The 57671-nt window shown below is 65.9% G+C and carries 51 protein-coding genes (1 of these 51 running past the window's edge); 35 read left to right on the plus strand and 16 right to left on the minus strand.

The features are described 5' to 3' along the window. The coding region (locus tag V6M89_RS10885) for a flagellar hook-length control protein FliK (protein WP_332853205.1) at positions 1-1420 on the minus strand (1420 nt) is incomplete at its 3' end. Between the two features lie 277 nt (positions 1421-1697). On the opposite strand from V6M89_RS10885, the gene V6M89_RS10890 reads away from it, so the two are divergent. The 14 genes from V6M89_RS10890 to V6M89_RS10955 all read left to right on the plus strand — a co-directional run bounded on the left by V6M89_RS10890 (position 1698) and on the right by V6M89_RS10955 (position 17316). Continuing rightward, complete coding sequence (locus V6M89_RS10890; RefSeq protein ID WP_332853206.1) at positions 1698-2885, plus strand: methyl-accepting chemotaxis protein; 1188 nt, start codon at positions 1698-1700, stop codon at positions 2883-2885. 45 nt (positions 2886-2930) lie between these two features. Beyond that, a complete protein-coding gene (locus tag V6M89_RS10895; RefSeq protein ID WP_116993658.1) occupies positions 2931-3299 on the plus strand; it encodes a response regulator in 369 nt (122 codons plus the stop codon). A gap of 15 nt (positions 3300-3314) precedes the next feature. Then, on the plus strand, positions 3315-3623 hold the full coding sequence (locus tag V6M89_RS10900; RefSeq protein WP_332853207.1) for an STAS domain-containing protein: 309 nt from the start codon (positions 3315-3317) through the stop codon (positions 3621-3623). Between the two features lie 38 nt (positions 3624-3661). Next, positions 3662-5845 carry a chemotaxis protein CheA gene (locus tag V6M89_RS10905; protein ID WP_332853208.1) on the plus strand — a complete coding sequence of 728 codons (2184 nt, stop codon included), beginning with the start codon at positions 3662-3664 and terminating at the stop codon, positions 5843-5845. Between the two features lie 28 nt (positions 5846-5873). Continuing rightward, the gene (locus V6M89_RS10910) at positions 5874-6446 is read left to right on the plus strand and encodes a chemotaxis protein CheW (protein ID WP_332853209.1); all 573 of its coding nucleotides are present in this window, start codon (positions 5874-5876) and stop codon (positions 6444-6446) included. Positions 6447-6459: 13 nt separating this feature from the next. After that, a complete protein-coding gene (locus tag V6M89_RS10915) occupies positions 6460-7266 on the plus strand; it encodes a CheR family methyltransferase (RefSeq protein ID WP_332853210.1) in 807 nt (268 codons plus the stop codon). A gap of 14 nt (positions 7267-7280) precedes the next feature. Beyond that, positions 7281-7799: a chemotaxis protein CheD gene (locus tag V6M89_RS10920; RefSeq protein WP_332853211.1), complete on the plus strand. Its 519-nt coding sequence runs from the start codon at positions 7281-7283 to the stop codon at positions 7797-7799. Next, positions 7796-8869, plus strand: coding sequence for a protein-glutamate methylesterase/protein-glutamine glutaminase (locus tag V6M89_RS10925; RefSeq protein ID WP_332853212.1), 1074 nt, complete (start codon positions 7796-7798; stop codon positions 8867-8869). Before V6M89_RS10920 ends, V6M89_RS10925 begins: the two co-directional genes overlap by 4 nt. An 11-nt stretch (positions 8870-8880) precedes the next feature. After that, complete coding sequence (locus V6M89_RS10930; protein WP_332853213.1) at positions 8881-10149, plus strand: EAL domain-containing response regulator; 1269 nt, start codon at positions 8881-8883, stop codon at positions 10147-10149. Between the two features lie 40 nt (positions 10150-10189). After that, the gene (locus tag V6M89_RS10935; RefSeq protein WP_332853214.1) at positions 10190-11875 is read left to right on the plus strand and encodes a HAMP domain-containing methyl-accepting chemotaxis protein; all 1686 of its coding nucleotides are present in this window, start codon (positions 10190-10192) and stop codon (positions 11873-11875) included. Positions 11876-11886: 11 nt separating this feature from the next. Continuing rightward, positions 11887-12411, plus strand: a complete 525-nt coding sequence (locus V6M89_RS10940; RefSeq protein ID WP_332853215.1) for a chemotaxis protein CheW — start codon at positions 11887-11889, stop codon at positions 12409-12411. Between the two features lie 22 nt (positions 12412-12433). Next, positions 12434-14128, plus strand: coding sequence for a methyl-accepting chemotaxis protein (locus V6M89_RS10945; protein WP_332853216.1), 1695 nt, complete (start codon positions 12434-12436; stop codon positions 14126-14128). A gap of 82 nt (positions 14129-14210) precedes the next feature. Next, positions 14211-15734: a methyl-accepting chemotaxis protein gene (locus tag V6M89_RS10950; protein ID WP_332853217.1), complete on the plus strand. Its 1524-nt coding sequence runs from the start codon at positions 14211-14213 to the stop codon at positions 15732-15734. Positions 15735-15831: 97 nt separating this feature from the next. Beyond that, positions 15832-17316: a methyl-accepting chemotaxis protein gene (locus tag V6M89_RS10955; RefSeq protein WP_332853218.1), complete on the plus strand. Its 1485-nt coding sequence runs from the start codon at positions 15832-15834 to the stop codon at positions 17314-17316. A 70-nt stretch (positions 17317-17386) separates the two neighbouring features. Here V6M89_RS10955 and V6M89_RS10960 read toward each other — a convergent pair whose 3' ends face one another. Beyond that, on the minus strand, positions 17387-18199 hold the full coding sequence (locus V6M89_RS10960) for a class I SAM-dependent methyltransferase (protein WP_332853219.1): 813 nt from the start codon (positions 18197-18199) through the stop codon (positions 17387-17389). A gap of 442 nt (positions 18200-18641) precedes the next feature. Between V6M89_RS10960 and V6M89_RS10965 the strand changes: the two genes are divergently transcribed. The 10 genes from V6M89_RS10965 to V6M89_RS11010 are packed head-to-tail and all read left to right on the plus strand — an operon-like array spanning position 18642 to position 31970. Continuing rightward, positions 18642-20279: a TldD/PmbA family protein gene (locus V6M89_RS10965; RefSeq protein WP_332853220.1), complete on the plus strand. Its 1638-nt coding sequence runs from the start codon at positions 18642-18644 to the stop codon at positions 20277-20279. Between the two features lie 17 nt (positions 20280-20296). Continuing rightward, on the plus strand, positions 20297-21634 hold the full coding sequence (locus tag V6M89_RS10970; protein WP_332853221.1) for a TldD/PmbA family protein: 1338 nt from the start codon (positions 20297-20299) through the stop codon (positions 21632-21634). Positions 21635-21688: 54 nt separating this feature from the next. After that, positions 21689-23326 (plus strand): TldD/PmbA family protein, encoded by a 1638-nt coding sequence (locus V6M89_RS10975; RefSeq protein WP_332853222.1) that lies wholly within the window; start codon positions 21689-21691, stop codon positions 23324-23326. A 3-nt stretch (positions 23327-23329) separates the two neighbouring features. Beyond that, positions 23330-24667, plus strand: a complete 1338-nt coding sequence (locus V6M89_RS10980) for a TldD/PmbA family protein (RefSeq protein ID WP_332853223.1) — start codon at positions 23330-23332, stop codon at positions 24665-24667. Between the two features lie 10 nt (positions 24668-24677). Continuing rightward, on the plus strand, positions 24678-25298 hold the full coding sequence (locus tag V6M89_RS10985) for a DUF4159 domain-containing protein (RefSeq protein WP_008444191.1): 621 nt from the start codon (positions 24678-24680) through the stop codon (positions 25296-25298). A gap of 2 nt (positions 25299-25300) precedes the next feature. Then, a complete protein-coding gene (locus tag V6M89_RS10990; protein WP_332853224.1) occupies positions 25301-26299 on the plus strand; it encodes an AAA family ATPase in 999 nt (332 codons plus the stop codon). A gap of 6 nt (positions 26300-26305) precedes the next feature. After that, positions 26306-27220, plus strand: coding sequence for a DUF58 domain-containing protein (locus V6M89_RS10995; RefSeq protein WP_332853225.1), 915 nt, complete (start codon positions 26306-26308; stop codon positions 27218-27220). Between the two features lie 13 nt (positions 27221-27233). Further along, a complete protein-coding gene (locus V6M89_RS11000) occupies positions 27234-28280 on the plus strand; it encodes a BatA domain-containing protein (RefSeq protein WP_332853226.1) in 1047 nt (348 codons plus the stop codon). Beyond that, positions 28264-30300 (plus strand): DUF4175 family protein, encoded by a 2037-nt coding sequence (locus V6M89_RS11005; RefSeq protein WP_332853227.1) that lies wholly within the window; start codon positions 28264-28266, stop codon positions 30298-30300. Before V6M89_RS11000 ends, V6M89_RS11005 begins: the two co-directional genes overlap by 17 nt. Positions 30301-30305: 5 nt before the next feature. Continuing rightward, positions 30306-31970, plus strand: coding sequence for a hypothetical protein (locus V6M89_RS11010; protein ID WP_332853228.1), 1665 nt, complete (start codon positions 30306-30308; stop codon positions 31968-31970). On the opposite strand, the gene V6M89_RS11015 is transcribed toward V6M89_RS11010, so the two are convergent. From V6M89_RS11015 to V6M89_RS11025, 3 genes are all read right to left on the minus strand, one after another. Continuing rightward, positions 31920-32984, minus strand: a complete 1065-nt coding sequence (locus V6M89_RS11015; RefSeq protein WP_332853229.1) for an alpha/beta hydrolase — start codon at positions 32982-32984, stop codon at positions 31920-31922. The two genes, V6M89_RS11010 and V6M89_RS11015, sit on opposite strands and share 51 nt — an antisense overlap. A gap of 75 nt (positions 32985-33059) precedes the next feature. Beyond that, complete coding sequence (locus V6M89_RS11020; RefSeq protein ID WP_332853230.1) at positions 33060-33716, minus strand: pyridoxamine 5'-phosphate oxidase family protein; 657 nt, start codon at positions 33714-33716, stop codon at positions 33060-33062. 98 nt (positions 33717-33814) lie between these two features. Then, positions 33815-34867, minus strand: coding sequence for a DUF5694 domain-containing protein (locus tag V6M89_RS11025; protein ID WP_332853231.1), 1053 nt, complete (start codon positions 34865-34867; stop codon positions 33815-33817). Positions 34868-35044: 177 nt separating this feature from the next. Here V6M89_RS11025 and pdxR point away from each other — a divergent pair, with 177 nt between their 5' ends. After that, complete coding sequence (gene pdxR, locus V6M89_RS11030) at positions 35045-36532, plus strand: MocR-like pyridoxine biosynthesis transcription factor PdxR (protein WP_332853232.1); 1488 nt, start codon at positions 35045-35047, stop codon at positions 36530-36532. Here pdxR and V6M89_RS11035 read toward each other — a convergent pair. The 9 genes from V6M89_RS11035 to V6M89_RS11075 all read right to left on the minus strand — a co-directional run bounded on the left by V6M89_RS11035 (position 36529) and on the right by V6M89_RS11075 (position 48105). Further along, positions 36529-38967 carry a TonB-dependent receptor plug domain-containing protein gene (locus tag V6M89_RS11035; protein ID WP_332853233.1) on the minus strand — a complete coding sequence of 813 codons (2439 nt, stop codon included), beginning with the start codon at positions 38965-38967 and terminating at the stop codon, positions 36529-36531. The two genes, pdxR and V6M89_RS11035, sit on opposite strands and share 4 nt — an antisense overlap. Before the next feature lie 216 nt (positions 38968-39183). Then, positions 39184-39957: a spermidine synthase gene (locus V6M89_RS11040; protein WP_332853234.1), complete on the minus strand. Its 774-nt coding sequence runs from the start codon at positions 39955-39957 to the stop codon at positions 39184-39186. Between the two features lie 62 nt (positions 39958-40019). Continuing rightward, on the minus strand, positions 40020-40490 hold the full coding sequence (locus V6M89_RS11045; protein WP_332853235.1) for an FxDxF family PEP-CTERM protein: 471 nt from the start codon (positions 40488-40490) through the stop codon (positions 40020-40022). A 248-nt stretch (positions 40491-40738) separates the two neighbouring features. Then, entirely contained in the window at positions 40739-42097 is a 1359-nt protein-coding gene (locus V6M89_RS11050; protein WP_332853236.1) for a sensor histidine kinase, read from the minus strand. Continuing rightward, complete coding sequence (locus V6M89_RS11055) at positions 42097-43440, minus strand: sigma-54-dependent transcriptional regulator (RefSeq protein ID WP_332853237.1); 1344 nt, start codon at positions 43438-43440, stop codon at positions 42097-42099. The genes V6M89_RS11050 and V6M89_RS11055 overlap by 1 nt, the downstream gene beginning before the upstream one ends. 58 nt (positions 43441-43498) lie before the next feature. Then, positions 43499-44734: an FtsX-like permease family protein gene (locus V6M89_RS11060; protein ID WP_332853238.1), complete on the minus strand. Its 1236-nt coding sequence runs from the start codon at positions 44732-44734 to the stop codon at positions 43499-43501. A gap of 12 nt (positions 44735-44746) precedes the next feature. Then, complete coding sequence (locus V6M89_RS11065) at positions 44747-46063, minus strand: ABC transporter permease (RefSeq protein ID WP_332853239.1); 1317 nt, start codon at positions 46061-46063, stop codon at positions 44747-44749. Between the two features lie 10 nt (positions 46064-46073). Then, on the minus strand, positions 46074-46814 hold the full coding sequence (locus V6M89_RS11070) for an ABC transporter ATP-binding protein (RefSeq protein ID WP_332853240.1): 741 nt from the start codon (positions 46812-46814) through the stop codon (positions 46074-46076). Positions 46815-46836: 22 nt separating this feature from the next. Beyond that, positions 46837-48105, minus strand: a complete 1269-nt coding sequence (locus V6M89_RS11075; RefSeq protein ID WP_332853241.1) for an efflux RND transporter periplasmic adaptor subunit — start codon at positions 48103-48105, stop codon at positions 46837-46839. 193 nt (positions 48106-48298) lie between these two features. Between V6M89_RS11075 and V6M89_RS11080 the strand changes: the two genes are divergently transcribed. Genes V6M89_RS11080 through V6M89_RS11105 form a run of 6 tightly spaced genes read left to right on the plus strand, consistent with a single transcriptional unit; the run spans position 48299 to position 53409 of the window. Beyond that, positions 48299-49852: a MutS-related protein gene (locus V6M89_RS11080; protein ID WP_332853242.1), complete on the plus strand. Its 1554-nt coding sequence runs from the start codon at positions 48299-48301 to the stop codon at positions 49850-49852. 55 nt (positions 49853-49907) lie between these two features. Then, positions 49908-50435 carry a GbsR/MarR family transcriptional regulator gene (locus tag V6M89_RS11085; protein ID WP_332853243.1) on the plus strand — a complete coding sequence of 176 codons (528 nt, stop codon included), beginning with the start codon at positions 49908-49910 and terminating at the stop codon, positions 50433-50435. A gap of 1 nt (position 50436) precedes the next feature. Further along, complete coding sequence (locus V6M89_RS11090; RefSeq protein ID WP_332853244.1) at positions 50437-50835, plus strand: thiol-disulfide oxidoreductase DCC family protein; 399 nt, start codon at positions 50437-50439, stop codon at positions 50833-50835. A gap of 47 nt (positions 50836-50882) precedes the next feature. After that, positions 50883-51335, plus strand: a complete 453-nt coding sequence (locus V6M89_RS11095; RefSeq protein ID WP_332853245.1) for a cell division protein — start codon at positions 50883-50885, stop codon at positions 51333-51335. After that, positions 51335-51952: a DUF4166 domain-containing protein gene (locus tag V6M89_RS11100; protein WP_332853246.1), complete on the plus strand. Its 618-nt coding sequence runs from the start codon at positions 51335-51337 to the stop codon at positions 51950-51952. Before V6M89_RS11095 ends, V6M89_RS11100 begins: the two co-directional genes overlap by 1 nt. Then, the gene (locus V6M89_RS11105) at positions 51949-53409 is read left to right on the plus strand and encodes a TIGR01777 family oxidoreductase (protein WP_332853247.1); all 1461 of its coding nucleotides are present in this window, start codon (positions 51949-51951) and stop codon (positions 53407-53409) included. The genes V6M89_RS11100 and V6M89_RS11105 overlap by 4 nt, the downstream gene beginning before the upstream one ends. 14 nt (positions 53410-53423) lie before the next feature. Here the strand turns inward: V6M89_RS11105 and V6M89_RS11110 are convergent, their stop codons facing one another. Continuing rightward, positions 53424-53720, minus strand: coding sequence for a helix-turn-helix domain-containing protein (locus V6M89_RS11110; RefSeq protein ID WP_332853248.1), 297 nt, complete (start codon positions 53718-53720; stop codon positions 53424-53426). 86 nt (positions 53721-53806) lie between these two features. Here V6M89_RS11110 and V6M89_RS11115 point away from each other — a divergent pair, with 86 nt between their 5' ends. Then, positions 53807-54172, plus strand: coding sequence for a VOC family protein (locus V6M89_RS11115; RefSeq protein ID WP_332853249.1), 366 nt, complete (start codon positions 53807-53809; stop codon positions 54170-54172). A gap of 7 nt (positions 54173-54179) precedes the next feature. Here the strand turns inward: V6M89_RS11115 and V6M89_RS11120 are convergent, their stop codons facing one another. Then, a complete protein-coding gene (locus V6M89_RS11120) occupies positions 54180-56174 on the minus strand; it encodes a phosphoethanolamine transferase (protein WP_332853250.1) in 1995 nt (664 codons plus the stop codon). A 291-nt stretch (positions 56175-56465) separates the two neighbouring features. On the opposite strand from V6M89_RS11120, the gene rpsL reads away from it, so the two are divergent. From rpsL to fusA, 3 genes are all read left to right on the plus strand, one after another. Further along, the gene (gene rpsL / locus V6M89_RS11125) at positions 56466-56849 is read left to right on the plus strand and encodes a 30S ribosomal protein S12 (RefSeq protein WP_008444270.1); all 384 of its coding nucleotides are present in this window, start codon (positions 56466-56468) and stop codon (positions 56847-56849) included. Positions 56850-56997: 148 nt separating this feature from the next. Further along, complete coding sequence (rpsG, locus tag V6M89_RS11130) at positions 56998-57468, plus strand: 30S ribosomal protein S7 (RefSeq protein ID WP_008444271.1); 471 nt, start codon at positions 56998-57000, stop codon at positions 57466-57468. Positions 57469-57582: 114 nt separating this feature from the next. Further along, positions 57583-57671, plus strand: the start of a protein-coding gene (fusA, locus tag V6M89_RS11135; RefSeq protein ID WP_332853251.1) for an elongation factor G. 2017 nt of this gene lie beyond the right edge of the window; 89 of the gene's 2106 nt are visible here — the first part of the coding sequence; it begins with the start codon at positions 57583-57585; its stop codon lies beyond the right edge, outside the window.

The raw sequence follows: 57671 nt of genomic DNA on the forward strand, positions 1-57671 counted from the left end.
CCGCGCCGGCCGGCACGCGGCGCGCCGGCGGGGCGCTGCGCGGCGCCTCGCTGCCGCCGCCGCTGTCGCCGACCAAGCTGGCGCCGGAGCGCTGGCCGCCGCCGCTGTGCGCCGAGCTGGCCTGCTGGTTAAAACCGTTGTTCTGGTTGGACATGCCGGCCGAGACGGTGGCGTTGCCCAGCTGGATGCCGGCTTCGCTCATCATTTCGCGCAGCTTGGGCATGGCCGCTTCCAGCGCCTGGCGCACTTCCGGCTGGGCCGAGCTGAAGGCGGCGGTGGCCTGGTCCTTGTTGATGCTCAGCACCACTTGCAGCGGGCCGAGGTCGGGCGGATTCAATTCCATGGTGGCGCTTTGCTCGCCGCCGGCGGCCATGAAGATGATCTTCTGGCCCAGTTGCTGATCCCAGGCCTGGGTGCCGACACGGCTGCTGAGCTTGTCCGTCGGCACGGCGCTGACGGCGGTCTTGGCCGCTTCCAGCGCCGATTGCGCGCTCGGCGCGATGGTGATGGCCGGGGCGGCTTCCTTCAGCAGCGGCGCCGCTTCGGTCGGCTGCGTGGTCTTGCCGGTGAACACAGGTTGCAGCGGATCGGATTGGCGCGGCGTGGCGCGCGCCACGTTGTCCGGATGTTCCATGCCGGGGCCGACCTTGATCGGCGCCGCCGGTTCGGCTGCTTCGGCCGGCGCGGCGTCGGTGGTGTCGGACAGGGTATCGATGACCGGGCCGTCCGGGATGGCGCTGACCGGCTTGCTGTCGGCCACTACCGGCTTGACCGGGGCGGCGCTCGCGGCAACGGCGGCGGTCGTGGTGCTGGCGGCGGTGGCGGCCTTGGCGGCTGCCGCTGCGGCAGCTGCCGCGTCGGCGGCGGTTTGAGCGGTCGAGCCGGCTTTCGTCAGGGCGGCCTTGAAATCGGCGGCGGCGTTGGCGTCGGCGCCGGCTTGGGCGGTTTTCAGGGTGTCGGCCTCCAGCGTGGCGGCGGCGGGCAGGGCGGCGCGGCGCACCGCAGCGCGGCGGTCGGCGGCGTCGCCGCGCGACTGGAACATCGCCTGCAGCTTGCTGTGGAAGGTGGCCAGCGTGAAGGGCTTGATCAGGCAATCGGTCACGCCGGCCTGGGCCGCCGCGCGCAAGCCGTCGCGGTTGGCTTCGCTCGGCAGCAGCATGAAAGGCAGTTCGATGTCGGAAAGATTGCTGCGCACCCATTGCAGCAACTGCAGGCCGTTCATGCCCGGCATGTCGAGATCGGAAATGACGGCGGCGATCGGCCGTTCGGCCAGGATGCGGCAGGCCTCCTCGCCGCTGCCGGCCAGGTAGACGTTGACGAAACCCAGGTCGGCCAGGATGCCTTTGACCACGGAGCGCATCTGCTGGTTGTCGTCCACCACCAGCAACGGCAGCGATCGGTCGATATTCAAAGCGGGCATAGGCAGATTCCAGCATGATAGTAAATCGCCCGGCGGATGCTGCTGCGGCGGGCGGTTGCGCGGGTGCAACAGGTCCTCAGGGCGCGGGCGCACAAGTCCACATCTTAGCGTTAAATTATTTCTCTTCGGAAGCTATTTGAAGTGATGTCGCGTAAAACACCAGATACAATTGAATCGCCATCTACATTGTGGCGCAGGCTTTGTTTCTGAGATACAGTTGGACTCACGGCATCCACCGAACGAGATGCCGAGAGACTCTACAGCGGGGTGGCGTCCAGTGAAGAACACTAGCGGCTTCGACAGTAAAATTCTGCTCCCCTTCGGCCTGGCCGGCGGGGGCGCCCTGGGGACGATGTTGGCCGGTTGGAGTGCCTGGGGTTGGTACACCGTTTTATGGTCGGCGCTGCTGCTGGCGGCCGCGGCATGGAGCGTGCGCGGCGCCGCCGCATCGGCGCTGGGCGGTGGCGAACGGGCCATGATCGAGGACTACCTCGACGCCCGCGAACGCTTCGGCGACGCCGTGCTGCCGATCTGGTGCCGCCACATCGAAAACTCCCGCACTCAAATGGAAGAAGCCGTGGCCGACCTGGCCGGGCGCTTCTCCAGCATCGTCGACAAGCTCGACGACGCGGTCCACGTCTCCAGCCATGATAGCGGCAAAGGCGGCGGCAAAGACGGCAAGGGCGACGGCAGCTCGATGACCGAAATTTTCTCCCGCAGCGAAACCCAGCTCGGCTCGGTGGTGACGTCGATGAAATCGGCCATGTCGTCCAAGCACGCCATGCTGGCCAAGATCAAGGACCTGGAACGCTTCACCCGCGAACTGCGCGACATGGCCGAAGGCGTGGCCAGCATCGCCGCGCAAACCAATCTGCTGGCGCTGAACGCCGCCATCGAAGCGGCGCGCGCCGGCCCGGCCGGACGCGGCTTCGCGGTGGTGGCGCAGGAAGTGCGCAACCTGTCGAGCCGCTCGGCCGAGACCGGCCGCAACATTTCCAACCGCGTCGGCCTGATCAGCAGCGCCATCCTGGCCGCCAGCCAGGCGGCCGAGCAGTCGAGCGAGCAGGAAGACAAGTCCATGCAGTCGGCCGAAGGCATGATCGAATCGGTGCTGGGCGACTTCCGCCAGATGACCGACGCGCTGGTGCAGTCGTCCGACAAACTCAAGGAGAGCAGCATCGGCATCCAGGGCGAGGTGGGCGAGGCGCTGGTGCAGCTGCAGTTCCAGGACCGGGTCAGCCAGGTGATGGCCCATGTGCGCGAAAACATGGAGCTGTTGCCGGCGCTGCTGCGCGAGAACCGCGACCGCTACGTCGCCGACCAGGTGCTGGAGGCGCTGGACGCCCAGCCGCTGTTGCACGAGCTGCAAAAGACCTACGCCATGGCGGAAGAACACGCGGTGCACGGCGGCTCCAGCCACGCCGCGCCGGTGGCGGCCGCCGCCGACGAGATTACCTTTTTCTGACGTTTTTTCTGACGCTTTTTCTGAAGATTAACCGAGGTAGAGAACATGGCTAAAACCATCATGGTGGTCGACGATTCGGCCTCCCTGCGTCAAGTGGTCGGCATCGCGCTCAAGGGCGCCGGCTACGATGTCATCGAAGGACGCGACGGCGTCGATGCGCTGTCCAAATGCACCGGCCAGAAAATCCATCTGGTGGTGTGCGACGTCAACATGCCGAATATGGACGGCATCACTTTCGTGCGCGAATTCAAGCAGCTGCCCTTGTACAAATTCACGCCGGTGATCATGCTCACCACCGAGTCGCAGGAGAGCAAGAAGGAAGAGGGCAAGGCGGCCGGCGCCAAGGCCTGGGTGGTCAAGCCGTTCAAGCCGGAAGTGCTGCTCGGCGCCGTTGCCAAACTCGTCATGCCATAACCCACGGAGGACGCCATGTCCGATGAATCTGGAGTAGCCGTCGCCCGCATCGCCATCGACGGCGAGATGACGATCTACCGCGCCGCCGACCTCAAGGCGACCGTGCTGGACGCCTTGCGCAAGACGCAGGTGCTGGAGATCGACCTGTCCGGCATCACCGAACTCGACACGGCCGGCCTGCAAGTGCTGATGCTGGCCAAGCAGACCGCCAACGCCCACCAGCGCGAACTGCGCCTGGTCAAGCACAGCCCGGCGGTGGTGGAAATCCTGGAAATGCTGGACCTGGGCGCCTTCTTCGGCGACGCCCTGCTGATACACGCCTGATTCCTTCATCTGTTTCTTTTTGTTCCGAGGGCATGACCATGAACCTGGACGAAGCACTACAGACCTTCATCACCGAAAGCCGCGAGCTGCTGGAAGACATGGAGAACGCGCTGCTCAACGTCGACATCGCCGGCGACCAGGGCGAGGCGATCAACGCCATCTTCCGGGCGGCCCACACCATCAAGGGCTCGGCCGGGTTGTTCAGCCTGGACCACATCGTCGCCTTCACCCACGTGGTCGAGAGCCTGCTGGACGAAGTGCGCGACGGCCGCGTGACGCTCAACGATGAAATGATCGTGCTGCTGCTGTCCTGTTGCGACTACCTGTCCGGCATGACCGACGCGCTGGCCGCCGGCCAGCTGGAGGCCGATCCCGACACCGCGCCGGAAGGCGAGATGCTGCTGCAGCAGCTGCGCCGCCACATGGCCGGCGGCGCCGCCGAAGCCCAGGCCGAGGCGGCGGAGGCGTCGCTGGCGGTGCACGCCGAGCCGGGCGTCGAGCGCATCGACCAGGAGCGGGGCGACAGCGACTACTGGCATATCTCGCTGCGCTTCGGCCGCGGCGTGCTGCAGAACGGCATGGACCCGATCGCCTTTCTGCGCTACCTGGCCAAGCTCGGCAAGATCGTCGGCATCGCCACCGTGCCGGACGCGCTGCCCGGCGCCGAGGACATGGACGCCGAGCTGTGCTACCTGGGCTTCGAGATCGCCTTCGACAGCACGGCCGACCGCGAAGCCATCGCCGGCGTGTTCGAGTTCGTGCAGGACGACTGCGAGATCCGCATCATTCCGCCGCACAGCAAGGTGTCGCACTACGTCGACCTGATCCGCGCCCTGCCGGAGCAGGCCGCGCGCCTGGGCGAGATCCTGGTGCGCTGCGGCAGCGTCACCTCGCACGAGCTGGAGGGCGCGCTGCACCAGCAGTCCCATCCCGCCAATTCGCTGGACGAGGTCACGCCGCAGCAGCTGGGCAGCATCCTGGTCGGCGCCGGCAGCGTGCCGCCGGTGGTGGTCGAGGCCGCGCTGGCCAAGCAGAAGCAGGTCAGCGAACAGAAGGCGCAGGAGAGCCGCTCGATCCGCGTCGATTCCGACAAGCTCGACCGCCTGATCGACCTGGTGGGCGAGCTGATCATCGCCGGCGCGCGCGCCAATATGATCGGCCAGCACATCCAGAACACCGAGCTGCAGGAATGCACCTCGACCCTGTCCGGCCTGGTGGAGGAGGTGCGCGACGCCGCGCTGGAACTGCGCATGGTCAAGATAGGCGCCACCTTCAACCGCTTCCAGCGCGTGGTGCACGACGTCGCCCGCGAGCTGGGCAAGGACATCGGCCTGATCGTCGACGGCGAGGATTCCGAGCTGGACAAGACCGTGGTGGAGAAGATCGGCGATCCGCTGATGCACCTGGTGCGCAACGCCATGGACCACGGCATCGAGCCGGGCGACGTGCGGGTGGCCAACGGCAAGCCGGCCAAGGGCATGATCAAGCTCAACGCCTTCCATGAATCGGGCAGCATCGTCATCGAAGTGAGCGACGACGGCGGCGGCCTGCGCAAGGAGAAGATCCTGGCCAAGGCGGTCGAGCGCGGCCTGGTGGACGCCGACCGCAAGCTGACCGACAGCGAGATCTACAACCTGATCTTCGAGGCCGGCTTCTCGACCGCGGAAAAAATCACCAACCTGTCCGGGCGCGGGGTCGGCATGGACGTGGTCAAGCGCAACATCACGGCGCTGCGGGGCAGCGTCGACGTCTCCAGCAAGGAGGGCGCCGGCACCACCGTCACGGTGCGCCTGCCGCTGACCCTGGCGATCATCGACGGCTTCCTGGTGCAGGTGGGCGGCTCGGTGTTCGTGATCCCGCTCGACATGATCGAGGAGTGCATCGAGTACGCCACCGAGCCGGGCCAGGACTATTGCAACCTGCGCGGCCAGGTGCTGCCGTTTGTCCGGCTGCGCGAGCTGTTCCGCATCGGCGGCGCCTCGACGCGGCGCGAGAGCATCGTCGTGCTCAAGCTGGGCAACCACCGCGCCGGGCTGGTGGTCGATACCCTGCTGGGCGAGTTCCAGACCGTCATCAAGCCGCTCAGCCCGATGTTCAGCGAAGTCAAATGCATCAGCGGCTCCACCATCCTGGGCAGCGGCGAAGTGGCGCTGATCCTGGACGTGTCGGCATTGATGCACACCGTCAGCGGCAAGGGCGCCGCCGTGGCGCTGGCGGCTTAGTCGAGCGCCCAATTGTGAAGAGGATGAGATGAATACAGCAGCGAACGAAGCAGTAGTCAACAAGGTGGTCACCTATGGCAGCAGTGCCATCGTCGCGCTGCAAAGCGGCGCCGCCCTGCCCAGCCAGTTCCTGACCTTCATGCTGGGCGAGGACCCGTACGCGGTCGGCATCCTGCACATCAAGGAGATCATCGAGTACGGCGCGCTGGCCACGGTGCCGATGATGCCGCCCTGCGTGCGCGGCGTGATCAACCTGCGCGGCGCGGTGGTGCCGGTGATGGACCTGTCGGCGCGCTTCGATCGCGGCCCCAGCGTGATCGGCAAGCGCAGCTGCATCGTCATCGTCGAGGTCGACGGCGGCGCCGGCGACAACAAGCAGGTGCTGGGCATGCTGGTCGACGCCGTCAACGCGGTGGTGGAAATCGCCGCCGGCGACATCGAGCCGGCGCCGTCCTTCGGCACCCGCATCCGCCCCGACTTCATCGCCGGCATCGGCAAGTACAACGGCAAGTTCGTGATCCTGCTCGACATCGAGCATGTGCTGTCGAGCGAGGAAATCGTCGAGATGGCGCGTGGCACCGTCGCCATGCACCACTGCTGAGCCGGCGGCCCCCATGCCTGCCGTCACCATCACCGAGCGCGAGTTCTTACAGTTTCAGCGCTTCATCTACGAGGCGGCGGGGATCTGCATGGCCAACGGCAAGCAGGCGCTGGTCAGCGGGCGCCTGGCCAAGCGCCTGGCGCACTACCAGCTGGAGACTTACGGCGACTACCTGCGCCTGCTCGAGAGCCGCGCCCAGCCGGCCGAGCTGCAGGTGGCGGTCGACCTGCTGACCACCAACGAGACCTATTTCTTCCGCGAACCCAAGCACTTCGCGCTGCTGCGCGAGCTGGCGCTGGAGGCGCGCGACAAGCGGCAGACGCCGCGCGTCTGGAGCGCCGCCAGCTCCAGCGGCGAGGAAGCCTACAGCATCGCCATGGTGCTGGCCGACGTGCTCGACGACGCGCCGTGGGAAGTGCTGGGCACCGACATCAGCACCCGCGTGCTGGAGCGCGCGCGCTGCGGCCACTACCCGATGGAGCGCGCCAGCCAGATGCCGGCCGCCTACCTGAAGCGCTTTTGCCTCAAGGGCCAGGGCAGCGAGACCGGCACCCTGCTGATCGAGCGCGCGCTGCGCCAGCGGGTGCAGTTCCGCCACCTGAACCTGAACGAGCCGCTGCCCAAGCTGGGCAGCTTCGACGTGATCTTCCTGCGCAACGTGATGATCTACTTCAACCTGGCCACCAAGCGCCAGGTGGTGGCGCGTTTGCTGGCGCAGCTGCGGCCGGGCGGCTACTTCCTGATCGGCCACTCGGAAACGCTGAACGACATCAACGACACCCTGGTTGCGGTGGCGCCTTCGATCTACCGCAAGCCATGATCGTGACGCTGACCATGCCCGACTCAAAGCTCATCGACATATTCCTGATGCCCGGCGATTACTTCGTCGGCGACGAGCGCTATCGGGTGCGCACGCTGCTGGGGTCCTGCGTGTCGGTCACGCTGTGGCATCCGGCGCTGCGCATCGGCGCCATGTCGCACTTCCTGCTGCCGGGCACCGGCCGCAAGAAAAGCCACGACAAGCCGGGCATCTATGGCGCCGACGCCATGGACCTGCTGTTGCGCGGCATGGCGCGCCACGGCGTGCCGCTGATCCAGTGCCAGGGCAAGATCTTCGGCGGCGCCGCCATGTTCCCGCGCAGCGTCAAGGTGCGCGACATCGGCATGCAGAACGGCGACTATGCCCGCACGCTGCTGCAGCAGCATGGCATACGCGTGGTGTCCGAAAGCCTGTTCGGCGAAGGACACCGTCAACTGATCTTCACCATCCGCAGCGGCGAGGTATTGAGCCGCCAGGTGCCGCCGGAAGCTATGGCCGGCGGCACTGCGGGGCCGGACAAGGAGAAGGCATGAGTGCAATCAATGTCATGATCGTCGATGACTCGGCGGTGGTGCGGCAGGTGCTGAGCAGCCTGCTGAACGCGGCGCCCGGCATCGTGGTCGGCCACGCGGTGGCCAATCCGCTGCTGGCGATGGAGCGCATGAAGGTGCAGTGGCCGGACGTGATCGTGCTCGACGTCGAGATGCCCAAGATGGACGGCATCACCTTCCTGCGCAAGATCATGAGCGAGCATCCGACGCCGGTGGTGATCTGCTCGACCTTGACCGAGAAGGGCGCGCAGACTTCGGTCGAGGCGCTGTCCGCCGGCGCGGTGGCCATCATCACCAAGCCGCGGCTGGACCTGAAGCAGTTCCTGCACGATTCGGCCGACGAGCTGGTGTCGGCGGTGCGGGCCGCGGCCGGCGCCCGCGTCGGCAAGCTGGTCAACCGTCCGGCGCCGCCGCCGGTGACGGCCAAGCTGAACGCGGACGCGGTGCTGCCGCCGTCCGACTTCCGGCCGATGACCGCCACCACCGAGCGGGTGGTGGCGATCGGCACCTCGACCGGCGGCACCCAGGCGCTGGAGGAGGTGCTGACGGCGCTGCCGCGGGTCTCGCCCGGCATCGTGGTGGTGCAGCACATGCCGGAGAAATTCACCGCCGCCTTCGCCGCCCGCCTCGACAGCGTGTGCCAGGTGCGCGTCAAGGAGGCGGCCAACAACGACCGCGTGCTGCAAGGCATGGTGCTGATCGCCCCGGGCGGCAAGCACATGCTGTTGCGCCGCACCGGCGCCCAGTATTTCGTCGAGGTGGTGGACGGCCCGCTGGTCAACCGCCACCGGCCGTCGGTGGACGTGCTGTTCCGCTCCACCGCGCGCGCGGCCGGCGCCAACGCGCTGGGCGTGATCATGACCGGCATGGGCGACGACGGCGCCGCCGGCATGCTGGAGATGCACAAGGCCGGCGCCCGCACGGTGGCGCAGGACGAGGCCAGCTGCGTGGTGTACGGCATGCCCAAGGAAGCGGTCAAGCGCGGCGGCGTCGAGAAGTCGCTGCCGCTGAACGCGATCTACCGCGAAATCCTGCAACAGCTGTCCTACTGATGGCCGCCATCATGCCCACCCTGACCCTCGCCGACAGCCTGACCGCGACGCCGCGCGCCTGGAGCGGCCAGCGGGTGCTGGTGGTGGAGGACAGCGTGGTGCAGCGCGGCTACCTGGCCGGCCTGCTGCGCCAGCTTGAATTCGGCGAAGTGCTGGAGGCGGCCGACGGCAACGAAGCCTTGCAGCTGCTGGAGCGCCTGGGCGGCGAGGCGATCTTCCTGGTGCTGACCGACCTGGAAATGCCGGGCATGGACGGCATCGAGCTGACCTGCCAGCTGCGCGAGCGGCAGCTGGCGCAAAACCTGATCGTGGTCAGCGCGCGCGATCCGCGCCTGCTGGAGATCATCGAGAGCATGAACTTCGAAGACGCCTGCATGGACTTGCTGGGTACCTTGCTCAAGCCGGTGCAGCTGGACGCGCTGGCGATGCTGCTCGACCGCGCCGGCAAGAAGGCGGTGCCGCGGCCGGCCTGCGCGCAGCCGGACCTGCCCGGCCTGGACGAGCTGGCGCAGGCCATCGAACGCCAGGAATTCCTGGCGCACTTCCAGCCCAAGGTGACCATCCAGAACGGCCATCTGAAAGGCCTGGAGGCGCTGGCGCGCTGGCAGCATCCGGGCCGCGGCCTGCTGTCGCCGCTGCACTTCATCGAGACGATGGAGGGCACGCCGCTGATGGCGGAGTTCACGCTGGGCATGGTGCGCCAGGTGCTGGACCGCTTGCTGGAATGGACCCAGAACGGCCTGCCGTCGCTGACGGTGTCGATCAACCTGTCGGCCGACAACCTGGCCGAACGCGCCTTCATCGACCGCCTGACGGCGCTGGTGATGGCCTCCGGCGTGCCGCCGTCGGCGCTGGTGTGGGAAGTGACCGAGACCAGCGTGATGCGCCAGCTGTCGCAGGCGCTGACCAATATGGGACGCTTGCGGCTGATGGGCTTCGGCCTGGCGATGGACGATTTCGGCATCGGCTATTCGTCGATGCAGCAGTTCGCCCGCTGCCCGTTCACCGAACTGAAGATCGACCGCGCCTTCGTCCACGGCGCCTCGCAATGGCCGAACCGCCACGTGGTGCTGAAAAGCGCGCTCGACCTGGGCCAGAGCCTGGGCGTGGCCACCGTGGCCGAGGGCGTGGAAACGCTGGCGGACTGGAAGCTGCTGCGCGAACTGGGCTGCGACATGGCGCAGGGCTACCTGCTGGCCAAGCCGATGCCGGCCGGGGAACTGGTGGGCTGGATCAGGCAGGACCGGCGCCGCCTGCGCGCGCTGGCGGAACAACCGTAGTACCTCACACATCCGATCGTTGTCGTCTCAGGGAGTCATTATGTTGTCTACTTTAACGGTCAGGGCCAAGATCCTCATCCTGCTGGCGGTGGCGGTGCTGGCACTGGTGGTGGTGGTGCTGATCGCCTTCGCGGGCCTGAAGCAGGAGGGCGCGATGCTGATGGAAATCGGCAAGAACCGCCTGCCCTCGGTGCAGGCGCTGCAAACGGTCAGCGAGGGCCAGACGGCGCTGCGCTCGGCCAACCGCTCCATGGATACGATCGCCGCCTATCCGGACGAGATGGATATCATCGCCCACGAAATCAAGCGCAAGCAGGAAATCTGGGGCAATGTCGATAAAGCCTGGAAGGTCTACGAGCCGCTGCCGCAGGAGGCCGAAGAGGCGGCCTTGTGGAAGACCTTCGTCAAGCAGTGGGACGCCTGGAAGGCGCGCGACGCCGGCATCAGCGAACTGGCCGGCCAGATAGTGCGGGCCGACGCCGCCAAGCGCAAGGAGCTGTTCGTCGCCTTGCATGGCGCCGTCAAGGACGCCCGTCCCTTCTTCCATGACGCCGAGGAAAGCCTGAACAAGCTGGTGGCGCTGAATGTCGGCTACGGCGACGCCGCCGTCAAGCAGGCCGACGAGGCGTCCGCGCACGCGCTCAGCCTGATGTACACCAGCGCCGGCGTGGCGCTGGCGCTGCTGGTGGCGATCGGCCTGCTGATTTTGAACGGCATCATGAAGCAGCTGGGCGGCGATCCCTCGTATGCGGCCGAGATCGTGCGCCTGGTGGCGGACGGCGACCTCAGGACCGAGGTCGCGCTCAAGCCCGGCGACAGCACCAGCCTGCTGGCGGCGATGAAGGGCATGATAACCAAGTTGTCGCAGGTGGTGCAGGAGGTGAACAGCGGCGCCGAATCGTTGGCCAGCGCCTCCGAGGAAGTGAGCGCGACGGCGCAATCGTTGTCGCAGGCGGCCAGCGAGCAGGCCGCCGGCACCGAAGAAACCAGCGCCTCGGTGGAGCAGATGACGGCGTCGATTTCGCAGAACACGGAGAACGCCAAGGTCACCGACGGCATCGCCAGCAAGGCCGCGCTGGAGGCGGCCGAGGGCGGCGAGGCGGTCGAATCGACGGTGGCGGCGATGCGCCAGATCGCCAAGAAGATCGGCATCATCGACGACATCGCCTACCAGACCAACCTGCTGGCGCTGAACGCGGCGATCGAGGCGGCGCGCGCCGGCGAGCACGGCAAGGGCTTCGCGGTGGTGGCGGCCGAGGTGCGCAAGCTGGCCGAGCGCAGCCAGGTGGCGGCGCAGGAAATCGAACAGGTGGCGTCGAGCAGCGTGCAGCTGGCGGAGAAGGCAGGCCGCCTGCTGAGCGAGATGGTGCCGAATATCCGCCGCACCTCCAACCTGGTGCAGGAGATCACGGCGGCGTCGGAGGAGCAGTCGGCCGGGGTCGGCCAGATCAACTCGGCCGTCACGCAGCTGAGCCAGACCACGCAGCAGAACGCCTCCAGTTCCGAGCAGCTGGCCGCCACCGCCGAAGAGATGAGCGGCCAGGCCGAACAGCTGCAGCAGGCGATGTCCTTCTTCAAGCTGGCCGGTGAGTCGCGGCCGATCCGCACGGTGACGGTGGCGCGCCAGGCGGGCAAGCCGAAGCCGCGTCCGGCCGGCGACATGGCCGGCAGCCGCCGCATGGCGGAAATGCGGGAGCCGGACGAATCGCATTTTGTTAAATTCTGAGCGAGGCAGCGATGAATACCCTGACTGTATCCGAAACCAGGCAGTTGGCCGCCGGCGGCCCTGCGCAGTACCTCAGTTTCATGCTGGGCCAGGACATGTTCGCGATCGGCATCCTGGCGGTGCGCGAAATCCTTGAATACGCCGGCGTCACGCCGGTGCCGCAGATGCCGGCCTGTATCAGCGGCGTGATCAACCTGCGCGGCACCGCCGTGCCGGTGCTGGACCTGGCGCGCCGGCTGGAGCGCGAGCCGTCGCCGATCGGCAAGCGCACCTGCATCATCGTGGTCGAAGTCGACAGCGACGAGGGCGCGTTCGTGATCGGCATCCTGGTCGACGCGGTCAACGCGGTGCTCGATATTCCGCCGGCCGACGTCGAGCCGGCGCCCAGTTTCGGCGCCCAGGTGCGGGCCGAAATGCTGCAGGGGATAGGCAAGGTGCAGGGGCGCTTCGTGCTGCTGCTGAACGTGCAACACGTGGTGGCGGCCAGCGAACTGGCCGCGCTGGCGGCAGGCGGCGCTTTGCCGCAAACTTCATAACGCATACAACCGGGAGCTGCGCATGTTTTCCTCCATAACAGTCAGGACCAAGATCCTGACGCTGATCGCTGTCGCCGTTCTGGCGCTGTTGCTGGTGATGGTGATCGCTTTCCAGGGCTTGAAGAAAGAAAGCGAGATGTTGGCGGAGATCGGCAAGAACCGCCTGCCGTCGGTGCAGGCGCTGATGGCCATCAACGAAGGCAAGACCGCGATCCGTTCGGCCAACCGCGGCGCCGACGTGGTTGCGATGTCGCCGGAGGACACGGCGGAAATCGCTCAGCAGATCAAGCGCCGCGGCGAGATCTTCGCCGAGATCGACAAGGCCTGGAAGATTTACGACCCCTTGCCGCAGAGCAGCGAGGAGGCGGCGCTGTGGAAGATCTTTGTCAAGCAGTGGGATGGCTGGAAGCAGAAGGACGCGGAGTTCGGCGAGCTGCTGAAGCAGATCATCGGCGCCGATACGGCCAAGCGCAAGGACTTGTTCGTTGCGCTGCACCGCAATCTGACCGACAACCGACCGGCTTTCCGCGCGGTCGAGGAGAGCCTGGACAAACTGGTGGCGATGAACGTCAAGTACGGCGACGACGCCGTGACCGAGGCCGACGCGGCGTCGGCCAGCGCGTCGAGGAGCATGTACGTGGCTTCCGGCGTGGCGTTGGCGCTGCTGGTGGCGCTGGGTATGCTGATCCTGAACGGCATCCTCAAACAGCTGGGCGGCGATCCGTCGTATGCGGCCGAGATCGTGCGCCAGGTGGCGGACGGCGATCTCAGCGCCGACGTCGCGCTCAAGCCCGGCGACAGCACCAGCCTGCTGGCGGCGATGAAGGGCATGATAGCCAAGCTGTCGCAGGTGGTGCAGGAAGTGAACAACGGCGCCGAGGCGCTGGCCAGCGCCTCCGAGGAAGTGAGCGCGACCGCGCAATCGCTGTCGCAGGCGGCCAGCGAGCAGGCCGCCGGCACGGAAGAAACCAGCGCCTCGGTGGAGCAGATGACGGCGTCGATTTCGCAGAACACGGAGAACGCCAAGGTCACCGACGGCATGGCCAGCAAGGCGGCGCTTGAGGCGGCCGAGGGCGGCGAGGCGGTCAAGTCGACGGTGGCGGCGATGCGGCAGATCGCCAAGAAGATCAGCATCATCGACGATATCGCCTACCAGACCAATTTGCTGGCGCTGAACGCGGCGATCGAGGCGGCGCGCGCGGGCGAGCACGGCAAGGGCTTTGCGGTGGTGGCGGCCGAGGTGCGCAAGCTGGCCGAGCGCAGCCAGGTGGCGGCGCAGGAGATCGAACAGGTGGCGTCGAGCAGCGTGCAGCTGGCGGAAAAGGCCGGCAGCCTGCTCGATTCCATGGTGCCGAATATCCGCCGCACCTCCGACCTGGTGCAGGAGATCACGGCGGCGTCGGAGGAACAGTCGGCCGGCGTCGGCCAGATCAACTCGGCCGTCACGCAGCTGAGCCAGACCACGCAGCAGAACGCCTCCAGCTCCGAGGAACTGGCCGCCACCGCCGAAGAGATGAGCGGCCAGGCCGAACAGCTGCAGCAGACCATGTCCTTCTTCAAGCTGGCCGGGGTGTCGCGGCCGATGCGCACGGTGGTGGCGGCGCGCCCGCCGCGCCAGACGGGCAAGCCGAAGCCGCGTCCGGCCGGCGACATGGCAGGCAGCCGCCGCATGACGGAAATGAGCGAACCGGACGAATCGCATTTCGTCAAATTCTAAGCGAAGCAGGGCCGGCAAGGCGCCGGGACAGGCGCCGCCGGATTGTTGTGATCAACTTCATATCAAGACCTGGGGAGGCATCATGTTGCGCCAACTGAAAATCAGCACGTATCTGGGTTTGTCCTTCGGTTTCATTGTCGTGCTGCTGATAGGCGGCATCATGCTGGGTATCTCCAAGCTGGGTGCGATCAACGACCTGAATAACGTCGTCATCCAGGACCGCTATCCCAAGGTCGTGCTGACCTATAAGTGGATCGGCGACGTCAACCTGATCGCGCGCTCGCTGCGCAACGCCATCATCTTCACCGACCCCAAGACGATCAACGCGGAGCTGGAGCGCATCACCACCGCGGACGGGCGCATCGGTGAAAACGTCAAAAAACTCAAGGACATCGTGCGCAACCAGAAGGGCAAGGACCTGCTGGCCAAGACGCTGGCGGCCGAGAGCCAGTACCTGGCGGTGCGCGCCGACTTCATCGCCCTGGTGCGCGCCGGCAAACGCGACGAAGCCGCCCCCATCCTGATCGAAAAGCTGCGGCCGGTGCAGAGCGCGTATTTCGGCGCGCTCGACGCCATGAACGACTACCAGGCCGAGGCGATGGCGGTGGCCGACAAGGAAACCGACGAGCAGTACGAGAGCGCGCGCCAGCAGTTGATCACCACCGGCGTCGTGGCGGCCGTGCTGGCCTCGCTGCTGGCCTTCCTGATCGTGCGCGGGCTGATGCGCCAGCTGGGCGGCGAGCCGGCCTACGCGGTCGACGTGGTGCGCGCCGTGTCCGAGGGCGATCTGAGCGTGGTGGTGCAGCTGCGCGCCAACGACCGCAGCAGCCTGCTGGCGGCGATGAAGGTCATGATAGACAAACTGTCGCAGGTGGTGCAGGAAGTGAACACCGGCGCCGAGGCGCTGGCCAGCGCTTCCGAGGAAGTCAGCGCGACGGCGCAATCGCTGTCGCAGGCGGCCAGCGAGCAGGCCGCCGGCACCGAGCAGACCAGCGCCTCGGTGGAGCAGATGACGGCGTCGATTTCGCAGAACACGGAAAACGCCAAGGTCACCGACGGCATCGCCAGCAAGGCGGCGGCGGAGGCGACCGAGGGCGGCGAGGCGGTCAAGTCGACGGTGGCGGCGATGCAGCAGATCGCCAAGAAAATCCATATCATCGACGACATCGCCTACCAGACCAACCTGCTGGCGCTGAACGCGGCGATCGAAGCGGCGCGCGCCGGCGAGCACGGCAAGGGCTTCGCGGTGGTGGCGGCCGAGGTGCGCAAGCTGGCCGAGCGCAGCCAGGTGGCGGCGCAGGAAATCGAACAGGTGGCGTCGAGCAGCGTGCAGCTGGCGGAAAAGGCCGGCGGCTTGCTCGATGCAATGGTGCCGAACATCCGCCGCACCTCCAACCTGGTGCAGGAGATCACGGCGGCGTCGGAGGAACAGTCGGCCGGCGTCGGCCAGATCAATTCGGCCGTCACACAGCTGAGCCAGACCACGCAGCAGAACGCCTCCAGTTCCGAGCAACTGGCCGCCACCGCCGAAGAGATGAGCGGGCAGGCTGAACAGCTGCAGCAGGCGATGTCCTTCTTCAAGCTGGCCGGAGCAGGCCGCTACTGACGTGGGGTGTACGCCACAGGTGAGTATTGGTGAGATTTGCGGCGGCAGATTGGTTCACAATGAATTGTGACCGTGTTGCCGACTGGAGAATTCGCTTATGTTCAAGCAAATGAAGATGGAGACCCGGCTGCATGCCGGCTTTGGCGGCATCGTGCTGCTGGTGATCTTGCTGGGGGGGGTAGCCTTCGCCAAGCTGAGTTCGCTGCATGAACACTGGAGCGACTTCGAGACCATCACCCTGGTGCGCAAGAACGCCGTGCTGGAAGGCGTTACCGCCCATGGCCAGGCGGTTCATCATTTCAAGAACTATATCCTGCGCGGCGGCGAAAACAACAGCAAATTCCGCGCCGATCTGGCGGTTATCGACAAGGAGATGACCGACTACAAGGCCGTGGGTAGCGTGACGCCGGAGGAGCAGGCCTTGCTCGCCGAAATTTCGACGGCAACCCGCAGCTACGGCGAGAGCATGATCCAGCTGGAAGCGATGCACGAAAAGGGTATGACGCCGCAGGAGATGGACAAGGCCATCAAGGGCGCCGACGAGGCTATCTCCTCAGCTTTCCGCAAGCTGCTCAAAGTGAACGACAGCGAAACCAAGGGCGAATCGGCTGCCATGACGGAAGTGACCGACTCCGCCAAGAAGCTGATCCTGGGTATCGACATTGTGATCGCGGTGCTCGGTTGTGTGCTGGCGGTGTGGCTGGCGCGCAGCCTGTCGGGCATCGTGCGCGAAGTGCAGTCGGTGGTGGGCAGCCTGGCCGGCGCCTCCGAGGAAGTCAGCTCGACCGCGCAGTCGCTGTCGCAGGCGGCCAGCGAGCAAGCGGCGGGCGTGGAGGAGACCAGCGCCTCGATCGAGCAGATGACGGCGTCGATCGCGCAGAATACGGAAAACGCCAAGATCACCGACGGCATCGCCACCCAGGCGGCGGTGGATGCGGCGCGCGGCGCCGAAGTGGTCAAGGCCACGGCGGCGGCGATGAAGCAGATCGCCAGCAAGATCGGCATCATCGACGACATCGCCTATCAAACCAACCTGCTGGCGCTGAACGCGGCGATCGAGGCGGCGCGCGCGCACGAGCACGGCAAGGGCTTCGCGGTGGTGGCGGCCGAGGTGCGCAAGCTGGCCGAGCGCAGCCAGGTGGCGGCGCAGGAAATCAGCAAGGTGGCGTCGGACAGCGTGGAGCTGGCCGAGCAGGCCGGCCATATGTTCGATGCGCTGGTGCCGAACATCCGCAAGACGTCGGATTTGGTGCAGGAGATTTCGGCGGCGTCGGAAGAGCAGAGCTCGGGCGTGCGGCAGATTAACAGCGCGGTGGGTCAGCTCAGCCAGACCACCCAGGTCAACGCGGCCAGCTCGGAGGAACTGGCGGCGACGTCGGAAGAGATGAGCGCGCAGGCCGAGCAACTGACCCGGCTGATGGCGGTGTTCAAACAGTATGCGGCTGAGGAGGCGCCGCGCGCCGGAGCGGCGCGCCGGCCGGTGGTGTTGAAGACCGGCGGCGTCAAGTCCGCGCGCCCGGCGCGCAAACTCGATCTGGTGGCCGACGGCGCGCCGGACGAGACCAAGTTCACGCGCTTCTAACCCCGCAGGACCGAAGAGGGGTCAGACCCCGTACGGGGTCTGACCCCGGCGGCGGCGCGCCGGTTGGGGGTTAAGGCTTGACGAACTTCAGCGTCATGCGGTCGCTCTCGCCGATGGCCTTGTACATGGCGCGGTCTTCGTCCTTGTTGGCGTAGGTCGGCGGCAGCGCCCAGACGCCGCCTTTGTGCTCGGCCTTGTCCTTGGGATTGGCGTTGACTTCCGACTTGTCCGCCAGCTTGAAGCCGGCCGCTTCGGCCAGGCCGATCACATACTTCTCGTGCACATAGCCGGCGCTGGCCTCCTTGCCCTCCGCCTTGGAGGCCGGCAGGCGGTGCTCGACCACGCCGAACACGCCGCCTTTCTTCAGGCTGGTGTAGACGCTGCCGATCAGCGCTTTCATGTTGTCCGGGCCGTCTTCCGTCCAGTTGTGGATATTGCGGAAGGTCAGCACCATGTCGACGCTGCCGGCCGGCGCGAACTCGTACTTGCGCGGCGGCGAGAACACGCCCAGCGCCACCTTGTTGTACACCTCCGGCTTGGCGTTCAGGCGCGCCATGAAGCGCTCGGCGGCCTTGCGCTCGTTGGCGTCGGGCGCGGCCAGGTCGTTGCCGGCGGCGATCAGCTTGCCGTGGTCGCGCAGGTAGGGCGCCAGGATCTCGGTGTACCAGCCGCCGCCCGGCGACAGCTCGACCACCGTCATGGTCGGCTTGATGCCGAAGAAGTTCAGCGTTTCATACGGATGGCGATAGACGTCGCGCTCCACGTTGGCCGGGGTGCGCGACGGCGCGGCGATGGCGGCCTTCAGCGCCGCATCTTCGGCGGCGTAGGCGCCGCCGGCGATCAACATGGTGGTGGCCAGGACGGCAAGTACGGTTCGTTTCATGCAAAGTCTCCTGAGGGTTCGTTTGTTTGGACGATGCGCAACCGCTCGCCCTGCGCGATCATGGTCCAGGCTTGCCATAAGGTCAAGCGAATTGGGACGGCGCTCCGCCCAGCCGTGACGGCCCGTCCCGGCGGACACCGGGCGGACACTTTCGGACACTGGCGGACAGTCGAGCGGACAGATAGGCGGACACTTCAGGTCTGAATCTCCTGCCCGCCGCACCAACTTGCAACATGAATACCCGTGGCACGCATTTTGCCTATCTCCTTCCTTAATCCGGCGCTAATATTGCAAAACCGGCGGAAACGGCGGCGGATATTCAGGTGTAGTGCAAAGCAACGAGTGGTAACGAAGTAGTTCCAGCTAGAAAAGCAAATAAAAAGCAGAACCCCGGGCGACCGGCCCGCAATCTAATCCTTGCTGTTACGTTTTTGGAGATACGATGGAACGACGTGCATTCCTCAATGTTAGTAGTCTGGCCCTGGGCACGATGCTGCTGCCCGCCTTCGGCCGTGCAATCGCGGCGGAAGAGCTGCTCAAGCCAGTCGCCCTGCAATTCAAGAAAATGCTGGCCGATACCGCGATGACCGCGGCGACCCAGGCCGGCGCCTCCTACTGCGACGTGCGTGTGGGCCGCTACCTGAACCAGTTCATCACCACCCGCGACCTGAACGTCGAGAACGTGGTCAACACGGAATCGGCCGGGGTCGGCGTGCGCGTGATCGCCGGCGGCGCCTACGGCTTTGCCGCTACCAACGACATGAGCCCGGACGGCGTCGCCGCCGCCGCGCGCCAGGCGGTCGCCATCGCCAAGGCCAACGCCAAGCTGCAGACCGAGCCGGTCATCCTGGCGCCGGTCAAGGGCGTCGGCGAAGTGTCGTGGGCCACGCCCATCGTCAAGGACTGGCGCACCGTCGCCATCAAGGACAAGGCCGAGCTGCTGATCGCCGCCAACAAGGCCGGCATGGAGGGCGGCGCCAGCTTCATGCAGTCGCTGCTGTTCCAGGTCAACCAGCAGAAGTACTTCGCCTCCACCGACGGCTCCTATATCGACCAGGACGTGCATCGCCTGTGGATGCCGGTGTTCGCCACCGCCGTCGACCAGAAGACCAACAAGTTCCGTTCGCGCCAGGGCCTGTCGTCGCCGGTCGGCATGGGCTACGAATACCTGGACGCGCGTCCCGAACACAAGATCAAGGCGGCCGGCGGCGTGACCACGCTGTACACCAAGTCCTACGATTTGATCGAGGATGCGCGCGCGGCCGGCAAGCAGGCCAAGCAGAAGCTGACCGCCAAGTCGGTCGAGCCGGGCAAGTACGACCTGGTGCTGTCGCCGGAACACATGTGGCTGACCATCCACGAATCGGTCGGCCACCCGACCGAGCTCGATCGCGTGCTGGGCTATGAGGCCAACTACGCCGGCACCAGCTTCGCCACGCTCGACAAATGGCAGTCCAAGAAGTTCAAGTACGGCTCGGACATGGTCAACATCGTCGCCGACAAGACCACCCCGGGTTCGCTGGCCAACGTCGGCTACGACGACGAAGGCGTCAAGTGCAAGCGCTGGGACATCATCAAGGACGGCATCCTGGTCAACTACCAGGCCACCCGCGACCAGGCCCACATCATCGGCGAGAAGGAATCGCACGGCTGCTCGTATGCGGACAACTGGAGCAGCGTGCAGTTCCAGCGCATGCCCAACGTCTCGCTGCAAGCCGGTAAAAAGAAGATGACCCCGGACGAAATGGTCAAGGACGTCAAGAAGGGCATCTACATCGTCGGCGACGGTTCCTTCTCGATCGACCAGCAGCGCTACAACTTCCAGTTCGGCGGCCAGCTGTTCTACGAAATCAAGAACGGCAAGATCGGCGAGATGCTGGAGGACGTGGCCTATCAATCGAACACCCAGGAGTTCTGGAATGCCTGCGCCGGTCTGTGCGACGAGCGCGATTGGCGCATGGGCGGTTCCTTCTTTGACGGTAAAGGCCAGCCTTCGCAGGTGTCGGTGGTGTCGCATGGCTCCAGCACGGCGCGCTTCAACGGCATCAACGTCATCAACACCGCACGCAAAATCGGCTAAGCCCTGGAGACCACGAGATGAAGAATTTGAGTCAAGACGAAGCAAAACGTATCAGCGACAAGGTGCTGTCCTTTTCCAAGGGCGACCAGTGCGAAGTGAACATCACCGGCAGCCGCAAGGGCAATATCCGCTACGCGCGCAACGCCGTGTCGACCGCCGGCTTGATCGAGGACACGCAGCTGGCGGTGTCGGTCGCCTTCGGCAAGAAGCAGGGCACGGCCACCATCAACGAGTTTGACGACAAGTCGCTGGAAAAAGTGGTGCGCCGCGCGGAAGACCTGGCCCGCCTGGCGCCGGAAAATCCGGAGTTCATGCCGACGCCGACCAAGCAGCAATACAAGGCCAGCGAGACCTTCTTCCAGAAGACCGCCGACATCGATCCCGAATTCCGCGCGCAGGTGGCGGCCTACAGCATCGAGAACAGCAAGAAGAACAAGCTGGTGGCGGCTGGCTTCTTCAGCGACAGCACCCAGTTCAACACCATCGCCAACTCGAACGGCGTGTTCGGCTACCAGCAGGACACTGGCCTGGACTTCACCGTGACCGTGCGCACCGAAGACGGCCGCGGTTCGGGCTGGGCCAAGCGCAGCGTGGGCGACGTCAGCAAGTTCGACGCGCGCGAAGCGTCCAACGTGGCGATTGAAAAAGCGCTGCGTTCGGTGGAAGCCAAGGCGCTGGAACCGGGCCGCTACACGGTGATCCTGGAACCGGCGGCGACGTCGGACCTGCTGGCCTTCATGTTCAACGGTTTCGATGCGCGCCAGGCCGACGAGGGCCGCAGCTTCCTGTCGAAAAAGGGCGGCGGCAACCGCATGGGCGAGAAGCTGTTCGACGAGCAGGTCAACGTCTGGGCCGACCCGTGGGACAAGGACGTAGCGGTGCTGCCGTGGGACGGCCAGAACATGCTGGCGCGCGAACGCCAGGACATCATCAAGGGCGGCAAGATCGCCAACCTCGATTACTCGACCTACTGGGCCAAGAAGCAGGGCAAGCGCGCGGTCGGCGCGCCGGGCAACATCATCATGGCCGGCTCCAACAAGTCGACCGAGGAGCTGATCGCCAATACCAAGAAGGGCGTGCTGGTCACCCGCACCTGGTACATCCGCATGGTCGATCCGCAGTCGGTGCTGCTGACCGGCTTGACCCGCGACGGCACCTTCTACATCGAGAACGGCAAGATCAAGCATCCGATCAAGAACTTCCGCTTCAACGAAAGCCCGGTGACGATGTTGAACAACATCGAGGAGCTGGGCCGGCCTGAGATCCTGTCGGGTGACGAGTCGCAGTTCCAGCTGCTGATCCCGGCGATGCGGGTGCGGGACTTCAACTTCACCTCGTTGTCGGACGCGGTTTAAAGCATCAAGGGCCGGATCTGATTCCGGCCCTGTTACATTCATCAGGGAGTTATTGTGGAACGACGTTCATTTCTAAAAGTTAGTGCGGCGGCCGGCGGCAGCCTGCTGATACCGGTCTTCGGCAACGCCATCGCGGCCGAAGAGCTGCTCAACCCCATGGCCGTGCAATTCAAGAAATCGCTGGCCGACGCCGCGATGAACGCCGCCACCAAGGCCGGCGCCAGCTACTGCGACGTGCGCATCGGCCGCTACCTGAACCAGTTCCTCACCACGCGCGACCTGAACGTGGAAAACATCGTCAACACCGAATCCTCCGGCGTCGGCGTGCGCGTGATCGCCAACGGCGCCTACGGCTTCTGCTCGACCAACGTCATGACGCTGGACTCGGTGGCCGCCGCCGCGCGCCAAGCGGTCGCCATCGCGCGCGCCAACGCCAAGCTGCAAACCGAGCCGGTGGTGCTGGCGCCCGTCAAAGGCGTCGGCGAAGTGGCATGGGCCACGCCGTTCAAGAAGGACTGGCGCACCGTGGCGATCAAGGAAAAGGCCGAGCTGCTGATCGCCGCCAACAAGGCCGGCCTGGATGCGGGCGCCAGCTTCATGTCGTCCAACCTGTTCCAGGTGAATCAACAGAAGTACTTCGCCTCCACCGACGGTTCCTACATCGACCAGGACATCCATCGTCTGTGGTCGCCGCTGACCGCCACCGCCGTCGACAAGGCCACCAACCGCTTCCGCACGCGCGACGGTTTGTCGTCGCCGGCCAGCATGGGCTATGAATTCTTCGACGCCAAAGAATCCAATAAAATCAAGGCCGCCGGCGGCGTCACCACGCTGTACAAGGGCGCCTACGATCTGATCGAGGATGCGCGCGCCGCCGGCCGCCAGGCCCGCGAAAAGCTCACCGCGAAAACCGTCGAACCGGGCAAGTACGACCTGGTGCTGTCGCCGGAACACCTGTTCCTGACCATCCACGAGTCGGTCGGCCACGCCACCGAACTCGATCGCGTGCTGGGCTACGAGGCCAACTACGCCGGCACCAGCTTCGCCACGCTGGACAAGTGGAAGAGCAAGAACTTCAAGTATGGTTCGGACCTGGTCAATATCGTCGCCGACAAGACCACGCCGGGCTCGCTGGGCTGCGTGGGCTACGACGACGAAGGCGTGGCCTCCAAGCGCTGGGACCTGATCCGCAACGGCATCCTGGTCAACTACCAGGCCACGCGCGACCAGGCGGCCATCATCGGCGAGAAGGAATCGCACGGCTGCTCGTACGCGGACAGCTGGAGCAGCGTGCAGTTCCAGCGCATGCCCAACGTGTCGCTGGAAGCGGGCAAGAAGCCGCTGACGCCGGACGACATGGTCAAGGACATCAAGAAGGGCATCTACATCCTGGGCCGCGGCTCGTACTCGATCGACCAGCAGCGCTACAACTTCCAGTTCGGCGGCCAGCTGTACTTCGAGATCAAGAACGGCAAGATCACCAACCAGCTGGAAGACGTGGCCTACCAGTCCAACACCCAGGAGTTCTGGAACGCCTGCTCGGCGCTGTGCGATGAACGCGACTGGCGCATGGGCGGCTCCTTCTTCGACGGCAAAGGCCAGCCTAGCCAGGTCAGCGCCGTATCGCACGGATCGCCGACCACGCGCTTCAACGGCATCAACGTCATCAACACCGCTCGCAAGATAGGATAATCAATGAAGATGCTGAACCAGGAAGAAGCAAAACGCATCAGCGACAAGGTGATGTCGCTGTCCAAGGCCGACGAGTGCCGCGTGCAGATCAGCGGTAGCCGCAATGGCAATATCCGCTACGCGCGCAACGCCGTGTCGACCGCCGGCCTGACCGAGAATACGCAGCTGACCGTCAGCGTCGCCTTTGGCAAGCGCCAGGGCACGGCGTCGATCAATGAGTTCGACGACAAGGCGCTGGAACGCGCGGTGCGCCGCGCCGAAGACGTGGCGCGCCTGGCGCCGGAGAATCCCGAGTTCCAGCCGGCGATCAAGAAGCAGGACTACAAGGATTCCGCCACCTACAGCGCCGCCACCGCCGCCATCGATCCTGAATACCGCGCCGAAGTGGCGGCCGTCAGCATCAATGCCTGCCGCAAGCAGGGTTTGATCGCGGCGGGCTTCTTCAGCGACACCACCGGCTTTGAAACGGTGGCCAACTCGAACGGCGTGTTCGGCTACCAGACCTTGAGCAACCTGGGTTTCACCATCACCACCCGCACCGAAGACGGCCGCGGTTCCGGCTGGGCCACGCGCTCGGCCACCGATGCCAAGAAGTTCGACGCGCGCGAAGCGTCCGAGATCGCGATTGAGAAGGCGCTGAAATCGGTGGAGGCCAAGGCGCTGGAGCCGGGCCGCTACACGGTGATCCTGGAGCCGGCGGCGACGTCGGAAATCATCGGCCGCATGTTCGGCGCCTTCGATGCGCGCCAGGCCGACGAAGGCCGCAGCTTCCTGTCGAAGAAGGGCGGCGGCAATCGCCTGGGCGAGAAGCTGTTCGACGAACAGGTCAACGTCTGGGCCGATCCGTGGGACAAGGACGTGCCGGTGCTGGCATGGGACGGTGCTTCGATGCTGGCGCGCGAGCGCGCGGACGTCATCAAGGGCGGCAAAGTCGCCTCGCTGGACTACACCCGCTACTGGGCAGAGAAGCAGGGCCAACGCGCCACCGGCCGCCACGGCAACATGATCATGGCGGGCGGCGGCAAGTCGACCGAGGAGCTGATCGCGTCGACCAAGAAGGGCGTGCTGGTCACCCGCACCTGGTATATCCGCATGGTCGATCCGCAGTCGCTGCTGCTGACCGGGCTGACGCGCGACGGCACCTTCTACATCGAGAACGGCAAGATCAAGCATCCGATCAAGAACTTCCGCTTCAACGAAAGCCCGGTATCGATGCTGAACAATATCGATGAACTGGGCAAGCCGGTGGTGATCGGCGGCGACGAGGTGCGGTACCAGATGCTGATCCCGCCGATGAAGGTACGTGACTTCAATTTCACTTCATTGTCGGACGCGGTGTAAGGAAGGGCCTGTGGCCAATTACGATTTTTACTTCACCCGCCTGACCTACGAGTCGGGCGACTGGGATGTCGATATCCGCATGCCGAGCAACGTGCTCAACTCGCTGGTCGAATACACGACCTTGCGGGTTGATCCCGTCGAGCGCATCGTCGCGCTGTCCGATCCGAAGATGCTGGAGGCGCCGTTCTGCTATTTCGCCGGCCACAAGCTGGTGCAGTTCACGCCGGCCGAGCGCAAGAACCTGGAGCGCTACATCAAGGGCGGCGGCTTCCTGTTCGTGGACGACTGCAACCACGATATCGACGGCCTGTTCGCCAAATCGTTCGAGGCCGAAATCGCCCGCATCTTCGGGCCGAAGGCGCTGCACAAGATCCCGAATACGCATCCGGTGTATTCGAGCTTCTTCCATTTCGACGGCCCGCCCAACACCAGCGTGGAGCTCAACGGCTGGGGCGACGATCTGGTGCACGACTACCTGAAGGCGGTGGAAGTGGGCGGCCGCGTGCGGCTTTTGTACAGCAACAAGGACTACGGCTGCGAGTGGGACTACGACTTCCGCAACAAGCGCTGGCTGGTGGTCGACAACACCCGCTTTGCGGTCAATATCATTCAATATGCGTTGGGAGCTTGATCTTGGATAGTGCAATCGCCTGGAGCGAAAATGAAATCGGCGCGCTGAGCGCCAAGGTGGCGGCGCTGAAGGCGAGCATGTCCCGTGTGATCATCGGCCAGGAGAACGTGATCGACTCGCTGATCATCTGCCTGCTGGCAGGCGGCCACGCACTGGTGGAAGGCGTGCCGGGACTGGGCAAGACGCTGCTGGTGAAATCGCTGTCGCAGGCGACCGACATGGACTTCCATCGGGTGCAGTTCACGCCGGACCTGATGCCGTCGGATATCGTCGGCACCGAGATCCTGGAGGAAGACCATGCGACCCGCAAGCGCGAGTTCCGTTTCCAGCGCGGGCCGGTGTTCACGCAGGTTCTGCTGGCCGACGAGATCAACCGCGCGCCGCCGAAGACGCAATCGGCGCTGCTGGAGGCGATGCAGGAACGCAGCGTCACCTTCGCCGGCCAGACGCACCAGCTGCCCAAGCCCTTCTTCGTGCTGGCGACGCAGAACCCGATCGAGCAGGCCGGCACCTATCCGCTGCCGGAAGCGCAGCTGGACCGCTTCCTGCTGCGCATCGACGTCGTGTATCCGACCGAGGAAGAGGAGATTGCGATGGTCTCCGCCACCACCCACGCCGGCCTGAAAGACGCCGACCCGGTGATGGACGTGGCGACCCTGCTGCGCTTGCAGCAACTGGTGCGCGACATTGAGATTGGCGATCACCTGCTGGCGTATGCCACGCGGCTGGTGCGCGCCACCCGTCCGGCGCTGACGACGGTGCCGGCGGTGACGAAACATGTGGGCTGGGGCGCGGGTCCGCGCGCGGGGCAGGCGCTGGTGCTGGCCTCCAAGGCGCGTGCGCTGATGCACAACCGCCTGGCCGTGACGCGCGAGGACATCGGCGAAATGCTGCTGCCGGTGCTGGCGCACCGCGTGATCCGCAACTTCGAGGCGGAGGCGGATGGTGTGGCGATCGCCGACATCCTGCTGGCGCTGCGCGAGCATATCCGCCCAGACTAAGCCGCGATGCAATCGACCTTTAAACCGTCCGCCGCCACCATGACGGCGATGATGGCGCAGACCAAGGATCTGGAGCTGTTGATCCGCCACGTGCTGGCGGGGCTGGGTCATGGCCTGCACGCGGGCCGCGAGCGCGGCGCCGGCGTCGAGTTCTCCGAGTACCGTGCCTACGCGCCGGGCGACGAGTGGCGCCGCGTCGACTGGAAGCTGCTGGCGCGCGCGGACCGCTATTTCGTCCGCGAGGCGGAGCGCGACAGCCACGTCGCCACCTGGCTGTGGCTGGACGCCAGCGCTTCGATGGCCGAGCCCAGCCGCGAGATCAACGGTGTCGACAAGCTGTGGTTCGCGCGCACCGTGCTGGCCTGCGTGGCGGCCATTGCGCAGCGGCAGGGCGATGCGTTCGGCCTGGTGGTGTGCGGCGGCGGCAAGGTCGAGTTCACGCAAGCCTCGCGTGGGCCACGCCAGTTGCAGCGCGTGCTGGCGCAACTGGCCAAGGCCAGGCCGGAAGGCAGCCTGCCCAGCGCCGAGGTGTTGAAGGCCAACCTGCATTTCGCCCGTTCGCCGAGTCTGATTTTCGCCGCCAGCGATTTCCTCGACTGGCCGTCGCCGTTGAGCGAGGCGCTGCTGCGCCTGCGCAGCCTGCGGCACGACGTGCGTCTGCTGACCTTGCGCACGCAGGCGGAGGTGGACGCCAGTTTCAAGGCCGGTGCGGCCTACCGCGATCCTGAGCAGAGCGACGGCTTGCACCGCATGAGCAACGCCGACCGCGAAAGCTACAGGCAGCAGAGCCGCGCGCATTTCGATGCGGTGGCCACCAGCTGCCGTCAAAACAATATCGTCCACTACGAGGCGCGTATTGAACAGCCTTTGGGCGGCGTGCTGCGCAGCTGGTTGCAACTGGCCGGAGCGCGCGCAAAATGAAGATGGGTTGTCGATGCTGAGTTCTTATCCCTTGTGGTGGCTTGCGTTGCCGGTGCTGTTGCTGCCGGTGTGGTGGCATCGCCAGAAGCGCCAACGCCTGAAGGCCGAGCCGCTGGCGACGGCGCGCTTCCTGCCGTCGGCCGCGCCGGAGCAGCTGCGCGTCTGGCAGTGGCGCGACCGCCTGCTGTTGCTGGTGCGCTGCCTGATGCTGGTGGCGCTGATCGCCTGGCTGGCCGCGTCCATCTTCCCGTGGCGTGGCGATACCGTGCTGCTGGACGCCGGCGCCGACCAGGCCTGGGCGGGGCAGCAGATCGCCGCCGCCGGCATGGGTGCCGCGCAGCGCATCGAGCTGCCGCCGAACGGCTTGCAATGGCTGCGCCAGCACGAGCGCGACTGGCGCCCCAGCGCGCGCCTGCTGATCGTCGCCCGCGCCGACCAGGTGGCGATGCCGGCCCGCGTGCCGCAATTCAGTCACCAGGTGGAACTGCGCACCAAGCCGCCGGCCACCGCTGCCATCGCCGCGCCACCGACCGAGCATCACATCGTGCAGGCGGGCGCGCAGGAGCAGGGCACCGCCTGGCGTTCGCTGTTCGCCGCCTTCAACCGCGCCGGCGATGGCGCCAACCGCTACACGCTCGCTGCCGAACCAAACGCAAACACCGAGTTGATCGTCTGGGAATCCGCCGCCGCACCACCTGCCAACTGGCGCGCCCCGCACTGGTGGATCGCCGCGCCAACCGGCTTCCCCGAACTGGCAAACGCCTCCACGCTGAATATCAACGGCATCGTGCTGAAATACGCCGACACCCCGCGCGGCCGTCTCTGGACCTCCGACGCCTTGCCGCCACGCGACGCCGACACCGCGCGCGCCCTCCACGAAGCCTGGCGGCAGCTCAGCCCAGCCCCCGCGCCGGCCTACCCGATGCCATCGCAATCGTTGGCCGCAGCACGCAGCGCACTGCCCGCCATCACCGACGCCAAGCCTGTCGCCTGGCTAGCGCTCGCCCTGCTGGCGCTGTTTTTACTCGAACGGATACTGACCCATGCACGGCGAAACTGACACCCTGCGCCGCCACCTGTGGGCCGCCGTCCTGCGCCGCCGTGTGCCGCAATGGCTGGCCGCGTTGGCGCCACTGGCCATCGCGCTGGTCCTGCTGCACGCAGCCCGTCCGCTGGTGATCGCGGCGATACTGCCGTGGGCCATCTGGCTGGCCGTCGACATCTACCGCTGGCGCCTGCGCATCAAGCGGGAATGGACCTCGTGGCTGAACGCCGCCATCCCCGCGCTGGAAGACAGCAGCACGCTGCTGGCCGCCGACGCCACCACGCCCATCGCCAAACTCCAACAGCAACGCCTGCAAGCCCGCCTGGCCTCCGTGCTGGGCGAGAACGACTACCGCAGCATCGCCCGCAGCCGCGTGCGCATCAGCGTCGTGCCGGTCCTGCTCAGCCTTGCGGCAGCGGGTGCCGCATGGGGCTACCACGGCCAGCAGACCACCGCCGTCGCCGCCCCCGTCGCCGGCCAGACGGCCAAGCCCATCGTCGACGGCGAGATCTACCTGCGCGTCACGCCGCCAGCCTACACCGGCGTCCAGCCATTCGAGACCGCAGCCCGCGACATCCAGGTGCCGCAATTCTCCGAAGTACGCTGGTGCGTGCGCAAGCCGGGCGGCCCGCAGCCGGCGGTGGAACTGGGCGATGGACTCAGCCTGCCCGTCACCGAAGCCTGCGCGATGAAGCGCGTGGAGGAATCGCTGTTCTGGCGCGCGCGCGGCAAGAACGGCACGCGCTACAACATCCGCGTGACGCCGGACCAGGCGCCGCAAGTGACCATCGTCGAACCCAGCGAATTGATACACATCCTCGCCAAGGATGCGAAGGCCGTGCAGATCTCCGTCACCGTCCGCGACGACTACGCCATCGTCCGCGCCAGCCTGCACATGACGCTGGCGCGCGGCAGCGGCGAGAACATCCGCTTCAGCGACCGCGAAGTGCCGCTGCCGCAATCGTCCGACCCCAAAGTCCGCAACTGGAAAAAACAGTGGACGCTGGCGGAGCTGGGCATGGAGCCGGGCGACGAGCTGTACTTCTTCGTGCGCGCCACCGACAACTCGCCGGACAACCCGCACACCACCCAGTCGCCGACCTACACGCTGCGCCTGCCCGCGCCGGAAGCGGAGAGCCTGGATTCGACCGCGCTGCCGTCGATCGCCAAGCCCGAAAACCTGCGCAGCCAGCGCCAGATCATCATCGACACCGAGCAGCTGGTGGCCGACATGCAGGCCCACCCCAACATGCCCGCCGCCACGGTGCGTGACCGCAGCGAGTCCATCGCTTCGGACCAGGCCAAGCTGCGGCTGCGCTACGGCCAGTTCCTCGGCGAGGAATCGAGCCTGTTCGGCGGCGAGCACGAACACGAAGGCGAGGAACACCACGGCGCCAAGCCGGGCTTCGGCAACGACATGTCGGTATTGAAGGAGTTCGGCCACGCGCACGACCAGGAAGACAACGCCACCATCTTCGACCCCAAGACCAAGGCGGTGCTGAAGCGCGCCCTGTCAGCGATGTGGGATGCGGAGAAGTCGCTGCGTGCGATTGCGCCCAAGCCCGCGCTGCCGCCCGAGTACAAGGCACTCGACGCGATCAAGGAATTGCAGGCGGCGGAACGCATCTACCTGCACCGCACGGCCTTCGTTCCACCGGCGTTGAAAGAGGAAAAACGCATGAGCGGCGACATTGTCGGCGTGTTGAGTTACAGGCGCGCGCAGGGTGGGGCGGACAACACGGTACCGGCTGAAGTGCGCGAACTGGTACAGGCGTTGTCGCAGGATGGTGTGCTGCCGGCCCTGTGGAGCAAGGCGGCCCGCGACACCATCGCCGCCCGCATCGTCGACCAGGAACAGAAACTGAGCGCCCAGCGCGCGGTGCAGGATGTGCAGGATGGCTGCGTCGCCTGCCGTGGCGAACTGCGCGCCTGGCTGCGCGGCACGCTGACGGACGCGCCGGTGCTGCTGCAGGCGCGGCCTTCGACGGATACGCCGTTCCGTCAGGCCTGGAGCGGCAAGGAGCAACAAAAATGATGGACATGGATTTCACAACCGCGGTCGTCGCCGCGCCGGCAGTCGTACCACTCGCCGCGCTGGCAGCCGGCGCGGCCGGCGCCGTGCTGTATGGCCGCAAGCGCCAGTGGATCGACGCCGCATTGATTGTCGCGGCATCGGCATCGCTGGCCGTCGCGTTGGCCGATATACGTCTGCCTCAGACGGGCGACAACATCGTGTCGGTGGCGACCGATGCATCCGGCGGCATCAGCGAAGCAGCGCTGCTGGCGATACCGCGTGCGCAGTCGATCGCCTTGAGCGGCGACGGCCTGCGTGAAGCGCAGTGGCGCGATCTTCCAGCACGCCGCGTGCAATGGAAGCCTGCCGCCGCCGATCTGCTGTGGCTGGACTTCCCACGCTCGATGTCGCTCGGCCGCATCTTCACGTTGACGGTGCGGCGCGGACAGGCGCAACGCGGTTGGCGCTTGCAGCTGCTGGCCGAGAACAAGCAGGTGCTGGCGGATTCGCAGATCGCCTCCACGGCGACGTCGCAACTGGGCGTGCAGTGGCTGCCGCCGGTTGCGGAGGCCATGGTGTTGCAGGCACGCTTGCTCGACGGCGCCGGCAAGGTGATCGCGCAAGGCCCAATACCGTTGCAGGTGAAAGAGGCGCTGCCCTTGCAGATACAGGGGCGCTTCGATGCGCCATCGTTCGATGCCCGCGCGCTGAACCAGCTACTGGCGGACGGCAGCGCGATACTCGACTGGAGCGTCACGCTCGGCAAGGCTGTGGCGCGCAGCGAGACCGCGCGCGCACCGCTGACGGCACCGAATGCGGTGTTTGTCGATGCGGCTTACGTCGAACATATGAACCGGTCGGCGCGCGGCGCCTTGCTGGCGCAGACGCGGCAGGGCGTTCCCTTGGTTGTATTGGGTTCCAATGCCGCCGATGCGGCGATGTGGCAGCGCGAGTTCGGCCTGCGTCTGCGGCCGCAGTCGCCGACCACGGAGAAGGAGGATACGCGCCAGTTCACCGTCGCCGGTGCTGTGCTGGCGATGCCGCCTGCGGGCTTGAATCCCGACGATAACGCAGCCGCGCCGTGGTCCGTCGTGGCGCGTGATGGCAAGAAGCTGCCGTGGCTGTGGCAGCGCGATTTGCAGCAGGGACGCGTGGTGTGGGTAGGCGTATCGGATTGGCACCGTTACGCGATCAGCTCACCGCAGGCCTTGGCCTTGTGGTGGCAGGGCGCGATGGACAGCATCGCGCTGGCCAGCGTTCAGAAGACGGGCTGGCAGATCGCCGATCCGATGCCGCTGCCGGGTTTGCGCAGCGAGATCTGCGCGCAGGGCGTAAAGGCTGGCGCGGTGCTGGACGTTGCAGGCGCCGCTCAGCTTCAGTTGCAGCCGCGCGCGGACAAGGCGGAGGCGGCATGCGCCGCGCTGTGGCCGCAGAAGACCGGATGGATGACGTTCAAGGCGGCCGGTGTCGCGGAGCCGGGCATGGAGTATGTGTATGCCCGCACCGACTGGCCGGCGTGGCAGAAGGCGCTGCGTCGCGACGCCACCGCGCTGTACGCTGCACGCGCGGTGGCGCCGGGCCACACCGCCGAAGCCGCCCAGGCGCCAAGGCGTCCGCTGCCGGTTGCGCCGTTCGCCGTGCTATTCGTGCTGTCCATGCTGGGCCTGTGGTGGCGCGAGCAGCGTCGCTGACTTGCCTGGCGCCCAGCGGACGATGCGCTCCGCCACTGCCGGATCGCTGGTGGTGTCGAGCGCCATCGATTGCATCGGCGGCATGTCGGGCGGCGTGACTTTGTAGAAGTGGTTCAGCTCGGGGAAGCGGGCCAGTTCCGTCGGCAGATTGTGCCTTCCCTCTTGGAGGCGGGCCGCGTGCGCCGGAGGCACCGAGCCATCGCGTCCACCCTGCAGGATCAGCACCGGCTGGCGCACGCGCCCCAGTTCGGCCACCGGGTCGAAGCGGTCGGTGCTGCGCAGATAGGCCAGGCTGAAGGCCGGCATGGCCGCCAGCATCGCCGTTTGCGGATCGGCCTGAGCGCCCGCAGGTAAAGGTTGGCCGGCGCGGATGGCGGCGATCGCGCGGTCGAACATAGTCATATCGGGGCTGGCGCCCGGCGGCGCCATCGCGGCGACCTGGTCGCGCAGCAGGCTGAGAATGGGCAGCGCAGGGCCGGACAGCATGACCACGCCATCGATGGCGGTCGCATCGGCCCCGCTGGCCAGCAGGGAGGCCACCAGCGCGCCTTCGCTGTGGCCGGCCACGATGAGGGGACGGGCCGGCGCGGCCTTGTGCAGCAAGGCCAGGCCGGCGGCCGCTGCTTCGGTACGGGTCGTGAAGTCGGCGTGGCGGGCGGCGGCTTGCGCGTCCACGGTGCGCGAGCCGGTGCCCGGGCCGATCTTCGCCATGCGCAGCACGGCGAAGCCGCGCTCGCCAAGCTGCGCCGCCAGGTCGGCGTACAGGTGGGGCTTGAGTTGCATGGACGGGTAGTTGCCGTCCACGTCGCTGAAGAGTGAACCCGGCAGTAAAAGCACCGCGCCCCGCGCAGGCCCGGACGGGAAGGTGATACGGCAGGCGATTTCCACGCCGGCGACGGTGACGATGTCGTCCTGTTCGCGCAGCGGGGCAGCGCCGGCAGCCGGCGCGAGGATCGATAGGCTGAGTGCGCCGGCCGCCGCAGCGGCCTTGGCTATCTGTTGAAGCTTACGCATGATGTCCCTTTCCTTGGTGATGAGTGCACCAAGTCTTGGGTATCACGTTACGTCAGAGTCAAGCGGTGCAAGACCTTACCACTTCTGCCAGGCCACCACATAAGCTGGCGCTGGCTGGGTGCATTGCGGATCGGTCACAGGCTTCATCGGCACGCGTTCGAACGGCAGCACGCCCGTCCACACCGGCCAGCCCATGTCTTCCTCGTCGTCCTCCGGCGGGCCGGAGCGCACCTTGCAGGCCGCTTCGCCCAGCGCGATGCGCATCACCGTGGTGGCCGCGAACTCCTTGTCCGAACCAGGACGGATCTCGGCCTGGCGGCCCGGCACCAGCTTCTCCATGAAAACCGCCATCGTGCTGCGCCGTTCGGCTTCGTCCGCCACCACTTCGAACCGGCCGTAGATCATCGCCGACCGGTAGTTCATCGAATGATTGAACGCGGAACGCGCCATCACCAGGCCGTCGAGATGCGTGATGGTCACGCAGGTCTCGCTCTCCGTCAAACGCTTGAGCATGCGGCTGCCGTTGGAGCCGTGGATGTACAAGTGATCGCCCTCGCGCCAGCAGGCGGTCGGGATGCAGTGCGCACCCTTTTCGTCGGCGAAGGCGATGTGGCACAGGTAGGCATCGTCGATGATCGCGTGCAGCGTGGCGGTGTCGTAGTGCGCGTTGGTCGGAATGCGGCGGACGCGGGTGCGTTCGCTCGGTGCGGCGTGGGTTGCTGGTTCGGTCATGATCTCCATCCAAAAAGGTTGAGGCCGAAATATACCGGTCGCATGGCTCCTGCAACAGGTCCAGAAACATGTGTTTTCGTGGAGCCACTCATGGCGCGCTACTTCAGCGCCGCCACCGCATCCACGATGTCCACGCCTTGCAGCTGGCCGAGCCAGGCGTCGAACCACGGCTTGTGGGTGGCGCCGACGATAGTCAGGACGCGGGCGCCCGGACGTTCGCGGAAGGTTTCGCGGATGTTGGCGACCATGCGCAGGTTGCGGACTTCCCAGCCGCCGACCCAGATCTGCGGGTAGTTTTCGGGCGACCTGGCGCGCATGGCCGGGCCGACGTTGCCTTCGGCGCGCACGCGCAGGTTCTGGCTGTCGTTGAGGACGCGGTACAGCGGCAGCAGGTCGGCGGCGCGCGACAGTTCGTCTTCGCGCTTCTCGTTTGCTTTCAGCGCGGCACCGCCTGCGGCCCATGCGGCTTCGATCGAGCGGACGAAGGCCTTGACGTCCTGCACGTCGAGATTGTCGCCGGTGTGGTTGTCCACCGCGTGCACGCGCGGCAGGCCGAGGCGCGCGGCCAGGCGGCCGGCTATTTGATAGTCTTCGCCGTTGCGATGGGCGGCTTTTTCGAGCGTTTCCACCAGCGCCGCGCTCAGGCTGTCGCCGGCGTGGCGTTCGGCCTCGGGCAGCTGCAGCCATTGCACGTAGGCCGAGGCGGTGTCGTTCGACGCCAGGAACAGCGCGGCCAGGCGACGCCGCTGGGCCGGCGTCGGTTGCGCGGGCCAGGCTTTGAGCGCCTTGTTGGCTTCGGCGATGGCCGCCGGCATGTCCATACCCGTGGCGGCCTTCGCGGCCTCGGTCGAAGGGCAGTAGTCGGCGCCGTACCTGGCGGGATGGCGCGTGGCCATGTCGCATTCTTCGCCCGACTCTTTTTCAATCGTGATGATGTCCGGCTTGAACGCCGCCAGCCGATCGAGCACGCCGTCCAGCGCGGCCGGGTTGAAGTCCGCCGGCATGCCGCGCAGGTGGACGGTGCCCAGCACCAGCACCTGCGCCCGTGGTCCGGCCATGTCGCGGTCCAGCCCCGTCAACATCCCTTGCGCCTGCGCGGCGAAAGGCAGTGTGGCGATCAGTCCCAGGATCCAGTTTGTCGCTTTGCGCATGTCTTCTCTCTAAAATGAAATGATGCATGGAAGTCTACAAAGGTCCGCAAGTCGGGCAGGGAAGATTCCGATGAAATGCCAATTCGCGGGCATAGAGGGTCAAAAACGGCGATGGCAATATAATGGCGGGCTGGCTCCTGTAAATGGTCCAGAAGAATATGTATTTATGGAGCCAATATGGATATTGCCCTGCTGATCGACGGCTATGCCGACCAGAACCGCCATCGTGGCTGGCCGCGCCAGCGCCTGCTGCACGAATGCCTGCGCGCTGCGATCCGCAGCGGCACGCTGGCTGCGGGCACGCGGCTGGCCGCTTCGCGCGCGCTGGCCGAGGAACTGGGCCTGGCCCGCAACACCGTGCTGTACGCCTATGAACAGCTGGCCAGCGAAGGCTATGTGACCACCGACCGGCGCGGCACCGTGGTGGCCGCCGTGGCGCCGGACCGCAAGCCCGCTGCGCAGCGGCAAGCGGCCACGCCGCAGGCCGGCCTGTCGCAGCGCGCGCTGGCGCTGCGGCCGCAACCTGGGCCGGCCGAAATGATGGGGGCCTTCGTGCCCGGCGTGCCGGCGCTCGACCACTTTCCGCTGACGCTGTGGCGCCGCATGCTGGAACGGGCCTGGCGCGCGCTGACGGTGGAGCAGTTGAACTACGGCGACCCGGCCGGCGAGCCGCTGCTGCGCGAAGCCATCGCCGATCACCTGCGCGCCGCGCGCGGCGTGGTGTGCGAGGCGGCCCAGGTGTTCATCACCGACGGCACGCAAAGCAGCCTGGATCTGTGCGTGCGCGCGCTGGCCGACGTCGGCGACACCATCTGGATCGAGAATCCCGGCTACGGCGGCGCGCTGGCGGCGGCGCGCGCCGCCAGCCTGAACGTGGCCGGCATCGATATCGACGACGACGGCATCGCGCCCACCGACGACGACTGGCTGCTGCGGCCGCCGCGCCTGGTCTACACCACGCCCTCGCACCAGTACCCGGTGGGCAGCGTGCTCAGTCTGCGCCGCCGGCTGGCGCTGATCGCCGCCGCGCGCGACGCCGGCGCGTTGATCATCGAGGACGACTACGACAGCGAGTTCCGCCACGACGGCGCGCCGCTGCCGGCCATGCAGGGCCTGGCGCCGGACGCGCCGGTGGTCTACCTGGGCACCTTCAGCAAGACCATGTTCCCGTCGCTGCGGATCGGCTTCGTGGTGGTGCCGCCGTGGCTGGCCGGGGCCTTCGCGCGGATGCGCGCGCAGTCGTCCGCGCGCGGGCGCGTGGCCGAGCAGCTGGCGCTGGCGGAGTTCCTGCGCAGCGGCCAGTTCGCGCTGCACCTGCGGCGCATGCGGCGGCTGTACCGGCAGCGGCGCGACGCGCTGGTGGCGGCGCTGCAAAAGCATCTGGGATCGGTGGCGACGGTGCACGGCGGCTCGGCCGGCATGCATCTGGCGCTGCGGTTTACGCATGCAGACATGGACGACCACGCGATCAGCGCGCAGGCTCTGGAGCACGGCATCGTGGCCGAGGCGCTGAGCGGCAAGGACACGCAGGGGACGTCGGGCTGGAGGGGACTGATGCTCGGCTACGCACAAGTGCCGGCCGAGCAGATGGAAGGACTGGTCAAACAGTTGGCGGCGCTGCTGCACCTGGCGGCGTTTGCCGCCAACCGTTCAAGACGACATTAAAACGCGGTGTCGGCGCGGATGTACATCGAGCGGCCGTTGACGCCGATCGGGCAGGTTTCCCAGCAGCGGGTGAAGCCCAGTTTCGGGAACGCGCCGCCGTTGGTCCACTCCGACGGCAGCTGGTTGAACAGATTGTTCACGCCGACGCTGAAGAAGGTGCGCTTGGTGTAGGCATAGCGTACCGAGGCGTCGACCAGCCACTTGGCATCCCACTTCTGCAGCGGGCTGAAGTTTTCCGCTTCCACTTCGCCGTAGTAGTTGGCGCGGGTGTTCAGGTTCCACTGGCCGGCGGTGTAGTCGGCCGCCACCACGTGGTGCTTGCGCGGCTGGCCGTGTTCGATCAAGGTCACTTGCGACTTGTCGAACAGCTGCTCGCCGGTCAGCACCGACGACGTCGAATGACGCTTGGTGACTTCGGTCTTGTTGAAGCCCAGCTGGCCGGACAGCACCAGGGTCGACGCCGCGAACTTCGAGGTGTGCTCGGCCACGATGTCCAGGCCGCGCGTGCGGGTGTCGACCGCGTTGGTGAAGAACTGCGCCTGGCCCACGCCCAAAGGCTTGAGGATGTTGGCGATCGGGCCGCCGCCGGCTTCCGGTGCGATCTCGCTCGAGAACACGATGCGGTCCTTGATCTTGATCTGATACAGGTCGGCGGTCAGCGACATATTCTTCGCCGGACGCAGCACCATGCCGATGCTGCCGCTGGTCGAGGTTTCCTCTTTCAGCGGCGCGATGCCGAAGGCCTGGGTGACGGCGCTGCCCTGGCGCGCGGTCAGGGTTTCGGTCAGCACGCCGTTGTTCAGGTTGGTCGACACGGAGCTGTAGAACTCCTGCTGCACGCTAGGCGCGCGGAAGCCGGTGGACAGGCTGCCGCGGAAGCCGATTTCCTTGGTCGGGTCGAAACGGGCGCTCAGCTTGCCGGTGACGGTGCTGCCGAAGTCCGAGTACTTCTCGTAGCGGACGGCGCCGGCCAGGGTCAGGTTGTCGACCGCCTTGGTTTCGGCGTCGAGGAACAGGGCGATGTTGTGGCGGCCCGAATCGACGGCGGTGGCCGGCGTGTAGCCAGGGAAGCCCTGGATGCCGGAGGCGGCGGTGGCGCCGCTCGGCGTGGTGATGGCGATGGCCGGGTTGTTGGTGCGGCCGTACTGGTAGGAGACCGGGTCGCCGGCGACGATCTGGTAGTTGTCGGCGCGGTATTCGAAGCCGGTGGCCAGGAACACGCTGCTGTCGCCGAGCTTGACCGGGCCCTTGACGTCGGCGTTGAAGGTCAGCTGGTTGAACTTCAGCGTGCCGGTGTTGGCGTCGCGCGGCGATTCGCCGTAGATGCTGCCGTTGGCCTTTTTCTCGTACCAGTAGCTGACGTTGACGCTGTCCGATTCATGGAAGCCCAGCTCGCTGGCGCCGTAGTTGATGCTGACGTCGGCCTTCCAGTCGTTGGCCAGGTCGCGGCGGTAGCCGAAGGCGAACGAGGCGTCCTTGATGTCGGTGCTGATCGCCGGCAGGTAGCCGTTCGGCGAGATCGCCGGGATGGTGCGGTCGTCGCCGGCCGAGCGGAAGAAGCCGTAGGAATCGCTCTTGCGCTTGGAGATGCCGCCGAAGGCGTAGAACTCGCTGGCCTTGTCGATCGGCAGCGCGGCGTTCCACCACAGGTAGCCGTCCTTGGTGTTGCTGTCGCCGATGTGCTGGGTCACGCGCGGCGGATTGACGCGCAGCGAATCCGGGCCGGCGCGGTTGGTCTCGCCGCGCTTGCGGGCTTCGGCCGTCAGGTTGATGAAGCCGCCGTCCTGGCCCAGCGCGAAGCCGGTGTTGGCGGTGCCCGAGTACAGGTCGCCGTCGCCTTCGGAGGTGGTGCCGTAGCTGCCGCTGAGCTGGGTCTCGTTGACCTGCGACTTCAGCACGATGTTGATCACGCCGGCGATCGCGTCGGAGCCGTACTGGGCGGCGGCGCCGTCGCGCAGCACCTCGATGTGGTGGATCGCGCCCAGCGGGATGGCGTTGATGTCGGTGCCGGCCGAGCCGCGACCGATGGTCTGCTGCACGTTCACCAGCGCCTGCTGGTGGCGGCGCTTGCCGTTGACCAGTACCAGCACCTGGTCAGGTCCCAGCGAACGCAGCGTGGCCGGACGGATCGAGTCGGTGCCGTCGCTGATGAAGGTGCTGGAGAAGTTGAACGATGGGTCCAGCGTCTGCAGCAGCTTGCCCAGTTCCAGCGGGCCGGCGGTCTGCATGTCTTTCAGGCTGATCAGTCCGACCGGGGACGAGGTGTCCAGCGCGGTCTTGGCGACCGAGCGCGAGCCCAGCACGACCACGGTTTGTTCCTGGGCCGGCGCGGCGTCTGTGGCGGCGGCGGCGTTTTGGGCGTTGCCCTGGCCGGCGGCCAGCAGCAGGATCGCGCTGGCGACCAGCGTGCGTTTGAAGTGCGGTGCTCTTGTCATGTATCTCTCTCGTTGTGGTGGACACGCGCGGATAGCACGGTCGAGAAAAATACTATCGTGGCCGCTCACCGCGCGGCAACGCGGCTTGCACCATATTGTTGCGAAATATGCACATTTGATAATATTGCGTGCGTTATACGATGACTTGGCGTAATCTGGCCGACGGGCTGCCGCAAAATGGTGCAAAACTGTGGTGCATACGCATCAGTAAACTGTTTATTGCTGATCGAGCATCCAACCCTTCAAACCGTTGACCCAGGACTTGGCCGGCAGGTTCAGGCTCTTCTTGATGGCGCCGGCGCGCTCGTACAGCACGCTGAAGTCCAGCACTGGCGACTGCTTGAAGGCGATCACCACGATGTTGGCGTCGTGCACCTCCGGCAGCCAGACCACGGCGTCGAACACCTGCTCCATCGCGTGCAGGTTCTTGTCGTAGTTGGCGAAATCGCCGAACACATTGGTGGTCATCATGCCGCCGTCGCGCAGACAGTCGCAACAGGCCTGGTAGAACTCGGGCGAGTCCAGCACCGGGCCGCGCGCCTCCTCGTCGTACAGGTCCACCTGCAGGATGTCGACGCCGGCGTGGTTGGCCGGGTCGAGCACGAAATCCATGGCGTTCATTTCCAGCACGTTCAGGCGCTCGTCGTTGGACGGCAGGCCGAACTGCGCGTTGCAGATGGCGATCACGTTGGGGTTGAGCTCGACCGCCGTCACGCGCGCGCCGGGCAGGCGGCGGTAGCAGAACTTGGTCAGCGCGGCGCTGCCCAGGCCCAGCTGCACGATATGGCGCGGCTGGTCGTTGAAGAGCAGCCACATCATCATCATCTGCACGTATTCGAGTTCGATATGGTCCGGCTTGGCCAGGCGCATCGCGCCCTGCACCCAGGAGGTGCCCAGGTGCAGGCTGCGCACGCCCTCGAATTCGGTGGTGGTGGCCGGCGGGTGGCCGGGCGCGTCGTAGCGGCTGGGGGAGGCGGGTAAGGTGGACATGCCGGCAGTCTACCAGCGGCTGGGGCGTAAAAAAAGACGCCGCAGCGTCTTTTGGGGGGAGTTCAGGATTTGCGGCGGCGCGCGGCCAGTCCCATCAACGCCAGGCCGCCGAGCAGCATGCCGTAGGTAGCCGGTTCCGGCACCGGCGAGGTCACGTCCAGCGTGCCGCTGTAACTGGCGACGCCCTTGTCCTTGCCGTTGATGATCAGCGTGACCAGGCCGCTCACCGGGACGTTGAAGAAGAGGCTGCCGGAGAGGACGCCGTTAAATATGGGCAAGGCCGTTCCGTCCAGGGTCGCCCAGTTGAAGTGGATCGAGCTGGCCGGCGTAAACGTGAAGTTTTTCACGTTCAGGAAATAGCCCTGCGCCGAGCCCGGCAAACCGGAATATGCAAAGGTATAGGTGTCGGTGAAAACCAGTCCGTCGGTGTGCGAAGTGCCGAAGTCGGCAGTCCAGTCGGTCGGGCCGCCGTCCATGCTGATGATGGCCGACGTAAAGTCGTTCGCCCATGCCCCGCCTGCCGCCAGTGCCATTAGTCCGGTTGCTAATATTGATTTTAATTTCATTTTATCCCCGCGAAAAATCAGACAAAATTCATGAAACCCCCGTGCCACTCATGCAAAGTACGCCCGGGAATTTTCGATGTCAATTGGCTATTTTTTTATCACGCGGAAAAGACTGATAGGGCACAACTACTACACGGGCTGGACAATAAGAACTTACTATTATTCAATTTCCGTTGTGCAAATTATCAACTTAATTTCAATCTAGTAATGACGATTTAGTTGCTGGCTGCCGACACCGGCAAGATCAGGGTGACGGTCAGGCCGCCGCCGTCGCGGTTGGCCAGCGTGATGCGGCCGCCGTGGGCTTCGGCGATTTCGCGCGCCAGCGCCAGGCCCAGGCCGGTGCCGCTGCGCTTGGTGGAGTAGAACGGCACCAGCGCGTTGGTCAGCACGGTGTCGCTCATGCCGGGGCCGCGGTCCTGCACGTCGATCCGCACCGCGCCGTGCAGGCGCCGCACCTCCAGGCTGACGTCGGCGGCCGGCGAGCCTGATTCGTGGGCGTTCTTGAGCAGGTTCAGCAGCGCCTGCTCCAGCTGCGAGGGATCGAAGGCGCAGGCTTCGTCGGGCGGTTCGCCGGCGATGCTGAAATCGACCTGGGCCGCCAGCTGGGCCAGGAAGGCCGGCCACGCCTGCAGTTCCAGCCGCGGCGTCGGCAGCTTGGCGAAGCGCGCATAGCCGAGGATGAAACTTTCCAGGTGGCGGGTGCGCTCCTCGATGGTGGCGAGGATTTGCGGCAGGCGCTCGGTCTGGCCGCGCCGCACCAGCTCGGCGCCGGAATGGGCCAGCGAGGTCAGCGGGGCGAGCGAGTTGTTCAGCTCGTGGCTGATGACGCGGATGACTTTTTTCCAGGTCTGCACCTCCTGCCGGCGCAACTCCATGGTCAGCTGGCGCAGCAGCAGCAGCTCGTGCTTGCGGCCGTTGAGGTTGAAGCTGCGGCGCGCCAGGTGGTAGACCTCTTCCTCGTCGACCTCGGCGCCGGCCTCCTTGGTGGTGAACAGGCCGTCGCCGCCGCGCGCCAGCGCCTCCAGCAGCGCCGGCGAGGCGTGCGCCAGGATGTCGTCGAGCCGGTGGCCCTCCAGCTTGCGGCCCTGGTTGAGCAGCTGGCGCGCGGCCACGTTGGCGTAGACGATGGGGCCGGCCTCGCTGACCAGCAGCATCGCCACCGGCGTGTTCTGCACCATGGTGTCGAGCAGCAGCTCGCGCTGCACCAGGTCGAGCCGCTGCTGGCGCAGCACGTCGCCCAGCGCGTTGTGGGCCGCCACCAGGTCGCTGAGCTCGTCGTTCTGCGGCCAGTGCAGGCTGAACGAGAAATCGCCGTCCTTGTAGCTGGTGACGGTGCCGGTCAGCGCGCGGAACAGCGACAGCATGTATTCCAGCTGGGAGCGGATGGTGATGATGGAGATCGGCAGCACGCACAGCAGGCACACCGCCAGCACCAGGCCGGGATGGTCGGGAAAGAAATGGGTCAAGGTCAGGGCGATCAGGATGCCGACCGTCAGCAGCGTGCCGACCATCGCGGTCCAGCGCGTCAACAGCGAAAGGCGGGTGCCCTGGCGGCGGCCGGCGTCGTCCATCAGGGGCGGGCGATGCCCAGCCGCTCCATGCGGCGGTACAGCGCCTGGCGCGACAGGCCCAGCTCGGCGGCGGCCTGCGCCACCACGCCGCCGGCGCGGCTCAGCGCCAGGCCGATGGTGTCGCGGTCCGGCTCGCGCGCGCCGTCGTCGGCGATGGCGTTGGCGGCGGCGGCCGGCAGGCCGAGGTCGGCCGCTTTGATGAGGTCGCCGGCGGCCAGCAGGCCGGCGCGCGCCATGACGTTTTTCAGTTCGCGCACATTGCCCGGCCACGGGTGGGCCAGCAGCGCCGCCTGCGCCGACGGGTGCAGCTGCTTGCCGTCGCCGAGGAAGTGCTGGGCCAGCGGCAGGATGTCGGCCGGACGGCCGGCCAGCGGCGGCAGCCGCAGCTCGATCACGTTGAGGCGGTAGAACAAGTCTTCGCGGAAGCTGCCGGCCCGTATCATCGCCTGCAGGTCGGCGTTGGTGGCGCTGACCACCCGCACCTTGACCTGGCGCTCGCGGTTGGAGCCGAGCCGCTCGAAGCGGCCGGTCTCCAGCACCCGCAGCAGTTTCATTTGTCCGGCCAGCGGCAGGTTGCCGATCTCGTCGAGGAACAGGGTGCCGCCGTCGGCCGCCTCGAACTTGCCTTCGCGCGCCTTGGAGGCGCCGGTGTAGGCGCCGGCGTCGGCGCCGAACAGTTCGGCCTCGATCAGCTCGGCCGGCAGCGCGCCGCAATTCAACACCACGAAGGGGCCGTCGCGCACGGCGGAGTTGGCCTGTATGATTTCGGCGATGCGTTCCTTGCCGGTGCCGTTCGGACCGCTGATCAGGACCGGGACGTCGGCGCGCGCCACCTGGCAGGCCAGGTGCACCACGCGCTCGGTGGCAGGGTCTTGCCACACCATGCCGCGCAGGTCGTAGCCGCGCTCGAGCTCGCGCCGCTGGCGCAGCTCGGTCTGCAGGCGCTGCTGCAAGGCCCGCTTGGCCTGGCCCAGCTCGATCAGATTGTGCACCGTGGCGATCAGGCGGTTGTCGTCCCACGGCTTGGCCAGGTAGTCGGCGGCGCCGGCCTTGACCAGGTCGACCGCCGCGTCCAGGTGGGTCCAGGCGGTCAGCAGGATCACCGGCAGCTCGGGATGGCGCTCGCGGATGGCGCGGAACAGCGCCGTGCCTTCCTCGCCCGAGGTGGTGTCGGCGGAAAAGTTCATGTCCTGGAGCACCAGGTCGACGCTGTGGCGTTCCAGCAGTTCCAGTCCGGCTTCGGGGGAGGCGGCGCGCAGCGCGTCGATGTCGTGCAGCGAGAACAGCACTTCAAGCGCGATGGCGACGGCGGCGTTGTCGTCGATGATCAATACGGTAGGCATGCCGCAAGCATAACATTGTCGCGGCATGCCCGGTACAGCAAACATCGCTACTACCACCCTAGGCGCTGCGGGTGGCGGTGGCCGGCGAAATCGAGGCCGCGCGCCAGGCCGGGCCGTACACGGCGGCCACGCCCAGCGCCCAGAACACGGCGGCGCCGGCGATCAGGTAGCCGGCCGGCAGGCGCGCCATTTCCAGCTGGCTCACCAGCAGCTGGTTCAGGCCCAGCGACAGCAGCACGCCGGCCGCCACGCCGACGCTGGTAATCATGAAGTTCTCGGTGACGAAGTAGCGCAGGATGTCGACCCGGCGCGCCCCCAGCGCGCGCCGCACGCCGATCTGCTTGCGGCGCTGCGTGACCCACAGGCTGGCCATGCCGACGATGCCGCTGGCGGTGATCAACAGCAGCAGCACGCTGACCGTCACCAGCATCCAGGCCAGCGCGTTGTCGGCGCGGTAGCGGTTGGTGCGCATCTCCACCATGCTGCGGGTCTTGACGACCACCGGCGTCGGCGAGGCCGCGCGCACGGCCGCCTCGGCCTCCTTGATGACGCGGTCCATCTGGCCCGGTTCGGCGCGCAGTGTGTAGCTGTCGGCGTCGTCGCCGGTCAGGCGCACCGGCACCAGGGTGGAGAACTCGCCGGTCTCGTCGATCTGGGCGCTCGGTGTCTGCAGCTGTTCGACCACGCCGACCACCCGCACGTCCTTGGCTTTTTCGCCGGTGCCGAAGTAGATGGTCTTGCCGACCACGCTGGCCTGGCCCGGCCACATCTTCTCGGCCAGCTTGCGGCTGATGATCACCACCTTGGGCATTTCATCGCTGGTGTTCTGGTCGACTTCCGGCACTTCGCCGGGCTGGAAGTCGCGTCCTTCGACCAGGTGTAAGCCCCAGGTCTTGACCAGCGAATCGGGGGCGTAGTAGGTGGTCGATTGCGCGGTTGACTTGACTTGCTTGCGGTCCAGCGCCAGGCCGGTGTAGTTGCCCGAACGCGACAGCGGCATCTGCGACACGGCGGCCACCGAGACCACGCCCGGCACGGCGCGCAGCAGCGCCGTTTCGCGGTGCTGCACCGCCAGCTGGTCCTGGTGGTTGCCGTTCTTCAGGTGGCGGATCTGCAGGGCGAACACGTCCTGCTCTTGCTGCAGGCCGCTGGTGCGGGCCGACACGGCCTGGCGCACCTGCACGATGTGCAGCGCGTTGGCCAGGATCGCCAGGCTCAACGCGACCTGGACGGCGACCAGCACCGGGCCGGTCTTGTTGCGCAACAGCGCGGAAAGGATGGGGCGGATTTCCATGATGCGGCTCCCTTATTGAGATTTGAGTTGCAGCGCCGGCGTCACCTGGCAGGCGCGCCAGGTCGGCAGCAGGCCGGCCACCACGGCCGACAGCACCGCCAGCGCGAAGGTGGTCAACAGCATGATCCAGTCCATATGGGCCACCACCGTCAGCGCCTTGGACTGCATCGCGATCAGCGCCAGCGCGCCGAAGGCCAGCAGCAGGCCGAGCGCGCCGCCGACCAGGCCGACCACCGTGGTCTCGATCAGGAACTGGTTGAAGATCTCGCGGCGCGAGGCGCCCAGCGCGCGGCGGATGCCGACCTCGGCGGCGCGCACCGAGAACTTGGCCAGCAGCAGGCCGATGGTGTTGACCAGGCACAGCACCAGGAAGCCGAACGCCAGCCAGGCCGACAGCTTGTTGTCGTTGCCGACCACCTTCATGTAGTCCAGCCATTCGCGCACGTCGTACAGCTTGTTGGGCGCGTTGCGCAGCAGGCGGCCCAGCTTGCGCTGCTCGATGGCGTAGCTGTCGAGGAAGCTTTGCAGCTCGGCGCGGTCGCCGGCGCTGCGGGTCTCGATCCAGCCCTGGATCCAGGTGCATTCCGAGTCGAGGAAGGCCTGGAAGCCGGGACCGAAGTCGTCGCTGCAACTGGTGCTGCCGTTGCGCTGCATCTCGTGGCGGATGGCGCTGGTGAATGGGATGAACAGCTCGTCCTCTTCGCTGAAGGCGCCGTCCGGGCTGCCGATGATGCGGTGGAAGCGCGGCACCACGTTCCAGGTGTCGAGCACGCCGACGATCTGGTACTGCAAGCCGGCCACCGTCATGCGCTGGCCGACCGGGTCGGTGCCGCCGTACAGCTTTTCCGCCAGTTTGCGGCTCAGCACGACGACGTCGGCGCCGGCCTTGTCTTCGGCCGGGCTCCAGCCCTGGCCGTGCAGGAAGGGCGCCTCGAACATATTGAAGAAGTCGCCGTACGGCGCCAGGCCGCGCGCGGTGAACACGCCGACGTCCTTGCGCTGCGGCTCGACCGGCACGGCGATGCCGTAGATCGCGGTGCGGCGTTCGCCGACCTTGCTGTTCATCAGGTTGACGGCGTCGCGGTAGCTGAGCTGGCGGTCGTTCGGTTCGTCGCCGGCCTTGTAGCCCTTGGTCGGGCCGTTGTCGACCAGCGGCACGAACAGGCGCTCGCTGCGGGACGGGATCGGGTCGCCCGACATCACGTGCAGGATGGTCAGCGTGGCCACGCTGGCGGCCACGCCGACGGCCAGGGTCAGCACCATCAGCGCGGTCAGGGCCGGGTTGCGGCGCAGGCTGCGCAGTCCCAGCATGAAATAGTATTGGAACATATTGCGCTCCTTATGCGACATGGGATTTGCCGTCGGCGTGGGCGTTGGCGTGGGAGTTCGCGTCAAACAGCGTCGGCGCCTTGCGCACCAGGTCCGACACCTGGCCGTCGATGATGTGGACGTTGCGCTGCGAGCGCACCGCCAGTTCCGGATCGTGGGTCACCATCAGGATGGTGGTGCCCTGGGCGTTGATTTCCTCCAGCAGCTCCATCACGCCGCGCGCCATCTGGGTGTCGAGGTTGCCGGTCGGTTCATCGGCCAGCAGCAGTTTCGGCGAGCCGGCCAGCGCGCGCGCGATCGCCACGCGCTGTTGCTGGCCGCCGGACAGTTCGGCCGGGTAGTGCTTCATGCGCGAGGCCAGGCCGACCTTGGACAGCGCGTCCTCGATGCGCTCCTTGCGCTCGGCGGCGTTGAAGCCGCGGTAGCGCAGCGGCACGTCGACGTTGTCGAACAGCGACAGGTCGGGGATCAGGTTGAAGCCCTGGAAGATGAAGCCCAGCTTTTCGTTGCGCAGGCGCGAGCGGGCGTTGTCGTCCATGCCCTTGACGTTGATGCCGTCGAGGATGTACTCGCCGTCGGTGAATTCCTCCAGCAGGCCGGCGATGTTGAGGAAGCTGGTCTTGCCGGAGCCGGAGGGACCGGTCACGGTGACGAACTCGCCCTGCTTGACGTTGATCTCGAAGCCGCGCAGCGCGTGGGTTTCGATCATGTGGGTACGATAGACTTTGCTCAGGTTTTGCATGCGCAGCATGGAGGGCCTCTTCGAAAAAATGTTATTGGTTGATCGAGACGCGTTCGGCGTTCTCGAAGGTTTCGGTACCGGAGATGACGACCTTGTCGCCCTGTTTCAAACCGCCGAGGATCTCCACTGCGGAGACGCTGGTGGCGCCCATCTTGATCGGGGTGCGGATGGCGATGCCGTCCCGGACTACATAAGCGAAGCGGCCGCCTTCGGATTCCACAAACGGGCCGCGCTGCAGCATCAGCGTGTTGGGTTTTTCATCGATCAGCAGGCGCGCGGTGACGCGCTGGTTCTGGCGCAGGCCGGCCGGCTGGGCGGCGGTGAAGCGCACCCGCGCCAGCACCTGGTTCTTGACCACCTCCGGCGACAGCGCCGACAGCTTGGCGTTGGCGGTGCCGGTGCCGTAGTTGACTTCGGCGTTCATGCCGAGGCCGATGTCGGACACATAGGTCTCCGGCACTTCCAGCTCCACCTCCAGACGCGACAGGTCGACCAGGGTCATCAGCGGCGCATTGGCCGGCACCACGCTGCGGTTGGCCACCGACAGGGTGCCGATGAAGCCGTCCACCGGCGCGCGCACGGTCAGCTCGTCGACGCGGCGCTGGGCGTTGGCCAGCGACAGGCGTTGGCGGTCCAGCTCGTTGATCTTGGTCTTCAGCTCCAGCGCGACGTTGTCGCTTTCCAGCTCGGCCGCCTGGCCGGCGTGCTTGGCGCGGATCTCGGCCGAGTTCAGCGCGTCCTTGGCCTTCTGGTATTCGATCTTGGCGATGATGCCTTCGTTGGAGACGGCGTTGTAGCGTTCCAGCGTGCGCAGCGCGGACAAGCGGTCGATCTCGGCGGTGTCGGCGTCGCGGCGGGCCAGCAGTTTCTGCTTGCGGGCCAGGATCTTCTGGCGCTCGACTTCGGCCTCCAGTTGCAGGAAGCTCGATTGCTCGCGCTTGAGGGCGTCGGTCAGGTCGGGCGATTCCAGCACCGCCAGCACGTCGCCGCGCTTGACGGTGTCGCCGGCGGCCGCCTTCAAGGTCACCGTGGCCGGCGAGGCCGAATACAGCGTCGGGCTGATGGCGGCGACGATGCGGCCGTTGACGGCGGCGTCGCGGATCAGCGTGCCGCGGCCCACTTCGGCAATGCGCAGGCGCGAGATGTTGACCGAGTGGTCGCTGCCGCGCCAGGAGTGAACCAGCGAGTAAGCGGCCGCCACCAGGGCGATGGCGCCGGCGGCGATGAGCAGGCGGCGCTTGGTGGCTTGCCCTTTTGGGGTGGCGATGACGGCGTCTTGATTGGAGGTGTCGCGTATCATGATCGTGTAAGTGTGTGTAGATATGCAACGTTATGCAGAAACTGTGCCAGCGCTTAAGTGTTTGATTTGATTGATGTTGGCTGCCACTGTCCGTTGTCCGCGCCCTTGTCCGGTCGTCCGCCCTGTCCGGCCGGGCTTGATAAAGTGGCAAGCATGACCATCTGTGACGCTGTCGCCCCCACCTGAGTACCGCATGAGCTTGTTCGACCGTTTGACCCGCATCCTGCTGCCCGCCGAAGCGCCGGTAATCGACTTCCCCTTTGTCGCCAGCGACGTCGCGCTGTACCGGCGCACCGCCCACGCCGACGCCAGCGCGCTGGACGCGCAAACCTGGGGCGACATGCTGCTGCCGCAGTACAGCGCGCAGCTGGCGCGCGAGACCAGCATCTTCGGCCAGCAGGAGCTGCACCGGCGCCTGCATGCGGACGGCGGCGCCGTGGCCGCGTCCGCCGTCCGGGTGCGGACACTGGCGCAGGACGCCGGACAACGGCAGCGCTTGCACGCCGCCTGCACCGGCTTGCGCCGCGCCGACTGCGAGGTCAGCGCCACCCTGTTCGGCGCCGCCTTGCCGCCGTCGCCGCGCTGGCTGGCGTTGCTGCCGTTGCTGCCGCTGGGCTTGCTGCTGTCGGTGGTGCTGGCGCTGGTCACCGGCGTGGTGGCGCTGTGGGGCGTGGCGGTGGCGTTGTGGCTGGTGCTGCTGGCGGTGCAGGTGCTCTATCACGAAGCGGTCGAGGATTGGGCGCGCATCCTGGCCACGCTGCAGCAGATGCTGCGCGCCCACAGCCTGCTGGCCGCGCTGGACGATCCGTTGACGGCCGGTTTGCGCGAGGATGCGGCGCAGGCGGGCAAGCTCAATCGCAAGCTCGCGCAGTCGGCGGCCGGCAACCTGCCCGGCGTGCGCGAGTACCGCGACTGGTTGTGGCAGATGAATGTGCGCCATTATTTCGACAGCCGCGCTGCGGTGCGCAGCCATCTTGAATTCCTGCGCGGCAGTTTCCAGCGCGTGGCGACGCTGGAGGCCGACCTGGCGCTGGCGCGGCACCTGGCGCAGACGCCGCGTTACTGCTGGGCGGAGCAGGGTGGCGCCGTCACGCTGGAGCAGGTGGTGCATCCGCTGCTGGCGCAGGCCGAGCCGCTGTCGTTCGCGCTGGCGGGGCGGGGCGCCTTTATCTCCGGGCAGAACGGCATCGGCAAGAGCACCTTGCTGCGCACGGTGGGACTGAACCTGATCGTCGCCCGCGCGTTTGGCTTCTGCTATGCGGAGCAGGCGGTCACGCCGCTGCTGCCGGTGTATTCCAGCATGCAGAGCGAGGACGCGCTGGAAGGCGGCGAGAGCCTGTACATCGCCGAGCTGCGGCGGGCGCGCGAGCTGCTGGCGCTGGCCGAGCGCGCGCCGGCGGTGTTCATCATCGACGAGATTTTCCGCGGCACCAATCACCTGGAATCGATTTCGGCGGCGGCGGCGGTGTTGCACACGCTGTCGCAGCAGGGCACGGTGATCGTCTCCTCGCACAACCTGGTGCTGGCGCCGCTGCTGGAGGAGCGCTTGACGCCGTGGTGCGTCAGCCGCGTGGGCGACGGCCTGCAGGTGGCGCCCGGCGTGCTGCGCGAGACCAACGGCATCGCGCTGCTCGGCACGCGCGGCTTCGACGCCGCCATCTCGGCCAAGGCCAACCGCGTGTTCGACTGGCTCAGCGACTACATGGCGCATCCGGCCGATTGCGAGGACATACGGAATAGTCTTTGACTTTTGCGGGTTGCAGTTCTATGATTTCTGTAATGACAGAAATTAAGGAAATATCATGACGCTCGCACCGACCATCCAGAAGTACATCCTGCACTGGGGGGAGATGGGTACGCGCTGGGGCGTCAACCGCACGGTGGCGCAGATCCATGCGCTGCTGTTCCTGTCCAACCGCCCGCTGCCGGCCGAGGAAATCGCCGACACGCTGACCGTGGCGCGCTCCAACGTCAGCAACAGCCTGAAGGAGTTGCAAGGCTGGGGGCTGGTGCGCATCACCCACATGGCCGGCGACCGCCGCGACCATTTCGTCGCCTTGCAGGATGTGTGGGAAATCTTCCGCGTCATCGTCGAGGAGCGCAAGAAGCGCGAGATCGACCCCACGCTGACGGTGCTGCGCGAATGCGCGCTGGAGGCGGAGAACGATCCGGCGCTGGAGGCGGCCACCAAGGTCAAGATGGACCAGGTGCTGGATTTCCTCGAAATGCTGACCACCACCTACGGCGACTACAAACACCTGCCGCCCGCCACCATGCAGCGCTTCCTGAAGATGGGCGGCAAAGTGGCGCGGCTGCTGGGCGGGGACTGACGTGAACGCGCTGACGCTCTACTACGACGGCCACTGCGGCTTTTGCCGCGCCGAGATCGCGCGTCTGCGTGGCTGGGATCGCGCGCATCGCCTGGCGTATGCCGACATCGCCGCACCGGATTTTGTACCGCCGCCGGGGATCAGCATGCAGGCGCTGAACAGCGAGATGCATGCGCTGGCCGCCGATGGCCGTCTGCTGGTGGGCATCGACAGCCTGCTGGCCGCCTACACGCTGATGGGGCGCGGCTGGATGATGGCGCCGCTGCGCGTGCGCATGCTGCGGCCGTTGTTTGCTGCTCTATATCGCAGCTTCGCCGGCAACCGCTATCGCATCTCCGGCTGGTTGGGCCGCCCGGTTTGTGCCGATGGCGTGTGCGCTTATAAGCATCCTTTGCGCTAATTTTTTCACTTGATATTTCTGTTTTTACAGAAATTACGGATAGAATCATGACGACGAGAGCCTGGCTGGTGCGGTGGATCTACATGACGGTGGCGGCGCACCTGATGGTCGGCGTGCTGCTGCCGCTGTGCGCCGGGGCGGCTGTCACGGAGGGCTATCGTCGCGGCATCGAGGACTTCTTCTTCGGCGCGGATGCGCCGGCCGCCGGCAAGGCGCTGCATGTGTGGTGGATCTCGCTGTTCGGCCCGACGGTGCAGGCGGCGGCGATCTGGATGGCCGGCCTGGCGGTCATCGGCGACAAGCAGCGCAACGCCTTCGCCTGGGCAATGCTGATCCTCGGCCTGCTGGTGTGGGCGCCGCAGGACATGCTGATTTCCGCACGCGCGCATTGCTGGATCAACCTGTGGATCGATACGCTGGCGCTGGCGGTCATGCTGCCGCCCTTGCTGTGGCTGTGCAAGCTCGACCTGGCGTTCAAACATAGAAAGGTAACGTTGTGATGATCCCCTCCGAAGGTGAGTTGTTCAAGAAAATCCTTGGACCAGAATGGAGCCGGCTGCATCCCGATATCCAGGCCCGCTTCGACAAGAATCCGCTGCCGGGCAAGCCGCTGAACTACAGCGGCAGCTTGTCGGAACTGTCGTGCTCGCGGATTGGACGGTTGTTGGGCTACCTGACCATGCCGATGATCCGGGGCGCGCTGATGCCTTACAACGACGCCGATTTTCCGGTCGATATCCAGGTCTATTCGAAGCCCGATTGCGCATCGATCTTCAAGCAGCGCATCTACCGGCTTAACGGCCGCAAGCCGGTCATGTTCACCTCGTTCATGGCCGAAAGCAGCAGGGGCGAAGTGCTCGAATATGTTGGCATGGGGCTGGGCATGAAGCTGGTGCTGGAGGTCCGCGACGGCAATCTGCACTTTGAGAGCGACGGTTATTTCTGGCAAGTGCTAGGTGTGCGCATTCCGCTGCCGGGCGTGCTCACTCCAGGCAAGACCTTTCTGTGTCATCGTAATAACAGCGCCAACCAGTTCGACATCCGCATCGAGATCCGGCATGCGTTGTTCGGCACGACCTTCACACAAGCGGGCGTGTTCAGCGAGGTGGCGGCATGAATACCCATCTTCTGGCATTGCAGTTGATGGCCTTCCAGGGCTGCCTCGGCGCCTTCGACACGCTGTATCACCACGAGTTGACCGAAGCGCTGCCCGGCCGCGCCACCGCGCGGCGCGAGCTGGCTATCCACGCGGTACGGGCGATGATCTACAGCGCCTTGTTCGTCGGCCTGGCCGCTTGGGCGTTTCACGGCGTGTGGGCCTTGGTGCTGCTGGCCGTGTTCTCGATAGAGATCGTGCTGACCCTGTGGGACTTCGTGGTCGAGGACCGTACCCGCTTGCTGCCGGCGACCGAGCGCGTGACCCACACCGTGCTGGCGATGAACGGCGGTGCCTTCATCGCGCTGCTGGCGTTGAACACGCCCGACTGGCTGGCAATGCCGACGGCGTTGACGTGGCAGCCGCATGGCGGCTTGAGCGTGTTCCTGGCGCTGTGCGGCGTGGGTGTCGGCTTGTCCGGCGTGCGGGATGCGCTTGCCTCCAGGGCGATCGGCAAGCTGGCGCTGCGTGACGGCGCCGCAACCGAGGTGAGTTTTGGTTCGCCTGGGCGCAGCTTCCTGGTGACCGGCGCCACCGGCTTTATCGGCCAGCGCCTGGTGTGCGCGCTGCTGCGGGACGGCCACCGCGTGACCGTGCTGACCCGGCAAGCGCGCCAGGCCGCCTGGTTGTTTGATGGCCGCGTCGATTGCGTGGAGAGCATGGCGCAATTGCCGGCCTCGCGCCGCATCGATGTCGTGATCAATCTGGCAGGGGCGCGTATCCTGGGTTGGCGCTGGACGGCGGCACGGCAAGCAGCGCTGCGCGCCAGTCGCGTCGAGCTGACCAACAAGTTGGTGGCCTGGATCGCCAAGGCCGAGCATAGGCCGGACATGCTGGTGTCGGCCTCCGCGATCGGCTACTACGGCATACAGCGGCAAGGCGATGATGCCGTGTTGACCGAGAACGATGCGCCGCAGCCGATGTTCATGTCCGACCTGTGTCGTGAATGGGAGCAGGCGGCGCAAGGCGCGCAAGCCCACGGCGTGCGCGTGGCGTGCACGCGCTTCGGGCTGGTGCTGGGCACGCAGGGCGCGCTGCCGATGATGCTGTTGCCCATCAAGCTGGGGCTGGGTGGGCCGCTGGGCGGCGGCGCGCAATGGCTGTCGTGGATCCATGTGGATGACGTGATCGGCGGCATCGCGCATCTGTGCCGCTCGGGCGGCGCCGGCGCCTACAACTTCACCGCGCCGGAAAGCCTGACGCAGGCGCAGTTCAGCCGCGTGGCGGCTGCGGTGCTGCGCCGTCCCTACGGCTTCCCCACGCCGGGCTGGCCGATGCGGCTGATGCTGGGTGAGCAAGCCGACCTGCTGCTGGAAGGCCAGCGGGTTGCACCCGCGCGGCTGCTGGGTGACGGCTACGCATTCCGCCATCCGCATCTCGAAGGCGCGCTGCGCAGCCTCGCGGGTGATGGTGCATAAATCTGCCTGAACGTTTATCGTATCCAGGGCTTGAGCACGCGGCGCGCGGGCAGGGTGACAGTGGCTTGCACGGCGTCGTCGAGCAGGCCGCGCCGCTTCAGCAGGCGCAGCGCGATCTGCACGGCCGATTTTGACAAGCCGGTTTCGGTGGCGATGGTCTGCAAGCTGGCGACGATGGTGTCGCGCTTGGCGCGCGTGGTCTTGCCCAGCAGGTAGAGATAGACGACAAAGGCTGCCGGGCTGCGGTCGTGGCCGACCAGGTCGGGCATCAGCACGTTGAGGACGTAGGGATCGAAGTGGTCGCTATGCATGGTATTAATTACTGTAGCATGGATTACTATAGCGAGCGGATCGGCGCCGGTAGAATGTGCGATCGTCATACATACAGGAGCATGCCATGATCACCATGGTGAAATTTGTCGGCATCCCGGTCAGCGACCAGGACCGCGCGCTGAAGTTCTACACCGAGCAACTGGGCTTCGAGATCGCCACCGACCAGCCGATGGGGCCGGGCCAGCGCTGGATCGAGCTGCGCATCGCGCATTCGCAGACGCGGGTGGTGCTGTTCACGCCTGAAGGCCATGAGGACCGCATCGGCACCTTCTTCAACGGCTCGCTGGCCTGCGACAACGTCGAGGCCACGCATCGCCAACTGAGCGCGCGCGGCGTCGAGTTCGTCGAGCCGCCGACCAGGCAGCCCTGGGGCACTTTCGCCAAATTCCGCGACCCGGACGGCAATACCTTCGTGCTGTCGTCGAGCTGACGACCGCTTACTTCTCCTGCTTCAGCGGCTTGGCCTTGTCGATCACTTCGCGGCAGTCGCCCTTGAAGCTGGCGTTGTCGTAGTTGCTCCAGCCGTAGCTGTCGACGTAGCGCTTGTGCTGCTTGAACTGCTTGTTGATGAAGCTCCACTCCAGCCGCTCGTCCTCGTATTCGATGTCGCCCAGGTCCAGCAGCGTGTGGAAGATGTTTTCCGTCGCCAGCCGCGCCTTGCGGTGGCGCACCAGCTGCTTCACCTTCTCCGGGTAGCGCGCCTTGTATTCGTCCGAGTACCACACCAGCGCCGGCACGTGGAATTCAAACTGCGTGTTGTGGCCGTGGAAGGCGAGGTTGCAGCTGTTGTCGTACAGCGTCTGGCCATGGTCGGCCACGTAGACCATGGAACCCAGCTGCCCGGTCTCCTTCAACTGATGGATCACCTGCGACAGGAACCAGTCGGTGTACAGGATGGAATTGTCGTAGCTGTTGTTGAGCTGCGGCTTGATCTTGGTGTCGGTGTAGACCGGCTTGTCGACGCCGAACAGCGACGGCTGCCATTTGTCGAATTCCTTCGGATAGCGCTGGCTGTAGTTCCAGTGGTTGCCCAGCGTGTGCAGCACGATCAGCTTTTTCGGCGCCGGGTCGGCGATGGCGTGCTGCAGGGGCTCCAACAGGATCTGGTCGAAGTTGGAGTTGTTGGTGAAGCCGCCCAGGTTCATGAACTGGATCACGTTCGCTTCCTTGGCGAACACCGACACCGGCGTGTCGAACTGGCCGAACGAGATCTGGTTGGACAGCCACCAGGTCTTGAAGCCGGCTTCTTTATATGCGGTCAGGAAGGATTTTTCCGAGAAGCCGTCCTTCAGGCTTTGCATCGACGGCTTGCGCGAGATGATCACCGGCACCGACAGCCGCGTGGCCGACACCGCCGTGATGACGTCCGGCAGCGTGACCAGGTTGGCTTCCTGCTTGAGCAGCGGGGTGGTGTCGCGCTGGTAGCCGTTGATGCCCCAGCGGTCGTAGCGCGACGATTCGCCGATCACCATGATGACGATTTCCGGCCGGTCGTTCTGCTCCGGCTGGTGCGCCTTGAAGGTGAAGCTGCTGCTGCGCTGGCCCAGGTCGGCCAGGTATTCGCGCTCCTTGACGAAGTCGACGCCGCGCGCGGTCAGGCCGAACGGCCACGACGAGGCGAAGTTGTCGAAGCCCAGCGGCGAACGCATCCACCACGGCAGCTGCGCCAGTTGCCAGCCGCTGCGGCCGGCGCCGGCGATGGCGGCGTGCTCGGGCGAGCTGTCCTCTTCGGCGTCTTCCTCCTCTTCCTCTTCGGAGGCGGCGGCGCTGGCGCCGACCGCGGCGGTGATGCCGACATGGCTGAGCGCGGAACTGAGCGCCGAGCCGATGGCCGAACCCAGCGCCGAGCCGGCCGGCCGCGCGCTGGCCGGTTTCAACTGGCCGGCCGCTGCCGAGGCGGAGGCCAAGGCCGGGGCCTTCTGCGCCGGCTTGGCGCGGATGCCGAATTCCCAGCCGTAGACCCACAGCGCGGACAGCGCCACTAATATAAGCAGCGCAATCGCGCGCGACTTGCCGCGCCAGGCCAGTTGCGGGCTGCGGCGGGCGGCCAACTGCACCGCGATCCACCAGGCGATCACCGCCAGCATCACCGCGCCCATCAGCCAGACTTTGCGGCCGAGGAATTCCAGCGCCTCCTTGGGGCTGGTCTCGGCGATGATGCCCAGGTGGTGGGTGGAGATGCCCTGGCCGTAGTACATGAACAGGTAGAGCTCGGTCGGCAGCGCCAGGAAGGCCGGGATCAGCAGCCAGTGGAACCAGGTCGGCCGCTGCAGCACGCTCCACACCGCGACCCAGGCCAGCAGCTCGACCAGCAGGATGTGCGTCAGCTCCGGCACTTGCCGCCCCAGCAGGATGGGCACGCAGGGCACCAGCGACAGCAGCAGGTAGCTGGACAGCACGAACAGGGAAGCGGGGCGCAACAAAGATCGCATAGAGAGGGGCGGTTGGAAATTGTCTGCTATTATCAAGTGTTTCTTGACCTTTCAGCTAGTGTTTGCGTGCCCGCCGCGGCCGCATTCCGCCGCGAAATAGATTGACTGGTGTCCCGACCACGTCTATACTCGCGAGTTCTCAATTTATTCTGCACATCGTATACGCTGTTTCAGGCCGCTCCTCGCGAGTGGCTATTCGCGCCTCCGTTGTTCCTGTAGATCGAGACTAGGTTTTAGTCGCCGGACAGTCGTCCGGGTTATTAATGTTGTAATTTTGTTGGGTTTATAACGATGCCAACCATCAATCAACTGATTCGCAATCCACGCGTCGCTCTGACCGTGAAAAGCAAATCGCCGGCGCTGGAAAACAGCCCGCAAAAGCGCGGTGTTTGCACCCGTGTGTACACCACCACTCCAAAGAAGCCTAACTCGGCTCTGCGTAAAGTGGCCAAAGTTCGCCTGACCAACGGTTTCGAAGTCATTTCGTACATCGGCGGTGAAGGCCACAACCTGCAAGAGCACAGCGTTGTCCTGCTGCGCGGCGGTCGTGTAAAGGATTTGCCGGGTGTGCGTTACCACATGGTTCGCGGTGCACTGGATACCCAGGGCGTTAAAGACCGTAAGCAAGCTCGCTCGAAATACGGTACCAAGCGTGCCAAGCAAGCCAAGAAGTAATCTGCATTAAAAGTTTTCGCTCAGTGGCAACTAACTAAGTGAATGTAATCGACCGCAATTGGTCGAGTAAGTGGATGGCTATGATGGCCTCCGCGAGAGTGCGAATCCCATATCTGCGCACCTCAACTGAAGATTGAAAGGAATTGATATGCCACGTCGTCGTGAAGTACCCAAGCGCGAGATTCTGCCGGATCCAAAATTCGGCAACACGGATGTCGCCAAGTTCGTGAACGTTCTGATGCTGTCCGGTAAAAAATCGGTCGCAGAAAACATCATCTACGGTGCCTTCGAGCACATCGCAGCCAAGTCGGGCAAGGATCCGTTGGAAGTGTTCGCTACCGCGATCAACAACGCCAAGCCGCTGGTTGAAGTTAAATCCCGTCGCGTCGGTGGTGCCAACTACCAGGTGCCGGTTGAAGTGCGCCCAGTGCGTCGTATGGCTCTGTCCATGCGCTGGCTGCGTGAAGCTGCTAACAAGCGCAGCGAAAAATCCATGCCACAACGCCTCGGCGGTGAGCTGATGGAAGCGGCTGAAGGCCGTGGCGGTGCAATGAAGAAGCGTGACGAAGTTCACCGCATGGCTGAAGCGAACAAGGCGTTCTCGCACTTCCGCTTCTAATCAAATCGGCCGGATCCTTCGTGGTCTGGCTGTTATCTGTTGTTCGAGGCCGGGCTCATTTTTGTCAGCAAAAATGGCGCTCGGTTTTGTCCATTCAAAGATTTAGGAATAATTATGGCCCGCAAGACCCCCATCGAGCGCTACCGCAATATCGGTATTTCCGCTCACATCGATGCAGGTAAGACCACCACCACCGAACGCGT

Source organism: Duganella sp. S19_KUP01_CR8, from assembly GCF_036688705.1.
In the GTDB taxonomy this organism is placed as follows: Bacteria; Pseudomonadota; Gammaproteobacteria; order Burkholderiales; family Burkholderiaceae_D; genus Rugamonas.

Coding starts and splice junctions, on each gene's coding strand:
- V6M89_RS10925 (WP_332853212.1), top strand. CDS start 7,796: ATGAGTGCAATCAATGTCATGATCGTCGATGACTCGGCGGTGGTGCGG.
- V6M89_RS10910 (WP_332853209.1), top strand. CDS start 5,874: ATGAATACAGCAGCGAACGAAGCAGTAGTCAACAAGGTGGTCACCTAT.
- V6M89_RS11060 (WP_332853238.1), bottom strand. CDS start 44,734: ATGGAAATCCGCCCCATCCTTTCCGCGCTGTTGCGCAACAAGACCGGC.
- V6M89_RS10980 (WP_332853223.1), top strand. CDS start 23,330: ATGAAGATGCTGAACCAGGAAGAAGCAAAACGCATCAGCGACAAGGTG.
- V6M89_RS11005 (WP_332853227.1), top strand. CDS start 28,264: ATGCACGGCGAAACTGACACCCTGCGCCGCCACCTGTGGGCCGCCGTC.
- V6M89_RS10940 (WP_332853215.1), top strand. CDS start 11,887: ATGAATACCCTGACTGTATCCGAAACCAGGCAGTTGGCCGCCGGCGGC.
- V6M89_RS11065 (WP_332853239.1), bottom strand. CDS start 46,063: ATGTTCCAATACTATTTCATGCTGGGACTGCGCAGCCTGCGCCGCAAC.
- V6M89_RS10950 (WP_332853217.1), top strand. CDS start 14,211: ATGTTGCGCCAACTGAAAATCAGCACGTATCTGGGTTTGTCCTTCGGT.
- V6M89_RS10905 (WP_332853208.1), top strand. CDS start 3,662: ATGAACCTGGACGAAGCACTACAGACCTTCATCACCGAAAGCCGCGAG.
- V6M89_RS11045 (WP_332853235.1), bottom strand. CDS start 40,490: ATGGCACTGGCGGCAGGCGGGGCATGGGCGAACGACTTTACGTCGGCC.
- V6M89_RS11070 (WP_332853240.1), bottom strand. CDS start 46,814: ATGCTGCGCATGCAAAACCTGAGCAAAGTCTATCGTACCCACATGATC.
- V6M89_RS11000 (WP_332853226.1), top strand. CDS start 27,234: ATGCTGAGTTCTTATCCCTTGTGGTGGCTTGCGTTGCCGGTGCTGTTG.
- V6M89_RS11040 (WP_332853234.1), bottom strand. CDS start 39,957: ATGTCCACCTTACCCGCCTCCCCCAGCCGCTACGACGCGCCCGGCCAC.
- rpsG (WP_008444271.1), top strand. CDS start 56,998: ATGCCACGTCGTCGTGAAGTACCCAAGCGCGAGATTCTGCCGGATCCA.
- V6M89_RS11105 (WP_332853247.1), top strand. CDS start 51,949: ATGAATACCCATCTTCTGGCATTGCAGTTGATGGCCTTCCAGGGCTGC.
- V6M89_RS11020 (WP_332853230.1), bottom strand. CDS start 33,716: ATGACCGAACCAGCAACCCACGCCGCACCGAGCGAACGCACCCGCGTC.
- V6M89_RS11015 (WP_332853229.1), bottom strand. CDS start 32,984: ATGCGTAAGCTTCAACAGATAGCCAAGGCCGCTGCGGCGGCCGGCGCA.
- V6M89_RS10965 (WP_332853220.1), top strand. CDS start 18,642: ATGGAACGACGTGCATTCCTCAATGTTAGTAGTCTGGCCCTGGGCACG.
- V6M89_RS10920 (WP_332853211.1), top strand. CDS start 7,281: ATGCCCGACTCAAAGCTCATCGACATATTCCTGATGCCCGGCGATTAC.
- V6M89_RS11010 (WP_332853228.1), top strand. CDS start 30,306: ATGGATTTCACAACCGCGGTCGTCGCCGCGCCGGCAGTCGTACCACTC.
- V6M89_RS10915 (WP_332853210.1), top strand. CDS start 6,460: ATGCCTGCCGTCACCATCACCGAGCGCGAGTTCTTACAGTTTCAGCGC.
- rpsL (WP_008444270.1), top strand. CDS start 56,466: ATGCCAACCATCAATCAACTGATTCGCAATCCACGCGTCGCTCTGACC.
- V6M89_RS11055 (WP_332853237.1), bottom strand. CDS start 43,440: ATGCCTACCGTATTGATCATCGACGACAACGCCGCCGTCGCCATCGCG.
- V6M89_RS10930 (WP_332853213.1), top strand. CDS start 8,881: ATGCCCACCCTGACCCTCGCCGACAGCCTGACCGCGACGCCGCGCGCC.
- V6M89_RS11085 (WP_332853243.1), top strand. CDS start 49,908: ATGACGCTCGCACCGACCATCCAGAAGTACATCCTGCACTGGGGGGAG.
- V6M89_RS10955 (WP_332853218.1), top strand. CDS start 15,832: ATGTTCAAGCAAATGAAGATGGAGACCCGGCTGCATGCCGGCTTTGGC.
- V6M89_RS11035 (WP_332853233.1), bottom strand. CDS start 38,967: ATGACAAGAGCACCGCACTTCAAACGCACGCTGGTCGCCAGCGCGATC.
- V6M89_RS11110 (WP_332853248.1), bottom strand. CDS start 53,720: ATGCATAGCGACCACTTCGATCCCTACGTCCTCAACGTGCTGATGCCC.
- V6M89_RS11120 (WP_332853250.1), bottom strand. CDS start 56,174: ATGCGATCTTTGTTGCGCCCCGCTTCCCTGTTCGTGCTGTCCAGCTAC.
- V6M89_RS10960 (WP_332853219.1), bottom strand. CDS start 18,199: ATGAAACGAACCGTACTTGCCGTCCTGGCCACCACCATGTTGATCGCC.
- V6M89_RS11080 (WP_332853242.1), top strand. CDS start 48,299: ATGAGCTTGTTCGACCGTTTGACCCGCATCCTGCTGCCCGCCGAAGCG.
- V6M89_RS10935 (WP_332853214.1), top strand. CDS start 10,190: ATGTTGTCTACTTTAACGGTCAGGGCCAAGATCCTCATCCTGCTGGCG.
- V6M89_RS11115 (WP_332853249.1), top strand. CDS start 53,807: ATGATCACCATGGTGAAATTTGTCGGCATCCCGGTCAGCGACCAGGAC.
- V6M89_RS11100 (WP_332853246.1), top strand. CDS start 51,335: ATGATCCCCTCCGAAGGTGAGTTGTTCAAGAAAATCCTTGGACCAGAA.
- V6M89_RS11095 (WP_332853245.1), top strand. CDS start 50,883: ATGACGACGAGAGCCTGGCTGGTGCGGTGGATCTACATGACGGTGGCG.
- V6M89_RS10995 (WP_332853225.1), top strand. CDS start 26,306: ATGCAATCGACCTTTAAACCGTCCGCCGCCACCATGACGGCGATGATG.
- V6M89_RS10970 (WP_332853221.1), top strand. CDS start 20,297: ATGAAGAATTTGAGTCAAGACGAAGCAAAACGTATCAGCGACAAGGTG.
- V6M89_RS11050 (WP_332853236.1), bottom strand. CDS start 42,097: ATGGACGACGCCGGCCGCCGCCAGGGCACCCGCCTTTCGCTGTTGACG.
- V6M89_RS11075 (WP_332853241.1), bottom strand. CDS start 48,105: ATGATACGCGACACCTCCAATCAAGACGCCGTCATCGCCACCCCAAAA.
- pdxR (WP_332853232.1), top strand. CDS start 35,045: ATGGATATTGCCCTGCTGATCGACGGCTATGCCGACCAGAACCGCCAT.
- V6M89_RS11025 (WP_332853231.1), bottom strand. CDS start 34,867: ATGCGCAAAGCGACAAACTGGATCCTGGGACTGATCGCCACACTGCCT.
- V6M89_RS10895 (WP_116993658.1), top strand. CDS start 2,931: ATGGCTAAAACCATCATGGTGGTCGACGATTCGGCCTCCCTGCGTCAA.
- V6M89_RS10900 (WP_332853207.1), top strand. CDS start 3,315: ATGTCCGATGAATCTGGAGTAGCCGTCGCCCGCATCGCCATCGACGGC.
- V6M89_RS10945 (WP_332853216.1), top strand. CDS start 12,434: ATGTTTTCCTCCATAACAGTCAGGACCAAGATCCTGACGCTGATCGCT.